We start from the raw sequence: 57671 nt of genomic DNA on the forward strand, positions 1-57671 counted from the left end.
ATAGCCAATCACAGTCAGGATCACGGTCATCTGGCCCAGAAACCCGACGAGCCTGAAGATCAATGGCAGGCCCGAATCACAGCCAGCCTGGATCAGGCACAGGCAGCGCTTGAAAAGCGCCTGAATGTCCAGGAGCCAATGTTTGCTTATCCGTACGGCGAATTTGACGACAAGCTCGAACAGGCCATTGCTGAACGGAACTGGTTCGGTTTCGGGCAGCAGTCGGGCCCGATTGGCGCAACCTCCGGCCCCACCCGGCTACCGCGCTTTCCTATGGCGACCGCCTACGGCCAACTGGATAGCCTGAACGATAAGCTACTCAGCAAAGCGTTCCCCGTAACGGCAGATCAGCTACCCAGCGCAGTAATGTCCGATAACCCTCCCGAACTCACTATGACGCTGCCCGACCGGCTGGATCCAAGCCGCCTGACCTGTTTCGCCTCAGGCCAGGGCGAACTGAGCGTCCAAAGCGATGGCAAGCAAGTTTCCATGAAAGCAGACGCCGCCTTTAACAGTCGTCGTTTGCGCTATAACTGCACCTACCCGGCTGGAGACGGACGTTTTTACTGGCTTTCACACCAGTGGGTGGATCTCAGCCAGCCGGAAGATTAACTGCCGCCCCAAAACCGACCCTAATGGGCCGATTTGAGAACTGTTTCATGCGGTTGGGAAACCAGCAAATCTTGCGTGAACGTGTTTCGCCTATATGCGGTGTACGATTTGTGTCGGTATCGTCATGTGGTTTACCCTTTAAAAGTGCCGCATTTAACGTAACAACTTGTAACATGAGCTATGCTAAAGAGGCACAAAGACATAACCACTGAGCTAATTTCCTTCTAAGGAGCAATACCATGGCAGAACAGGATGTAGATAAACTGCGTAATGAAGTTACCCAACTGCGCGAAGATATGCGTTCCATTACTGAAACTCTCAAGACCATCGCTGCAGACCGTAGCGAGAAGGGTTACGACAAGGTCAAGGAAGGCGTGGACCAGGCACGGCTAAATGCCCGGCAAGCTGGCAAGGCGGTGGAATCTCAAATCGAGGAAAAACCGTTTAGCAGCGTATTGTTAACGTTCATTATAGGCCTGATCACCGGTCTACTTGTGCAATCACGCCGCTAAGGTAAGCTGCAATGCGTGAAACTCTGGTACAGGCCATGCTGTCTGTCGCAATTCTCTGCTTTTCGATTCTCGTGGGTTTCGTGGGGCTGGGGTTTTTAGTTGCAGGCCTCTATCTTACCCTGGAGTTGTGGTATACCCCGGCGGCCGCAGCTGCGTTAACCGGCGTGGCCCTGCTTGCGCTGGCGCTATTGCTGCTGCTGATATGTCGAGCCATGATGGGTGCCCGTCCTGCAGCCCTCCCGCACTCCTCCGAAGGCCCATCGGACGATCTGTCGGGTCTTATGCAGGATGCCGCAGCGATGAAGGATGCTTCAAGGCGACTGGAGCGGATGATCAAGAAAAACTTCCCTCTAGCAGCAGGTGGGGCATTTGCAACAGGGTTTCTTCTCGGAGTAAACCCCAATGCCCGCCACTCCATCGGTAAAACTCTTTCCGAGATGAGCTCCGAAGGGCTCGACATCTTTATGAAGAGTCAGTCCCGGCCAGACTCCGGCAGGAACAGGTCAGAACGCTAAAAGCTGTTTTAGCCCGTAAGTTCAAATTTACGGGCTATATTTTGCTTCCTGATTCTCTCCGCATTCCCCTCAACTGATCTGCCCTGAGTTCCCCGAAACACATTGCAACCTTTTATTCACTGAACGTTACACCCCCATACAACTTGTATCGCGATTTTGGACCTTGGTCCCATTGCCCCATTGCCAACATGACCGGACACTGATCGACGCTGAATACCATCCAGCAGAGCTTAGCCAAAAAGAGCTGAGTCAAAGCTGTCCAAGCTTCAACTATCTGCATAATAACAAACGGGTACTGAACTGCCCGGCTAACGCGCGTGGGGTGCATTGAACATGGATCGTAGGCAATCGATTTTTATAAGCTGTCTTTTGTTATTGCTGGCGACTGCGCCGGTGGCCGCGGAAACCCTGAAAATCGGCCTGAACTATCCGCAAACCGGCCGCTATAAAGATCAAGGCCTGCAACAACGACTGGGCGCTTTTCTGGCTGTTGACGAAATCAACGCCGCTGGCGGAATCCGCGGACAAGAGGTGGAGTTGGTTATTCGCAACACTGGCGGCGACCCGGATAAAGGTGCCAGAAACACTGCAGACCTTATCGACAACCATAATGTTGGAATGGTATTCGGAGGCGTCTCCAGCGCAGTAGCCATTTCCTCAGGGCAGGCAGCAAAAGCCCGGGATCGCATCTATTTCGGCACCCTCACGTACTCCAATGCAACCACCGGCAGTGCTGGCCACACCCACATGTTCCGGGAGTGCTTCAACGCGTGGATGGCAGCCAAGGCCCTCAGCCAATACCTGAGCACGGATCTGGCCAACAAAAAATATTTCTACATTACGGCCGATTACACCTGGGGCTGGTCTACCGAAAAATCGGTGCGGAAGTTCTCCAACACGGGTGACAAAAATGCCCATCCTGGCGTAACGACTCCATTCCCTCAGGCCTATATTGCGGATTTCAAGGACGCACTTGAGCAAGCCGATCAAAGCGGGGCGGAAGTTCTCGTAATGGTGCTCTTCGGCGACGACATGGTGCGGGCCATCACCTTGGCATACGAGATGGGCCTGAAAGATAAAATGCAGATTGTGGTCCCAAACATTACGCTCGGAATGGCAAGGCAGGCAGGCCCCACTATCATGGAAGGTGTCATCGGAGCTTCGCCCTGGGTATGGCAGGCACCGTTCCAGTTCGGACACGAGCGTGGGCAGGAGTTCGTGAAGAGTTTCTCCAGCCGTTACGAAATGATGCCTTCGACTGCCGCAGCCTCTGCGTACAGTATCGTCTACCAATATAAAGATGCTGTTGAGCGCGCCCGGTCCACCGAAACAGCTGCACTGATCGACGCCCTTGAAGGCCACAACTATACCTTGCTAAAGGATGAGCAGACCTGGCGTGCGCTGGACCATCAGAACCAGCAAACTGTCTATGTGGTGAAGAGCAAACCCCGGGATCAGGTTATGGCTGGCGAACTTGGTAACGACTACTTCGAGATTATCAGCCACCTCGACGCTGCAACCGCTATCCAGACACCGGATGAGTGGCGACAAGAACGCCGTGAGACGGGAAAACCGCTCACGCTTCAATAACCTCACCAAGGTCCGCCCGCCTAATCAGCCGCTACGGATGACCGGTCTCGGACCGAGACCGGTCATCCGCTAATGGAATCAAGCCTTATTCGGCCTGCTCCCAACTCTTCAACAGCTCCTCGTAGGCAACGGTCTTACCTTGCGGCTTCTCGTTGTCGAGCTTGGCCTTCGGTGATCCCGGCTGATCCAGCCAATAGCTGGCTTCGCGGGGTTCGTTCAGCTTGGGCCCACAGATATCCTGTACATTGGCACGTTCAAGACGCTCCATAATTTTGTCCTGCGCTTCGGCAAGTCCATCAAGCGCTTCTTGCGGTGTACGCTCGCCACTGGCTGCCTGGGCAATGTACTGCCACCACAACTGAGCCAGCTTGGGATAATCAGGCACGTTGGTGCCGGTTGGGGACCACTGAACGCGTGCAGGGCTACGGTAGAACTCAACCAGACCACCCAGTTTGGGAGCGGCCTCGGTCATTGCGTCAGAACGAATATCGGAATCCCGAATCGGTGTCAGGCCAACCAGGGTCTTTTTCAGCGACACAGTTTTTGCAACCGTGAACTGAGCGTACAACCAAGCGGCCAAACGACGCTCTTTCGGCGTGGACTTCATGAACGTCCAGGCACCCACATCCTGATAGCCTAACTTCATGCCTTCTTCCCAGTAGGGACCCTTTGGCGATGGCGCCATGCGCCACTTTGGCGTGCCGTCTTCGTTAACGACCGGCAACCCTTCCTTGTTCATACTCGCGGTAAAGGCTGTATACCAGAAAATCTGCTGGGCGATATTACCCTGAGCCGGAACCGGGCCGGCCTCGGAGAATGTCATACCCTGGGCTTCAGGCGGTGCGTACTTCCGCAGCCACTCAACATACTTCTGCGTGGCATAGACGGCTGGGGGAGCATTAGTGGCACCACCGCGGCTTACGCTAGCACCAACTGGATGGCAGTCTTCAACCCGGATACCCCATTCATCTACGGGCAAACCGTTGGGCAGGCCCTTGTCGCCGCCACCAGCCATGGAGAACCAGGCGTCGGTGAAGCGCCAACCAAGGGACGGGTCTTTTTTGCCGTAATCCATATGGCCATAAACTCGTTCACCGTCAATTTCCTTAACGTGCACCGAGAAAAATTCGGCGATATCTTCATAGGCGGACCAATTGACGGGTACGCCAAGATCATAGCCGTAACGCTCCTTGAACTGGTTTTTCAGGTCTTCGCGCTCGAACCAGTCGGCGCGGAACCAGTACAGGTTTGCGAACTGCTGGGTCGGCAACTGATAAATTTTTCCGTCAGGCGCCGTGGTGAAGTCCAGACCAATGAAATCTTCCAGGTCGAGGGTCGGAAGGGTCAGATCTTTAGCGTCTCCCTCGATCATGTCCGAGATGGGAACGACCTGTCCATAACGGTAATGGGTACCGATCAGGTCCGAGTCGTTGATGAAAGCATCGAAAATGTTACGGCCAGACTGCATTTGGGTCTGTAGTTTTTCGATGACGTCACCTTCCTGAATCAGGTTGTGGTTAACCTTGATTCCGGTGATATCAGTGAAGGCTTTCGCCAACACGTTGGATTCGTACTCGTGGGTGGCAATGGTTTCAGACACCACGTTGATTTCCATACCACGGAACTGCTTGGCAGCTTCCGTAAACCAGGCCATTTCTTTCAGCTGCTCTTCCTCGCTCAGAGTCGACGTAGCAAACTCCTCAGAAACCCACTTTTCAGCAGCATCGGAATACTGGTCCGCATAAGCCTGCAGGCTCATGCCCAGTCCGGCAGCACCCACTGCTGTGCTTAGCAAAAGCACTTTCGGATACTTGTTATTTTTAAACATATCCAACCTCGTTTGTATTGTTAGAATTCGGAATGACGACCTGGCACAACAGCCTTCGATTTTACATCCGTCTCACTTGACGTCGGTCACCCGTCATGCGGCAGGTCGAAGACAATTAGGTGATCGTTTTCGACCATACGCCAAACATTAGTTCGTTTACGAAAAAACATCAACACGGAAACTTCTAAATTTGCGCATCTTTTTCGGCTTTTTGCACAACCTCCCTTCGCTAGCCCCAGCGTAGCAGTATCGCCACCCAAACAACCGAGACCGCCAGCGCGATCCACAGGCTGAGTTCGGTCAAACCCAGGAACATCAGGTTGATATACGCGCTCGAGAGCAGACCGATGAACAAACGGTCACCACGGGTGGTTGAGATGGGCAGAAAACCCTTGCGCTCCGTGCAGGGAGATACAACTTCGTACACCGTCATCACAAGAAGAATAGCTGCTATTACGGCAAAGAAAATGGCGACCGGTAAGGTCCAGTTCATCCAGGCAATCATATAGCGTCTCCTTATACCCGACCGAGGGCAAAGCCGGTGGCGATGTGGTTACGGACAAACCAGACCACCAGCAGACCCGGAAGAATGGTCAACACGCCAGCGGCCGCCAGCACGCCCCAGTCAATGCCGCTGGCACCCATGGTTCGCGTCATGATTGCTCCTATGGGCTGGGCGTCTACCGAGGTCAAGGTTCGCGCCAACAGCAACTCCACCCAGGAGAACATGAAGGCAAAGAATGCTGCGACCCCGATTCCGGACCGAATCATCGGAATGAATATTTTCACGAAAAATTTCGGAAAGCTGTAACCATCAATATAGGCCATCTCGTCATACTCCTTTGGCACACCCGAGATAAAGCCTTCCAGAATCCACACCGCCAGTGGCACATTGAACAGGCAATGCGCAAGCGCCACCGCTATATGCGTGTCGAACAGACCAACAGACGAATAGAGCTGAAAGAACGGCAACAGGAACACTGCCGGAGGCGCCATTCGGTTGCTGAGTAGCCAGAAGAACAGGTGCTTGTCACCCACGAACTTATAGCGGCTGAAGGCATAGGCTGCAGGTAACGCCACCAACAAGGTAATCACCACGTTGATAGAAACGTAAATCATCGAGTTGATGTAGCCGGAGTACCAGCTCGGATCAGTAAAGATTGTCGCATAGTTCGCCAGCGTGAAATCGTGGGGGAACAATGTCAGCGTCCCCAGGATTTCCTGGTTGGTCTTGAACGACATGTTCAGTAACCAGTAGATCGGTAACATCAGCAAAATGATGTATGCCGTAATACCAAAACCTTTGCGTTTACTCATTTTCATCACCAGGCCCTCACTTTTGCTTGTCGAGGTGGGTTATAGCGGTGAAGAACAGCCATGAGACCAACAGCACGATCAGGAAGTAGATCAGTGAAAAGGCGGCTGCCCGACCAATATCGAACTGACCAATGGCCATGGTGGTCAAGGTCTGGCTCAGGAACGTCGTTGAGCTGCCCGGACCGCCACCTGTCAGTACAAAGGGCTCGGTGTAAATCATGAAACTGTCCATGAAGCGCAGTAGCACGGCTATCACCAATACACTCTTGAGCCGGGGTAACTGTATATAACGGAAGATCGCCCATTTGGAGGCGCGGTCTATTTCCGCCGCTTGATAGAATGCTTCAGGTATCGCCCTCAAGCCGGAGTAACAGAGCAGTGCAACAAGCGGGGTCCAGTGCCACACATCCATCAGCAGTACCGTTGCCCAGGCATCGCCTGTGTTAGCGGTGTAGTTGTAATCGAATCCAAGTTCGTTCAGACCCCAGCCAAACAGGCCAATATCACCACGACCGAATATCTGCCAGATGGTGCCCACGACATTCCAGGGAATCAGTAACGGGATGGCCAGCAGAATCAGGCACAGAGAGGCTCGTTTGCCTGTCGTGGGCATCATCAGCGCTATACCGATACCAAGGGGAATCTGAATCATCAGCACTGCGCCGGAGAATATAAACTGGCGCAGCAGAGAGTCCTGCAGTCGTTCGTCAGCTAGCACACTTTCGAACCATTCGAGGCCGACGTAATAGGCATTACCGGGCCCAAAAATGTCTTGAACCGAATAATTAACTACGGTCATCAGCGGAATAAGCGCGGAAAAAGCCACCAGGATGAAAACTGGCAGCACCAGCCACCAGGCTTTGTTGTTGGGTACCTTGTTCATTCTGCCGCCCCCTCTACCAGAAATTCATCAATGTAAAGTTTCAGCCATTGACGCGGAAACCCGATATGCACGGTGTCTCGTTCAACCACCTGATCCTCATCAATCCGCACCAATAAAGACTGAGACCCGAGCTCCAGGGCAACGATCCGATAGGTGCCTAGATCTTCTATGTACTTCACATGGCATTCATAGGTGTCGTCGGAGGACGTATTGGACAGGTGAACAAATTCAGGACGAATCCCGATTTTAATGTTTGAAGAGTTGCTGGCTTCGACATACTGCAGCAACTCCGGATGAATATTCAGCGGAATATCGTCGAACGCAATGCCAGTCTCGGTCCGCTGAACCGGGATCAGATTCATGCCCGGACTGCCAATGAAGTACCCCACGAAGGTATGGTTTGGGCTCTCAAACAGCTCTCTTGGCGTTCCAAACTGGACAATCTGACCTTCGTACATCACGGCGATCTTGTCGGCAAAGGTCGAAGCCTCAAGCTGGTCATGGGTCACATAGACCATGGTGATATTAAACTGCTCGTGAATCTGCTTGAGCTTGCGGCGCAGTTTCCATTTCAACTGAGGGTCGATAACTGTCAACGGCTCGTCAAACAGTATCGCCGAAACGTCATCCCGGACCAGGCCCCGCCCCATGGACACCTTCTGTTTCTCATCCGCCGTGAGGTTCCTGGCCTTTCTATGTAGAACGTTTTCCAACTCAAGAATGGCGGCAATCTCTTCAACTTTGGCATCGATTTTGGCTTTGGGCATGCCCGCGTTCCGTAACGGAAACGCCAGGTTGTCAAACACCGTCATGGAGTCGTAGATCACCGGGAACTGAAACACCTGGGCGATATTGCGGTCTTTTGGCGACAACTCGTTAACCTTGACGTTGTCAAACAGCACATCGCCCTCGGAGGGCTGCAACAGGCCGGAAATGATGTTAAGCATCGTACTCTTGCCGCAGCCGGAGGGTCCCAGCAAAGCGTATGCGCCACCTTTGTGCCAGACGTGGCTCATCTGACGAATGGCATAATCCTCCGGGCCGGAGGGAGTTTTGCTGTAGCTGTGAGCTAGTGATTTTAATTGTATTTCAGCCATCTCGACTCACTCCTTGGACAGGTGGGTGGGCGCTTGAATCAAACTTCCATCGACCCCGAAAACGAACAGCTTGCTGATCGGCAGATAGACTTTAATGGGCGTATCCGAGTGATATTCATGTACCCCCATTAACTGCAACACCAGCTCAAAGTGGTCATTTTTCACATGCATGAAGGTTTCCGACCCACTGATTTCGCCGAGCTCGACAATCATCGATAGCTCCAGATCATCATCGTGCTGGGGAACCAGGCTTATGTGGCTGGGCCGGACACCGAACTGGTAGTCGCCAGGATTCAGGTTGTTCAAGTTGCGGGTCAGCGGATGATGGGCGTAAGCGTCAAAAGTGACTTCAGTTTCTGTCACCCGCCCATTGAGCAAGTTGATGGGCGGCTCGCTGAACAATTCTGCCGCCGTTACGGTCGAGGGTTGACGGTATACCGAGGTTACCGGGCCGGACTGAATGATATTGCCCTCGTGCAACAACGTTGTAACGCCACCCAGCGCCAGCGCCTCATTGGCTTCGGTCGTGGCGTAGACGGCGATGCAGTTGCGCTCCTTGAACAACTCCCGCAATTCCGCTCTGAGTTCTTCCCGTAGCTTGTAGTCAAGGTTGACCAGGGGTTCATCAAACAGAATCAGGCTGGCGTCTTTAACCAACGCCCGGGCCATGGCCGTGCGCTGCTGCTGGCCACCGGAAAGCTCCAGGGGATATCGCTGGAGCAGCGGCTCTATCTGGAGCATGGACGCGGTTTCTCTGACCCTGCGGGTAATTTCAGCCTCTTTCAGCTTGGCGAGCCGCAAAGGTGACGCGATGTTTTCCCATACCGTCAAGTTGGGGTAGTTGATGAATTGCTGGTAGATCATTGAGATGTTGCGACGTTGAACCGACTCGTTTGTCACGTCCCGGCCGTCTACCAGCACCCTGCCGGTATCCGGCTTATCCAACCCGGCCATCAGCCTCATAAGAGAGGTTTTTCCCGCCAGGGTCCGCCCCAGAAGCACATTGAAGGAACCAGCCTCAAAAGTGATATCAGCACCTGCAATATGCGGGACGCCATCAATCACACGGGAGACATTTTCCAGTGTTAACGACATAGATTTAGTCCTTGTTTTTGTTCGATTGCGAATATTCAAACGCAATGAACATACCAGATCCGTAGTAACGCTTATCTTTATTTACTATCACTATGTTTTTAAGAACTTTAATTTAGATTTATAACTATCAATAGAAGCCTTTCATGTTCGATTACGAATTATTTTGATCACTTTGAACATTGACATCAACAATGTATGAACAGGATACTGAACACTGAACATCTCCAGTTGGCCCCGATACGGTTTCATACGAAACCTCAAATAATAACAAAGCAGGAACACCCGCGATGAATAGCCTGGCTCGCAGCAGAGAATTTACAGAGGTGATTACCGCATCCTGGGCGCGTTGTCGGGCATACGGCTTGAGTCACAGCACCCGCCCTTCTCTGGAACAGCTAAACCCCTCCGAAAGCGAACAGCTCCGGGAGCAGCACAGGTTCTTGGTGGAAACAACTGAATGTGAAGTTCTGCCCTACTACGAGAACATTCTGTCGAACAGCCAATGCATGATTCTGCTGTCTGACCCGAAAGGCCGGATACTTAACAATTGGGGCGACCGACGTTTTGTCGACCCTGATAAGAAGCCGTTTTTCCGAGAAGGTACCAGTTGGCAAGAGCAGTCCAATGGCACCAACGCTATCGGCACCGCCATTGAGTGCGGCCACCCGGTGCAGGTTCAACGTAGCGAGCATTATCTGAAGGCCAACCGCTTCATGATCGGATCTGCGGCTCCTATTTTCGATGTCGACCGTAATCTGCTGGGCGTACTCAACGTGTCCAGTGACGCTTATCTGCCCCAGGCTCATACCCTCGGAATGGTCCGACTGATGTCACAATCGGTCGAGAACCGACTGATCGTCAAGAGCTACACGCCCAACTGCTTTGTGCTCACCTTCAACACCAACTCGGACAACCTCGACAGTCAGTGGTCGGGCCTGGTGGCTTTTAGTACTGAAGGCGTGGTTGTAGCGAGCAATCAACGGGCGGAGCGATTACTCGACCGCCCCCTGGCCCGGCGAACCATCAACGAGATATTTGACCGCACCCTCGCAGATTTCAAAGACCAGCCTGATCTGGCAGCGCTGGAACTCAACACCGCCGCTGGCAGAAAACTTTACGGTGTTATCAGGCGCCCACAGGAATCGTCGAGCGTCATATCACGGGGTGCGATTCAAGGTGACCTCGATCAGGCTCCAAATGTCAGCCGCCACCACATCCGGCTTGAGGACACAGAGTTTGGTGACCCGACCATGAAACGCTGTATCCATCAGGCGCGCCGGATCATCGATAAAGACATTCCTTTGTTGATACAAGGGGAGACGGGTGTTGGCAAGGAAGTGTTTGTGAAAGCACTTCACGGCATCAGCGCTCGCCGTAATTCGCCGGTGGTCGCGGTGAACTGCGCCGCCATCCCCGCCGAACTGGTGGAATCCGAGCTGTTCGGTTATGAGAAAGGGGCCTTTACCGGTGCTAGTAGCAGAGGCGCAACAGGGCTGATTCGAAAGGCTCATCGAGGCGTGCTGTTTCTCGATGAAATTGGCGAAATGCCCCTCAGTGCCCAGGCCAGGCTGCTTCGGGTTTTGCAGGAGCGGGAGGTGACCCCGCTCGGGTCTACCGAAGCTTATCCGATAGATATTCGACTGGTGTCTGCAACCAATCGCTCTTTGCAAGATCGTGTCGATGAAGGCCGGTTTCGACAGGACCTTTACTACCGGGTTAGTGGTTTGAATATAAGACTGCCTGCCCTCCGCGAACGGAGTGACCGCCGTCAGATCGTCGAACAAATCCATCGACGCCATCGCGACCCCGATCAACCTGAAGCGTTGTCCGACAGCATTCTCGATCTGTTTGATCATCATCCATGGCCCGGGAACATCCGGCAACTGATCAATGTCATGCAGGTGGCTCTGGCCATGGCGGGTCAGGAGTCCATAGATATGTGGCATTTACCGGACGACTTTCTCCGAGAAGTACAGACGCCGGGGCAGAAGCCAGTTACCACAGCGCCACAACTGAGTGAGTCACCCCATGTTGGTTTCGATGCATCATCAGCATTGGAAGCCGGAGGGTCGGCTGCGGCCAATATTCTGGAAATTTACAGCCGATATTCAGGCAATGTTTCCCGGACAGCGAAGCATCTTAGCTGCAGCCGCAATACGGTATACAAACATTTAAAACAGTTGGGTGTTAAGTAGCGGCGGTCTGCCAGCAAACCGCCAAAAAGTTGGGGTGTTCTTTCAGTGGCTTTGTAATCGGTTAACCGCCTGAACCCAGCCCTCATAAAGACTGTCTCGCTTTTCTTTGGTCATCTCCGGACTGAACCGACGGTCACACTGCCATTGCTCTTCGAGGGCTTCGAGTGAGGCGAAAACACCGGCTTTCAGTCCGGCCAGATAGGCAACGCCCAGCGCCGTCGTTTCAATCATTTTCGGCCGATCCACCGTAGCTCCGAGGATATCCGACAAAAATTGCAGCACCCAGTTATTGGCCACCATACCGCCGTCAACCCTCAGAGCAATGGGACGCAAACCGTCTTTTTCCATGGCCTTTTGCAAATCCTTGGTCTGATAACATACTGACTGTAAACCTGCCGTGACAATTTCCTTGATGCCGGTATCCCGGGTAAGGCCGAAAATGGCACCGCGCGCGTTCGGGTCCCAGTAAGGGGCACCCAAACCCGTGAACGCAGGTAACAAATAAACCCCATGATCCACCGGCGTCTGCTCCGCCAGCGGCTCGCAATCACTGGCCATATTGATCAGTTTGAGGCCATCCCGAAGCCATTGGATGGTTGCACCAGCAACGAAAATACTGCCTTCCAGAGCATAAGTGGGTACGCCATTGAGGCGATAGGCTACGGTAGTGAGCAACCGGTGTTTTGACTTAAGAGCTTTTGTTCCGGTGTTGAGCACAAGAAAGCACCCGGTACCGTAGGTGCTTTTTGCCATACCTTCCTTGAAGCAGGTCTGACCGAACAGAGCGGCCTGCTGATCCCCGGCAATGCCGAAAACCGGAATTTTCGCACCCAACAAGTCGCTGTCGATGGTTCCGAAATCGTCGGACGAATCCTTTACCTCTGGCAATAGTGACGCGGGCACATCAAACAGCTCCAGCAGGTCCGCATCCCACTCCTGAAGGTGAATATTGAACAACATGGTGCGCGAGGCATTGGTGGCATCCGTTAAATGAGAGCGCCCCCCCGTCAGCCGCCACAGCAGAAAACTGTCAACGGTACCAAAGGCCAATTTGCCCTGCTCTGCCCGTTCACGGCACCCCGCTACATTCTCAAGAATCCAGCGGATCTTCGTGGCCGAAAAATAAGGGTCAATCAGTAATCCGGTTTTGTCGTTGATAACCGCTTCGAGGCCCTGCGCGGTGAGTGATTCACAATACTCTGCGGTTCTGCGGTCCTGCCAGACAATCGCGTTATGGACGGGTATCCCGGTTTCGCGATCCCAGATAATGGTGGTCTCACGCTGATTTGTGATGCCTGTAGCGACGACCTCAGAAGCCTTGATTCCACTATTCTGGATAACGTCATGGCAAGTCTCACGTACCGTATTCCAGATATCTTCAGGGTTATGTTCGACCCAACCACTATGGGGAAAGTGCTGTTTGAATTCTTGCTGACTTACGGAGTGAATAGCTCCAGCTTCATTGAAAAGTATGGCCCGGGAGCTTGTCGTGCCCTGATCGATGGCAAGGATATACTGACTCATAATGACCGCCTTGATTTTCTGTTTTTGTTCGATACTTTCTAATATGTTCGTATTTTTACCAATATAGACACTTATTCCAAGTAGTATTTTCTGTTAGATGGAAAAATGCCGACTCACAGCTCGAAAAAGAGCAAGCTATTGACTATGGTTCCTGTAAAGGATTTCATTAACCTGTTAAATACCTGATTTATTGTCACTTGGGGATAATCAGGTGCTGGCATCTGCGTTGATGGACTCACCGCACCACCCGATAAGGATGAACATGCAACCGTGCCAGGCGCGGATTGCTTTGAAGAGGCACAGGCGAATGGCACAACGACGGCGACAGGATCTTATCATTGAGCTTATCCAGAAAAACGGATTTGTCACGACCGAGCAGTTGGTAGACCATTTTCAGGTTACCCCCCAGACCATCCGTCGGGATCTCAATCAGTTGGCCGAAGAAAGTAAAGTCCGTCGTCATCATGGCGGCGCAGGTATAGACTCGAGCACCGTCAATACAGCTTACCAGACTCGAAAAATCATGGAACTGGAAGCCAAGGAGCGCATTGCCAAAGAACTGGTTCGCTACATTCCTGATAACTCATCTTTATTTATCAACATTGGCACCACCACTGAAACGATTGCCCGAGCCCTTCTCGATCACAGCAACTTGCGGATAGTGACCAACAATCTCCATGTGGCATCAATACTGTCAGCCCGAGAGGATTTCAATGTCATCGTTGCCGGTGGCGAGGTCAGAAACCGTGACGGTGGCATCGTTGGGGAAGCCACCCGGGACTTTATAAATCAGTTCAAGATGGACTTCGGAATCATTGGCATCAGCGGCATTCACAGTGACGGCTCATTGCTCGACTTTGACTATCGCGAAGTACGCGTGGCTCAAACCATCATTGCCAATTCCGGCAAGGTACTGCTCGCGGCAGACCACTCGAAATTTGGTCGTAATGCCATGGTAAGACTGGGAGATATTACTCAGGCGGACCATTTTTTTACCGACCAAGATCCCCCAGGTGAGATCCAGCAAATGCTTCGGGAACATGCAGTGGATCTTCATGTAGTCTGAGCGTCACATAACTGGCGTAAGATCTTTACCTATCTTTGTTAACCCCTACCAGGGTCCCGTCTGGCTAATTCGTTGACCTACTGCGAATTAGCCAGACGGGACACTAGCCTCTTCATTTATGTGCCTTTACGCGATTGCATCTATCCCTTTTTAATGTTCGTTTTATTTTCTATTTTTTCCTTTACGAATACTGATCTTTTTCGCATAATGCACTGCATATACAGTTTCGGCTTCAATAGCGAACAACATTGCAGGCAATCCGGGCCAGATTGCTCTCTGTACTGTCAGGAGACGGCGAGAAATGACCTCTGATAACTCAATAGTCGACCTTATCGTAGTAGGAGGTGGCGTGAACGGGACCGGCATTGCCATGGACGCCGCCGGGCGCGGCCTCAGCGTCATACTTTGCGAAATGAACGACCTGGCGTCGGCTACGTCCTCCAATAGCAGCAAACTTATTCACGGCGGTTTGCGCTACCTCGAACATTACGAATTCAAACTGGTGCGCCAGGCTCTTGCTGAGCGTGAATCACTGCTCAAGAATGCCCCTCATATCATGTGGCCAATGCGGTTCCGCCTGCCCCACCAATCTCATTTGCGTCCGGCGTGGATGATTCGCACCGGCCTGTTCCTTTACGACCATCTCGCCAAGCGAGAGATGCTCAAAGGCTCGAAAAGTATCCGGTTCAGCCAGGAAGGGCCACTGGTCAGCGATATCACCAAAGGTTTTGAGTATTCTGACGGGTGGGTGGATGACGCGCGCCTGGTGGTGCTGACAGCCAAGGCAGCGGAAGAGAAAGGCGCCGCCATCAAGACCCGCACAAAATGCGTCAAGGCCGACCGCAACGGCAAGCTGTGGGACGTGGTGCTGGAAGATCAACGAACTGGCGAGCAGCAGTCCTATCAATGCCGCGCACTAGTGAACGCCAGTGGCCCGTGGGTCAGCAAACTGTTCACGGACACCATGACCATTCCTGCGCCCAAGCAGATACGTATGGTCAAGGGTAGCCATATCGTCGTGCCGAAAGTACATAACGAGCCGGAAGCGTACATTCTCCAGAATGCAGATAACCGAATTATTTTCGTGATCCCCTACGAAGATGATTTTTCCCTGATCGGCACCACCGATGTGGATTACGAGGGCGATCCCAGGAAAGCTGTGATATCCCCGGAGGAAACCGACTACTTGTGCTCAATCGTCAATCACCATTTCAAGCATAAGATCACGCCTGAAGATGTGGTGTGGTCATATTCTGGTGTGCGTCCGTTGATGGATGACGAGGGCTCGGCCCAGAAAGCTTCAAGGGATTACACCTTTGAAGTCGATGGCGGCGGAAAAAACAACGAAGCTCCTTTGATTTCAGTGTTCGGCGGCAAGATCACCACTTACCGCAAGCTCGCCGAAGCCGCAACCGACAAGATCTGTACTTTCTTCCCCGACGCCGGACCTGAGTGGACCAAACATGCCCCCCTGCCCGGCGGCGACTTCACTGACTGGAATGCCCTGGTGGCAGAGTTTGTTAACGAGTTTCGCTGGTTGCCCGAAAAACTTGCAAGGCGGTACGCCCGTACCTATGGCACCCGGGCTTATGAAATCCTTCGGGACCGTCCATCTTTTGAATCATTGGGGCAGCTATTTGGCGGCGATCTCTACGCTGCGGAAGTTGAGTATTTGCGAGAGCACGAATGGGCGATCAGTGCTGAGGATATTATTTGGCGTCGTACCAAACAGGGTTTGCGCATGAAAGATGATCAGGTGAGCGCCCTGCAGGCATATCTGGACCAAAACTCTCGTTAAACACTCTCCTTACCGAACTTGGAAGAATTGTTGTAGTAGGCACGGCAGCTTAGTCAGCTGCTCTCCATCATCCCGTGCTCGGGCTGCCTACTCCTGTTCTCAGGTCTGCAAGGCCTCCCGAGCAATAACTGATAGCCTAGTGTCTTATTCCGCCGGACGCGAGCAGTAGTTTTACTCGTGCCTGCAGCCTGGGCACCACGTGTTCTTCAAACCAGGGGTTACGACGCAGCCACAGGTTATTTCGCGGGCTGGGATGAGGCAGTGGAATTACCTCGGGCCAGAACGATTCCCAATCCGCCACGATGTCCGTCACTGAGCGCTTACGCTTGTCCTGGCCAAGATGCCAGGCCTGAGCATACTGCCCGATGGCGAGAGTCAGCTCGATATGGTCAAGCCCCGCCATCAATGCATGACGCCAGGTCGCGGCGCACTCCGGTCTGGGTGGGTTGTCTCCTGACTTGCCAGTCCCCGGGTAACAGAAACCCATAGGAACGATCGCGATGCTGTGTTCATCGTAGAAAGTTTCCCGGTCAATGCCCATCCAACGCCTGAGCCGATCGCCACTGGGATCGTTGAACGGGAGACCGGTCTCATGAACGCGACGACCAGGGGCCTGGCCGACGATCAGCAACCGCGCCTGGCGGCTGGCCTGGATAACCGGGCGAGGCGGGTTTGGCAGCACCTCACTGCAAAGCGTGCATTGCCGGACCCGACTCAAAAGAGCGTTAAATGAATCATCTGTCTGCCCCATGGCTATTTCTGACCTCATTGCCGAACTTTTAACTTCAACTTTACTTTTCAACGCGGTTACCGCAACCATAGTAACTCATGTTTAATGAGCCGCTCCTGACCAAACAGGCAGGCGCTCAGACAACGGGCTCTATCATCGGTAGTACCGTTTTGCCCCGGCTGATTTTTTCATCGGCTTTAAGTTGGGCTGCTTTCGTAGCAGAATTTAACAATCCTTTTATTGGTCACTTGGCGGGTGAACAGTAAACTGGACCTTGTGTCTATATAACAAAACGATACCAGAATATTCCGTTTCTTAGTCGGCTCTCGCCTGATGTCATTCGTGTCTGGAGCTCAAGTTTTTGCAACCAGTAGACTTGATCGAAAAAGAAATTCCCGTAGCGGAGGTGCAGCTAGGCATGCATGTCGTCAGGCTGGATCGTGCCTGGACCGAAACAGATTTCCCGCTCCAGGGTTTTATCGTCCATACTGTCGACGATATCCAGGCTATCCAGGAACAATGTGAGACGGTTTTTATCGAAGGCCGAGTCTCGTATCGGGAACGGCTGGCGAGGGGTTTCCAGGGTAAGTGGGGGAAATCAAAACCTCCAGCAGCGACAGCCGAGCCCCAACGCCAGATTACCTATATCAACAAAATTTCTTTCGATGAAGAACTCGGCAATGCCATGCAGAGTTTTCATACCTGCCGTAATCTGGCCAAAAACATCCTGAGTACTATTCGTCTGGGAAGGGTTATTGATCTCAATGAGATCCGGCCAGCAGTCCAAGGGATTGTTGCCAGTATTCTTCGCAACCACTCTGCACTACTATGGCTTACCCAGATTCGCAACAAGGATGATTACACCGCTGAGCACTGCATGAATGTGTGCGTACTGTCGGCAGCCTTCGGCAAACATCTGAATCTCGACGAAAAGGAACTGGAAGTACTCGCACTCTGCGGACTGCTTCACGACGTAGGCAAAATCAAGGTGGACGAGTCGATCCTGAACAAACCGGGCGCCTTCACTTCAGAAGAGTTCGAGCAAATGAAGATGCATCCGGTGTTTGGTCGCCAGGTACTCGCCTCGATTAAGGGCCTTGAGCCCATCGCCGTTGATGTGGCGCACAGTCATCACGAACGCATGGACGGGTCCGGTTATCCGAGGGGTCTGGCGCATAATCAGATCCCCTATTTTGCCAAAATCGTTGCGGTTGTAGATGCGTACGATGCTATTACCGGACACCGGATCTATGACAGTGCAAAATCCTCAAAGCAGGCACTGGATATTCTTTATAAATGTCGGGGAACTCAGTTTGATGAAGAGCTGGCTCTGGAGTTTATCCGTTTTACCGGCATTTACCCGCCCGGTGCCCTGGTTGAACTCAGTAGCGGTGAAATAGCATTGATACTGGAATCCCATGCGGTGAATCGACTCAGGCCCAAAGTTCTCATCGTACGGAACACTGAAAAACAGCGGTGCCGGGAAAAGGTGATGGACTTGATGAGTCTGAATGTAGAAGGCGGCACACCCATCACTATTCTGAAAGAGTGGCCAAACGGCAGTTTCGGCATTGACCTCACCACCTACCTGGAGCAAGGTCTGGAACTCAAACGCCATGATTCCGCCCTGACGGAAGATGTGGTGAACTGCTTCAAATAACTCGCTATTCGCTCAGATCAATACCCACGCACAGACTACGCTCCCCTCCTGACAGCTTATTGTACTTCCGCATTCCCCAGCGCTTCTGCGGCACCCAAAAGACCGGTATAGGTCTCGATTACAAGAAACACGGGCGTAAACTCCATTAGCGGGCGCATACGTCCCTTATCCTCAAAACTGCTCTGGAAAGGACTATCAAGGAAAAAGTCGATAAATCGGGGCAGAATCCCCCCACACAGGTAAACACCTCCCAAGCTCCCAAGAGTCAAAGCTGCATTGCCAGCTACCCGACCAAGAATAGCGCAGAAGTGGCGCAACACCTGATGCGCCAGGGTGTCCGAACGCTCCAGTGCCGCTGCTGTGATTTTGTCCGGTGAATCCAGAGGCGCGGACACGCCCTGCAGTTCGGCGTGGGCCTGATAAAGATTGAGCAGGCCTTCACCCGAAAGAATACGCTCCACCGATACCCGACCGAAACGGGCATGGAGAATCTTCAGTATAGCGGCCTCAGTTTCGTCCGTCGGTGCAAAATCGACGTGTCCGCCCTCAGTCATCAATGGTGTCCATCCGTTGCGAATCGGCATCAGGCCCGATACGCCCAAGCCTGTACCAGGGCCGATAACCAACCTTGGACGATCAGGATTCCCGGGGCCGCCGCATATATGAATGAGTTTGTCCCTTTCCACGTGAGGGACCCCCAAAGCCATCGCGGTGAAGTCGTTGATCACCTTGAAGGCGCGCCAACCGAACTGCCGCTGAACGGCGCTGATATTAAAACGCCAGTGATTGTTGGTCATCCTGACCTGATCTTCGCGCACCGGGGACGCCACGGCAAAACAAGCTTCTCTCACAGATCCGACGCCCGCACGAGCGAGGTAATCAACGATGGCGTCATCAATGTTGGGGTAGTCAGCGCAGAGCAGAACTTCAATAGCCAATGGCCTGACGGCGCCCTCCTGGACCAATGCAAAGCGTGCATTGGTGCCGCCAATATCACCTACCAGAGCATAGTTTGCTGCTGTCATGCGTCGTGGTTCCAGAAAAAACTCGCGCCTTCTTCCGGGCTGCTCGCAGTCCGCCGCATCCATCCAAACATTTCACGGCCCAAACCGGTATGCGAGGCAGTCAGATCCACCTTCGCCTGTGGCCGCTGAGCCAGAACCTCATCCCCCAACGCGATGGTCAGTTGACCGGTATCCGCATCGACACAGATTATATCGCCATTGCAGACTCTCGACAGTGGGCCGCCATTGGCGGCTTCCGGATATACGTGAATAGCAGCCGGAACCTTGCCCGAGGCGCCGGACATACGACCATCCGTTACCAGTGCGACATGAAAACCGCGATCCTGTAACACGCCCAGGTACGGAGTGAGTTTGTGTAATTCCGGCATACCGTTGGCTTTCGGCCCCTGAAATCGAACCACAACGACACAATCTTTATCGAGCTCGCCAGCTTCAAACGCCGCCTTCAGGTCATTCTGCTCATCAAACACCACTGCCGGGGCTTCCACCCGATGATGCTCTTTTTTCACTGCAGACACTTTAATCACGCCTCGGCCAAGATTGCCGTCCAGTACTTTCATACCACCGTCGGGAGCAAAAGGGTCCGCCGCAGTACTCAATACAGAAGCATTGAGTGTTTCAGCGGCAGCTGGCGACCATACCAGTTTATTGTCCTGCAGCGATGGCATCCGGGTATATGCTTCCAGTCCACGGCCCATCACCGTCTCAACATCTTCGTGGAGATATCCCCCGGCAAGCAACTCGCGAATCAGGAAGGGTGTGCCGCCAGCCTCATGAAACGCGTTAATATCTTCCTCGCCGTTAGGATAGATACGAGTCATCGATGGTACTACTGACGAAAGTTCCGCGTAGTCGTTCCAGTCAATAATGATTCCCGCTGCCCTGGCAATGGCAACCCAGTGAATGGTGTGATTTGTGGAGCCGCCTGTGACCAACAGCGCCACCAGAGCATTTACGATACTTTTTTCATCCACCATATCCGCCAGCCCCAGGGTGCCTCCATTGGGTTTGGATAGCTTAACCACCCGTTCGGTTGCGGTCCGGGTCAGCTCGTCCCGAAGCGGCGTATTAGGATTGATAAAAGCGGCCCCCGGCAGGTGCAATCCCATAACCTCAACCAACAACTGGTTACTGTTCGCAGTGCCGTAGAAGGTGCAGGTACCCGGGCTGTGGTATGACTTGCTCTCTGCTTCAAGCAGCTCATCCTTACCTATCTCACCTTCGGCGTAGAGCTGGCGAACACGCTGTTTTTCCTTATTCGGCAGGCCCGACGGCATAGGGCCCGCCGGGATCAATATGGTCGGCAAATAACCAAAGCTCAGCGAACCTATCAATAGCCCCGGCACGATCTTGTCGCAGATGCCCAACAAAACCGTCGCATCAAACATGTTGTGGCTCATCGCTACCGCTGTACTCATGGCGATCACATCCCGGGAAAACAGACTGAGTTCCATGCCGGGCTGGCCCTGGGTCACACCGTCACACATTGCTGGCGTGCCCCCGGCAAATTGGGCAACGGACCCCATTCCATGGGCGGCTTCGCGAATCAGATCCGGAAAGCGCTCGTAGGGTTGATGGGCAGAGAGCATGTCGTTGTAAGCCGAAACAATCGCGACGTTGGCCTTGTTCATCAGCTTCAGGGTGTTCTTGTCGGCGCTGCCACAGGCCGCAAAACCGTGAGCCAGATTGCCACAGGACAGCACACCGCGCTGTGGAGAGGACTCTTTAAGGGCGTTCATTCGACCGAGATACTCCCGGCGGGTGCCTCGACTGCGCTCAATGATGCGCCGGGTGACCTTCTCAACTGTCGCGTGCATAGATTCTCTCCAACCATTGCCAATTTTTTGAAAGCAGGAAATTCAATAACTCACCTATTATGAATGTAATTTTACGTTCTTATTGTGTCTTTTTCACGATTAAAAGTTCATTAACTGAATTTTTATTGTTATATTTACTACATTCGAAAACGAACATAACAATAGAAAACCTACCGACAAATGGGGCACTCTCATGACTATTCGTATCGCAATCAATGGTTTTGGCCGCATCGGGCGCAATATACTTCGAGCACTTTACGAGAATAACTATCGCCAGAACATGCAAGTGGTGGCAATCAATGATCTGGGAGATGCCGAGACCAACGCTCACCTACTCAAATACGATAGTGTTCACGGCCGCTTTAACGCTGACGTAAGCCACGATGAAGAATCACTGTCCGTGAACGCAGACCGCATCGCGATTTCAGCCATCCGAAATCCTGAAGAGCTGCCCTGGAAAGACCATAATGTTGATGTGGTGATGGAATGTACCGGGCTGTTCACCAGCCGGGAGAGAGCTGGCGCTCACCTCACCGCCGGTGCTCGCAAGGTCATCATCTCCGCGCCCTCCGGGGATGCTGACGCCATGATCGTATACGGCGTAAACCACGACACCCTGACCGCCGACCACCAGGTTATTTCCAACGCTTCCTGTACCACCAACTGCCTGGCCCCAGTAGTGCAGGCCATACAGGAAACTGTCGGCATCGAAAGCGGATTAATGACCACCATCCACTCCTACACTAACGACCAAAAGCTAAGCGACGTTTACCATACTGATCTGTATCGTGCGCGTTCAGCCACCCAATCCATGATCCCCACCAAAACCGGTGCGGCGGCGGCAATTGGCATGGTGTTACCAGCATTGGCTGGCAAGCTTGACGGATTGGCAGTGCGGGTACCCACCATCAACGTATCGCTGGTAGATTTCAGCTTTATCGCTGGGCAGGACACCTCCGTTGAAGAGATCAACCGGATCGTCGAGGCGGCAGCCGTGGAGAATCCGGTTTTGGGCTACAACGATGAAAAACTGGTCAGTGTGGACTTCAACCATGATCCACTTTCCAGTATTTACGATGCCAATCACACCCGTGTCCTGGGCCGTCACGTGAAAGTCATGGCATGGTACGATAATGAATGGGGTTTCTCGAACCGCATGCTGGATAATGCTGCGGCCCTGATGAAAGTGAGTCGCTAAGCCGACATTTAACTCAGACACCAAATGTACTTACCCGGTTAATCAGTCAAACAAAGGAACAAACCATGCTCAGGCGCACCAAGATTGTCGCAACACTCGGCCCCGCAACCGATTCTCCAGAGTCATTGGCTGCCATCATCGCGGCTGGTGTTGACGTAACGCGACTGAACTTCTCCCATGGCAACGCTGATGAACATATCCAGCGTGCGAATCGGGTGCGGGAAGCCGCAGCGTCTCAAGGCCGTTTTGTCGCTATCATGGCCGATCTGCAAGGCCCGAAACTGCGGGTTGCCCGCTTTACAGACAACAAGGTGTCACTGAAACGCGGCCAGATATTTGTCCTGGATGCCGCCATGGATAAAGAAGCAGGCACTGACGAGCGGGTTGGCATTGATTACGAAGAACTGATCAACGACGTCAAGCCAGGCGATATCCTGGTACTGGATGACGGCCGTATTGAAATGGAAGTCGAGAACGTTGATGACCACAGCATCACCTCTCGTATCCTGATTGGCGGCCCCCTTTCCAATAACAAAGGCCTGAATAAGCGCGGCGGTGGCCTGTCGGCTGATGCGCTGACTGAAAAAGACAAGCAGGACATTGTCACTGCCGCAAAGCTTGGTGCGGACTACGTCGCTGTCTCTTTCGTGCGAACAGCCGACGATATGCATACCGCCCGGGCACTACTGAAAGAAGCTGGCTCCAGCGCAGGACTGGTAGCAAAGATTGAACGTGCTGAACTGGCCCACGATAACGATGCCCTTGATGCGGTCATTGAAGCCTCAGATGCCGTCATGGTTGCCAGAGGGGATCTTGCGGTAGAAATCGGTGACGCCGAACTCGTTGGCGTTCAGAAGAACATCATCAGCCGCGCACGCACCCTGAACAAAGTGGTGATTACGGCCACTCAGATGATGGAGTCCATGATCGAAAACCCGATGCCTACCCGCGCGGAAGTGTCTGATGTGGCCAATGCTGTGTTTGACTATACCGACGCTGTCATGTTGTCTGCAGAAACCGCCGTTGGTGACTATCCAGTGGAGGCAGTAGAAGCAATGGTGCGCATCTGTATCGGGGCGGAGCGACACCCTTCTACCCATACTTCTGGCCACCGGATGCATGAATCCATGGAACTGGTGGACGAAGCCATTGCGCTCTCAGCGATGTATGCAGCCAACCACCTGGATGGCGTAAAGGCCATCATCTGCATGACAGAAACCGGCGCTACGCCACTGCTGATGTCACGTATCAAATCAAGCTTGCCGATTTTTGCCTTTTCCCGGCACACCAAGACCCAGAACCGCGTCACCATGTACCGAGGTGTGCAGACCGTACCGTTTGACTCCCAGGCCTTGCCTAATGAAGAGATCAACGCCCTGGCCGTCGCAGAGCTTTTGAAGCGGGGTGTTGTAGAAGAAGGCGCGCTGGTAGTCATGACCAAGGGGGATTACGCCAACGCCCAAGGCGGCACTAACACCATGAAAATTGTCCGGATCGGGTCCCAGATTCGCTGACAGTCCGGTAAAGAAGCCTGCCGGCAGCTTTAGCCAAGCTGCTGGCGGTACTGTTTTCAGATATCGTTCAGGCTTCCCTTCACGATTTCGGAAATGGCACTCCAGTCGCTCGCATCAATCCTGTCTTTAGGCGTCAACCAGGTACCTCCGACCGCCGCCACATTATCCAGGGCCAGGTAATCCTTCGCAGTGTCACGACGAATACCTCCGGTCGGGCAAAACGTGACATCGGCAAACGGCCCTGAAAATGCCTTTAGCGCTTTAATACCGCCTGCGACTTCCGCCGGGAAAAACTTGAACTCCCGATACCCCATGGCATACCCCATCATCATTTCAGAAATGGTCGATATCCCCGGCAGTAGAGGCGCCTTTGTATTCAACCCATGGGCAAGAAGTTGCTCCGTCACACCCGGAGTAATGACAAATTGCGCACCGGCTGCTTCCGCCTCCCTGTACTGGCTGATCTGTGTCACAGTGCCAGCGCCCACCCAGACATCCGGTAGCGCCTTACGCAATTGTTTTATGGCGCCGAGGCCATGTTCCGAGCGCAATGTCACTTCGAGAATACGTATACCACCCTCAACCAAAGCTCTTCCAAGCGGAACAGCGTGATCGGGATGATGAACGGTGATGACAGGTACCAACGAACAGGCTGCAAGCATGGCCTGAACCTGATGACGGTGATGCATGGGTAGTTGGGACAGTTGGGACATGGCTTACGGGCTCCAGAACACAGAGATTGACTGGCGGAAAAACGCCCGCACTGGCATAGCTCGCACGTCATCGAGATTGCCGACGGCCTTTTTTAGCGTTTCCAATTTGTCATCGCCCTTGATATGCAGCGCTACAAAGCTGGCAGCTCTTAACGCGCTGAAGGTCAGCGAAACACGGCGTTGGGGCTGAGAGGCTGGCGTCAGAGCAATGCACTTTGCCGGGTTATCCGGACCAAGCGCCTCCAGAAGTTCAGGCGCATCCGGGAAGAATGAAGCGGTGTGGCCGTCGTTTCCCATTCCCAACACCACCACATCCAGCGGCCAGGTCATTCCCCCGAGGGCACTTTCACAAGCCCCCTGCCCTCGACTATCCAGGCTTCCAGCCTGCCTCAAACCAACAAAATTTGCCCGGGCAGCACCATTCTGCAACAGGTGCTGTTTCACCAGACGTTCATTGCTGTCAGGGGCCCGCTGATCCACCCAACGCTCGTCCACCAGAGTCACATCCACGCGTGCCCAATCGAGGGGCGCTACGCTCAATAACTCGAAGAAAGCTTTCGGCGTGCTTCCGCCCGACACCGCCAGACTGGCACGTTCACGTTTCGTTAAAGCCACGGTGAGGTGAGTCACCACCTCCCGGGTCAATTGTCCGGCCAGCAACATGGCGTCGCCCAAAAGTACCGGGCGTACACTCACAGGCCAGTTGACATCAGACATCCTCATACCAGCTCCGTCCATCCCGGGTGATCATGGCGATGGAAGCCACAGGGCCCCAGGTTCCAGAGGCGTAACGCTTTGGTGACGCCGCATGATCTTCCCAATTCGAGATTACCTGATCGACCCAGCGCCAGGCGTATTCGACTTCGTCACGCCGTACAAACAAATACTGGTTGCCTTTCATGATTTCCCAGAGCAAACGCTCATAGGCATCCGGAATACGTTGAGCGTTGAAAGCTTCCGAGAACGTGAGTTCCAGGGGGCCCTGACGTAAACGCATGCCTTTATCGAGGCCCTGATCCTTGGTGAGTATCTGGAGTGACATGCCTTCATCCGGCTGTAAGCGGATAATGAGCTTATTGTTTGCCAGGTGCTTCTGATCGGGATCAAAAATGTAATGTGGCGCGGGCTTGAAGTGGATAATGATCTGCGACAGTTTTTCGGGTAGACGCTTGCCGGTGCGTATATAAAACGGTACGCCGGACCAGCGCCAGTTGTGTATCTCCGCCTTCAGGGCGACAAAGGTTTCGGTAGAGCTTCCTTTGTAAGCATCCTCTTCTTCAAGATAACCCGGAACCGGCTTGCCATCGCTCGTGCCAGCGGTGTACTGCCCCCTTACCAGATGGGTTTCCATCAAGTCCTGGGTAATAGGCCGGAGCGCCTTGAGAACTTTCACCTTCTCGTCACGGATACTGTCAGCGGACAAGTCAGAGGGAGGGTCCATAGCAATCAGACAGAGCAGTTGCAGCAGATGGTTCTGGATCATGTCACGCATCTGACCGGCTTTGTCGAAATATCCCCAGCGCCCTTCAATGCCCACGCTTTCAGCAACCGTAATCTCCACATGAGAGATATGGTTCTGGTTCCACTGGGTCGCGAAAAGATTATTGGCGAACCTTAAAGCAATAAGATTCTGAACAGTCTCCTTGCCGAGGTAATGGTCAATACGGAATAACTGGTTTTCATTGAACACTTCCGCGAGCTGGTCATTGATAACCCTGGACGACTCCAGGTCATGGCCAATGGGTTTTTCCACCACCACCCGGGTTGATTCGTTGCAGCAACCGCCCGTTTTCAGATTACGAGCGATCATGCCGTAAAGCGAGGGTGGCGTCGCCATATAAACGATCAACTCGCCGCCGCCTCGCCGCCGCCACTCATTCAGGGGTGCGTAACCTGCTTCATCACCGAAGTCGAAACAGAGGTAATCGACCCGCTCGAGAAAGCCTGCCAGCACCTCCTCATCAAGCTCATCCTCGCGAACGTGTTGCCGGATCCGGGAGGCCAACCGCTTGCGGGCACCATCTGTATCGACCTCACTCCGCGCCAGCGCCAAAATGCGCGTCTCCCTGGCCAGCAAACGGGCACATTCCAGTTGATATAGCGCCGGAAACAGTTTGCGCTGGGCAAGGTCACCCAGCGCACCGAACATTATCAGGTCACAGCGGGTGCCAATCTGTTGGACCATACTTCATTCTCTCAAGTTGTAAAGTGACTCAAAGCTCTCCAGAGCCTTATCATGATGTTGTAATATTATGCAAATAATGCCAGTTTTTTCGGCATAATCCAAGAATAGATACCTAATTATGATATTTTTACTACCACTCAAAAGAAGAAAAACCGGTATAATCACGGCCTCAAGGACTCAATTGAAACCTGCGACAGGAGACCCGTATCTATGGCAACCACCCACTCCCATCAAGATGAAAATGTGCTGGAGGTGATTCAGGCCAGACTCGACAGCCTGAATAAATCCGAGCGCAAGGTTGCCGAAGCCATCCTGCAGGACCCCACCTCCGCAACTCGATACAGTATCGCAGCCCTGGCGCGGGCTGCCGATGTCAGTGAGCCCACAGTGAATCGGTTCTGTCGCAGCTTTTCCGCCACCGGATTTCCGGATTTCAAGATCCGCCTGGCTCAAAGCATAGCCACCGGCACACCCTACGTAGGCCAGAATATCGGTCCCGAGGACTCTGTCGCCGAGTTTGCCGATAAAATCGTACTCAGTACGATAGCCAGCCTGGATAAAGCCCGGCAAGCGCTCTCCTACAAAGCGCTGGCCAACGCCATTGACCATCTGATCCAGGCTAAACAAATCAACTTCTTCGGCATGGGCGGCTCTGCACCGGTAGCGCTGGATGCCCAGCACAAGTTTTTCCGATTCAACATCCCGGTCATGTCCTACGACGATGCCCTCATGCAGCGGATGGTCGCTGCAGGGAGCGGAACCGGCGACGTCATCGTGGTGATTTCATACACCGGGCGCACTCGCGAAATGATCGACATTGCGCAAATCGCCCGAGAAAACGGTGCCACAGTGATCGGTATCACTACGCCGGACTCTCCCCTGGCAGAAAAATGCACAGTGGTCCTTGGGGTTACCGCTCCAGAAGACACCGAAGTCTACATGCCTATGTCGTCCCGCATTATTCATCTGACCGTGATTGATGTGCTTGCGACGGGTGTCACACTTAAGCGGGGCACGGATTTCCACCAGCATCTGAAAAAAATCAAAGACAGTCTTAAGGCCACGCGCTTGCCAGATAAACCATAACGTCTTGAATTTAATAAGGAATTTATAAAATAAAAAAGCCGGGAAAGTGACGTTAATCACCTACCCGGCTTTTATGCAGTATTTGGGGATTAGGGGCGCTCAATATCCGCCCGGTCCCTCAAATATTGCTGATAGGCCAGATACTCGCGCTGAGCCTGCTGGTTTGCCAGGAACTGCTGCATCTGAGCCCGCTCTGCTTCATTTGCTTTACCATCGCCATCGGTAACACCGTCCAGCGCAATAATCACAGCGCTATCACTGCCTTCGGCCAAGCCATAGGTGACACCGTCTTCAGGCGGCCGCTCAAGAGTGAACGCACTGCGAAGAACGTCCGGTGCCAATGAACGATTACCTCGACCGGTTGCTTCATGGGTAGTCCAGTTGCCTGCTTCGAGACCGAGGTCTGCCAACGACTCACCATCCTGAAGCTTGGCGATGACATCCCTGGCACGTTCGGTCAAACGTTCGCGGACCTTCTGTTGCATCAATTGCTCGCGAATCTGATCGCGAACATCAGCCAGGTCCCGCTGGCCCTGGGGTTGATAACTCTTGACCCGAGCTACCACCGATTCGTTATTGCCGACATCGATAAGCTCTGTGTTGAATTTATCCTGCAGTACATCGCCGGAGAACAACTGCCGCACCAGGCCGGGATGCTCAAACGGGCCTTCACCGCCCTCCCGGGTCACACCTGCCTGTTCCTGAACCTCCAGTCCAAGCTCTTCGGCCGGACCGGTCAGATTACCTTCGGAATACGCCATATCAGCCAGTTCCGACCGCATTTCCGCATAACGCTTACCTGCGGCATCTTCAGCAAGCTCCCTGCGGAGCTCCTCTTCCATGGCCGCAAGCGGTGGCGCATCGGACTGACGAATGTCCACCAGCTTGATAATATGCGTGCCAAAGGACGTTTCAACGGGCTCCGACACCTCGCCGGTCTCAAGACTGAACAGTGCCTCTTCAAATGCACTGTCGAACATTCCCCTGCTGGCAAACCCGAGGTCGCCGCCATCCTTCGCCGACACGGTATCATCCGAATAACGCTTCGCCAGTGCCGCAAAATCCTCGCCCTCGCCCAGCTTTTCCTGAATCTCCGCCAACTGGTCAGCAGCGTCACCAGAGTCTTCGATCAGGACATGGGAGGCTCTGCGTTCTTCAGAGGCCATATCAGGCGCCCGACTCTCGTACAGGTCCGCTACTTGCTCATCACTAACCTGCTCACTTTCCGCAAGCTCGCTCAACGACAAGGTGACGTACTCAGCAACTACAGTTTCCGGTACGGTGAACCGGGAAGGGTTGTTCTGATAGAAAGCTTCAATCTCCTCTTCAGAGATGGTCACTTCAGAGCTCACGCTCCCGGCGTCCAGAGCCACGGTACGGAAGTCGCGAGTCTGATTTTGAAGGCGAAGCAGGTTATCAACGACCGCTGGTGCAACAACACCGCTTTGGGTGAGGCCACTGCGAATCTGATTGATCACCAGCTGGTTGCGCATAGCTCTACGGAACTCGCCCACACCCATGCCCATGTTCCGGACAACCATTACGAACCGGTCGCTATCGAACTGTCCATCAACCTGAAATTGTGGCATCTGGGTTATCAGACGATCTATGTCCTCGTCTGCCAGCTCAAGTCCTTGCGCAGCCGCATCCTGACTCATGATCTCTTCGCGAACAAGGGCCTCCAGCACTTCGGTGCGGATCCTGTCATCGTCGAGCAACGCGGGATCAGGGCTGTCCATATCTGAGAGACGCCGCTGGCGCTCCATCTGAACAACTCGGAGAAATTCCCGCTCGGTTATGTCTTCGCCGTTAACGGTAGCCACCTCGGGCTCTCCGGAGAAACCACCGATAATGGCATCCATCCCCCAAATGGAAAGTGACACTATCAATAGCCCTATGATGATCTTGGCTATGGTGCCCTGGGCATTTTCACGGATATCTTGCAGCATATATCTCGACTCGCTGAACGTAAAAAGGCGCACCCGGATGGAATGCGCCTCGAATTCGTAGGAAGTAACCCCGCCGTTAATAAGCTGGCTCAGATGTGCTCTGCGCCAACAGAAGACCCGAGGGGATTACTTCAGCAGCACCCGTATACTGGGTACCGCCTTTCGAAAGAGACCGTTACTTAACGGCGTCCTTCAGAGCTTTACCTGCTTTGAAACCAGGTACTTTAGAGGCAGGAATCTTGATTTCTGCGCCAGTTTGCGGGTTACGACCGGTGCGGGCTGCACGCTCTTTGACCGCAAAAGTACCAAAACCAATCAGGGTGACCTGATCGCCTTTTTTCAGGGCTCCCGTGACGGAGCCAATCATCGCATCAAGTGCGCGACCGGCATTGGCCTTGGAAAGATCTGCTGACTCTGCAATTGCATCGATAAGTTCGGACTTGTTCACACTAAACCCCTTCGATTTCAGGTTGAAGATGTTGTAGGTTGGTTTTTTTTCTCGGACGTTCTCGACTATCGCATAAGCGGTCAGAGAATTCCATTCTACGGTTTTCTTATTCCTTTCGGCATTAAACCGGCTTTCGGAATACGTACACTTTGCGCGGGAGCCATTGGTATTGGCTGCTTCACGGCGAAACAGTTATACCAATGGCTTCTCTCGCCTGTCAACAACACAAACGGTCTTTAATGTGTATTTATGCGTTCTGCACCTTCTCCGTCGTCCTCTCGCGTCTTCCCTGATACCTCTTCTGCCTCGGATTTTTCGGTGTTGGGGGCGGGTGGATATTCGAGGGCAGCGTCGAGAACTTCGTCTATCCACTTGGCTGGAATGATTTCAAGAGATTGCTTTATGTTGTCTGGTATCTCCTTGAGATCTCTAACATTCTCGCTCGGGATAATCACTCGTTTAATACCGCCGCGATGGGCTGCAAGAAGCTTTTCCTTGAGGCCGCCAATTGCCAGCACCTGGCCTCTCAGCGTTATCTCACCGGTCATCGCAACATCTGCCCGCACGGGAATTTTCGTCAGTGCAGAGACCAGTGCTGTACACATGCCAATACCAGCACTCGGCCCATCTTTTGGCGTGGCACCTTCAGGAACATGAACATGGAGATCGAATTTTTCATGGAAATCCTCGGAAATTCCCAGGCCAGGCGCACGACTTCTGACAACCGTCAGGGCTGCCTGAATGGATTCCTGCATCACATCGCCCAAAGAGCCTGTTTTTACCACTCGACCTTTACCCTTGGTCAGGGCACATTCGATGGTCAACAGCTCGCCACCCACCTGGGTCCAGGCCAAGCCCGTTACCTGACCGATCTGGTTTTTCTCTTCGGCCAGACCGAAACTCACCTTGCGAACGCCTGAGTAGTCCTCAAGCAATTCAGGTGTAAGCACCAGAGAGGTTTTTTCGCCACTCTCCACGTGCTCCCTGACGACCTTGCGGCAGAACTTGGCAATTTCACGCTCAAGCCCCCTGACCCCGGCTTCACGGGTGTAGTAGCGGATAAGGTCACGAAGGGTCTCCTCGGGTACTTCGAGTTCCTTCCTGGCCAAACCATTCGCCTTTATCTGCTTGGGCAGCAGATACTTCATGGCGATATTGACCTTCTCGTCTTCGGTATAACCGGGGATGCGGATGATCTCCATCCGGTCGAGCAACGCCGAAGGAATATCCATCGAGTTAGAGGTACACACAAACATAACGTCCGAAAGATCGTAGTCGACCTCGAGGTAATGATCGTTAAACGTGTGGTTCTGCTCCGGATCCAGTACTTCCAGCAAGGCGGAAGCCGGGTCACCGCGATGGTCCATGCCCATCTTGTCGATTTCATCGAACAGGAACAGTGGGTTCTTCACACCCACCTTGGAAAGCTTCTGAAGCAGCTTGCCGGGCAGCGCCCCGATATAGGTCTTGCGATGGCCCCTGATTTCCGCTTCATCGCGCACGCCACCCAATGCCATACGGGTGTATTTGCGATTGGTGGCGCGGGCAATGGATTGGCCAAGCGAGGTTTTACCAACCCCTGGAGGACCTACCAGACACAGCACAGGCCCCTTGATCTTCTTGACTCGACTCTGCACTGCCAGATACTCAAGAATACGCTTCTTGACCTCGTCCAGACCGTAGTGGTCTTCATCAAGTATCGCCCGGGCTTTTTCAATATCATGACGAACGCGGCTACGTTTTTTCCAGGGTACTGACAGCATCCAGTCAATATACCCCCGCACCACAGTTGCTTCCGCCGACATCGGTGACATCATCTTGAGTTTGTTAAGCTCCACTTCAGTCTTTTTGCGCGCTTCCTCAGGCAAGCCAGCTTCTTCAAGCCTCTGCTCCAGTTCCTCAAAGTCGTTGTTGCCCTCGCCCATGTTGCCCATCTCTTTCTGGATGGCCTTCATTTGCTCATTGAGGTAGTACTCTCGCTGACTGCGCTCCATCTGTTTTTTGACTCGGCCACGAATGCGCTTCTCGACTTCGATCAGATCAATCTCACCATCGAGTTTGCCGAGCAACAGATCAACTCGTTTCCTGACGTCCAACGCTTCAAGAAGCTCCTGCTTTTCCGGGATCCTAAGCTCCAGATGCGCCGCCATGGTGTCCGCCAAACGCTCGAGATCGTCAATACCTGTAAGCGCATTGGAAACTTCAGAAGGTACTTTCTTGGACAACTTGACGTATTTTTCAAACTCACCCATCAGTGTTTTGATCAGAATGTCTTCTTCACGCTCCGGCAAAGAATCCTCATCCATCAAAACCGCACGACCGGTCAGGTAGTCACCTTCAGCTATGGACTCTACATTAGCCCTCGCATTGCCTTCGACCAGCACCTTGACCGTGCCGTCCGGCAGACGGAGCATTTGCAATACCGTGGCCAGCGTACCCATATTGAACACGTCCTTCGGGCCTGGCTCGTCTGTGCCAGCATCGCGCTGGGCAACCAACAGGATTTCCTTGCTCCCCTCCATCGCGGCTTCGAGCGCTTGAATGGACCTGTCACGTCCCACAAAGAGGGGGACCACCATGTGAGGGAACACCACCACGTCGCGAAGCGGAAGCATGGGGTATTCTTTTAAAGACTCTTCGGGTATCAGGGTCATAAGGAATCCTCTGATGACAGTTTAATTCAGCATAACACCCTTCATTGGGGCGCCAGGGGAAATTACAAACTTTTTACACCACTCTTTAAAGGTCGTTATAAACTCGTGGTTATGCAGTTACTTTGTGTGATTAAACGCAAAACAAAAAAAGGGCGTTGCCGCCCTTTTTAATCTGTACCTGCACCTTTAAAGTAAAAGACAGAGCTGCCCTCAATCTTCAGGCACCACCTTTGCGTGGTCTTTGTTGTCGTAGATCTTGAAAGGTTCAGAATCACCACTGATTACGCTTTCATCAATCACGACTTTGGAAACATCATGCTCAGAAGGAATCTGATACATGGTATCGAGCAGCGTTGCCTCCATAATAGAACGCAACCCTCGAGCACCGGTTTTCCTTATCATCGCTTTCCGGGCTACAGCCCGCAACGCATCTTCCCGGAAATCCAATTCGACGCCTTCCATATCGAACAGTTTCTGGTACTGCTTGGTCAGGGCGTTCTTCGGTTCGGTCAGTATCTGAACAAGCGCCGCCTCATCCAGTTCGGTCAACGTCGCCACTACCGGTAGGCGTCCTACGAACTCAGGAATCAACCCATATTTGACCAGATCTTCTGTCTCGACATCCTTGATGATCTCACCGGTATTCTTGCGATCATCCTGGCTAACGACAGAGGCAGAAAATCCAATACTGCTGCGTTCAGACCGTTCTTGAATAACTTTATCGAGTCCAGCAAATGCGCCGCCGCAAATAAACAGAATATTCCCTGTATCGACCTGCAAAAACTCCTGCTGCGGATGCTTACGACCACCCTGAGGGGGTACTGATGCAACGGTGCCTTCGATCAACTTCAGAAGCGCTTGCTGAACACCCTCACCCGAAACATCACGTGTAATCGAGGGGTTATCTGACTTACGGGAGATTTTGTCAATTTCGTCGATATACACAATGCCACGCTGGGCCTTGTCGACATCGTAATCACACTTCTGCAGCAGCTTCTGGATGATATTTTCAACATCCTCGCCAACATAGCCAGCTTCGGTCAACGTCGTCGCGTCAGCAATGGTAAACGGTACATTAAGCATGCGTGCCAGGGTTTCTGCGAGCAAGGTCTTACCGCTACCGGTCGGACCGATCAGCAGAATATTACTCTTGCCAAGCTCGACCTCCGCTTTGCCTTCACCGTAACGAAGACGCTTGTAATGATTGTAAACCGCCACCGAGAGCACGACTTTGGCTCGATCCTGTCCAATAACGTACTCATTGAGTGTTTCACGGATTTCAGCCGGCGTGGGAAGGCGATCTCCGGTCTCTTCCTGAGCACTTTCCTGAATTTCTTCACGAATAATGTCATTGCACAGGTCGACACACTCATCGCAGATGAACACCGAGGGCCCGGCTATGAGCTTTCGGACTTCATGCTGGCTCTTTCCACAAAACGAGCAGTACAGCAACTTGCCGTTATCGTCGCTTCTGCCGTTTCTTTCATCTGCCATTGAAATACCTCTATCTTTGTTTGCCAACCCAATTATCATTTTACGTTGGCAAAAGGTGTAGCGATCAAATCCAGTATTATTTATTCGATACGCGCTTATCAAGTACCGAATCAATCAGGCCGTACTCTTTCGCCTGTTCAGGATCCATAAAACGGTCACGATCTGTATCGCGGGCGATGGTCTCAAGGTCCTGCCCGGTGTGATGCGCAAGAATCGTATTCAGTTGAGTTCGAATCTTGAGTATCTCGCGGGTATGAATCTCAATGTCCGTTGCCTGCCCCTGATAACCACCAAGAGGCTGGTGGATCATTACCCGCGAATTCGGCAGACAGGAGCGCTTACCCGCCGCGCCGCCAGCCAGCAGAAAGGCACCCATGCTGGCTGCCTGCCCCACACACAACGTAGCGACATCAGGCTTTATAAACTGCATGGTGTCGTAAATCGACATCCCTGCAGTAACCGAGCCACCCGGGCTGTTGATATAAAGATGGATGTCTTTATCAGGATTCTCTGATTCGAGAAACAACATCTGGGCCACAATCAGGTTGGCCATGTGGTCTTCAACCTGGCCAACCATGAAGATCACCCGCTCCTTGAGCAAACGGGAGTAAATATCGAACGAACGCTCACCACGGGCGGTCTGTTCAATGACAATCGGAACAAGTGCCGCGCTGGGATCCATAGCGGAACCATAAATAGGTTTTTGCGTCATGATGCGCCTGAACTCCTTCTGGACATTTAACAGCCGTCGAGGCTGTGAACATAGTCAATTTGCAGCCGCTACTTTGCCAGCAAGTGGCCGAGATGAAAACAGCCGGACATGCCGGCTGCTTTCTGTCTGCTCCCTATTTCCAACCTTGAGGCTTGAAAAGGGCTTAGCGCTGCTGTTGAGCGGCCTGCACTGCTTCTTCGTATTTAACCTTCTTTTCCTTCACTTTGGCCTGGGTGAGCACAAAATCTACCACTGCGTCTTCCAGTACAGCAGACTCGATCTGCGCCTTTTGCTGGGGATCGCTATTGAAATGTGCAATCACCTCTTCAGGCTGTTCATACGTTGAAGCAATTTCCTGAATCTTTTCGTCTACCTGTTCAGGTGCTGCTTTCAAATCATTCTTCTTGACCAGCTCCTGGAACAGAAGACCGGTTTTGACTCGACGTTGAGCCTGATCGGTGAACAGTTCCGCTGGCAGTTGCTTGGGATCCATCTGACCACCAAAACGCTGAACCGCGTCCTGACGAAGACGATCAATCTCCTGGTCAACCAGAGCCTGAGGTACATCAAGCTCGGTCACTGCCAGCAAACCGTCAACCAAGTCGTTTTTAACCTTGGTGGACACCGCCTGCTTGAGCTCACGGGCCATATTCTTTTTCACTTCTTCACGAAAAGCAGTTTCGTCTTCAGCTTCGATTCCGAATTTGGTGAAAAATTCCCGATCCAGCTCAGGCAGGATCGGTTCTTCAACTTCGTTAATCTTGATTTCGAACTTGGCAGCTTTACCGGCCAACTCCTCGTTCTGATAATCTTCCGGGAAGGTTACCTCGATTTCCAACTCTTCACCGGCTTTGCCCCCGATTATGCCGTCTTCAAAACCGGGAATCATCTGACCAGAGCCCAAAGTCAATTTGTGACCCTCGGCGGAGCCGCCTTCGAAGGCTTCGCCGTCAATCAGACCTTTGAAGTCAATGTTGACGATATCTTTCTTCTTTGACTTTCGCTTGACCGACTTCATGGTTGCCTGCTGACGCCGCAGGTTATCAATCATGTTATCAATATCTTTCTCTGTAATGTCGGCAGTGAGTTTTTCAACCTCAACCTTGCTCAGATCACCCAGCTCAATCTCTGGAAGCACTTCAAACACGGCAATGAATTCAAGATCCTTGCCCGCTTCCATGGTCTTCGGTTCAAATCTTGGCCAGCCTGCTGGAGAAATATCCTGCTCTTCCAGCGCCTTCACGTAGCTTTCACGCATCACTTCACTGACAATTTCCTGGCGAACACCGTCTCCAAAACGACGCTTCACCACACTCATTGGTACTTTGCCCGGACGAAAGCCGTTCATTTTAACGGTGCGCGCGGTGTGCTGGAGGCGCTTTTCAACCGCCTGATCGATTTCCTGAGCGGGCACACCAATCGTCATTCGACGTTCGATGTTAGACGTCGTTTCAACAGACACTTGCATGAAAGATCCTCAAATTGCCGGTTCACTAAAATGAATGAGTTGCGAAGGAGCGCGCCGTAAAAATGGAGCAGACGCAGAACTCGCGAAAATCAAAAGCGGTAGTTTACCACGGTTTCCGGTACAGAGAGAATCACCAAGCTCCGATCATTAAGGGTAATACGAGGAAACAAATACGGAGAAATGTAAAAATAAAGTTGCGGGCATAAAAAAACCCCTCAAATATCAGGGGTTTTTAATGTGGTACTCCGGGAGGGACTTGAACCCCCACACCTTGCGGCAGTAGGACCTAAACCTACCGTGTCTACCAATTCCACCACCGGAGCTTATAACCAGAATTCTACTGTGCCCGTAAAAGGTCTTGCAAGAGCGGAAATCAAAGCAGAAAAGTTGGGGTGGACGAAGGGGATCGAACCCTCGACCGCAGGAGTCACAATCCTGAGCTCTACCAACTGAGCTACGCCCACCACATCAATTACCTGCAGAGCACGCCGGGCGTGTCTAAAGCAATACCTTCAATACCTTAATGCCAGTAGATTATCCCACTGACCCGCGAACCTCTCGATCCACATCTTAACTTTGCCTGAGACTGGGACGCTAAGATCTGACCTGGCCGACGGCATATGGTGCGCCCGGCAGGACTCGAACCTGCGACCCACGGCTTAGAAGGCCGTTGCTCTATCCAGCTGAGCTACGAGCGCTTAACCTTTCGCTCACCTGACCTGATCATCCAGATTGAAAATGGTCGGGGTAGAGAGATTCGAACTCCCGACATCCTGCTCCCAAAGCAGGCGCGCTACCAGACTGCGCTATACCCCGATCGACCTGAACAACAGATACCTCAGCAAAGTTGGCGCGAATGATACCGGCGGGAATGCGACCCGTCAATAACGTTTTCAGGAAAAACTGAACATCCGACCTACATTACCCACCAACCCGATGCCACAACGTTGGCGAAGCGCGCGAAGCATGCGACAATGCGCTCCTTCATGCAAGTCCTGCGTTCGCCAGGACAACCCTAACCGCACAAGATTATACCATGACTGCCAAATTGATTAACGGAAAAGAAATCGCCGCAACCATACGACAGCAAGTGGCTGCAAGTGTTGAGTCACGGGTACAACAAGGATTGCGCAGACCAGGTTTGGCTGTCGTTCTCGTGGGAGAGGATGCAGCCTCCCGGGTCTATGTTGGAAACAAACGCAAAGCATGCGACGAGGCGGACATTCTATCGCTCTCGTATGACCTATCCGCAGACACCTCACAAGAGGCACTCGGGGCGTTGATCGACGAGCTCAACGAGAACCCGACCATCGACGGGATATTGGTCCAACTGCCCTTACCCGCCCACCTGGACCCCGACCCGATTCTTTTAAAGATTCGGCCAGACAAGGATGTGGACGGTTTTCATCCTTTTAACATCGGCCGGCTGATGCAGCGCCGCCCGGCACTTCGGCCGTGCACTCCAGCGGGCATTATCACGTTACTTGACAGTATCAATACTCCGTACAAAGGCCAGCATGCGGTGATAGTGGGCGCTTCGAACATAGTGGGGCGCCCTATGTCGATGGAACTCTTGTTGAAAGGCGCGACAATAACGGTTACCCATCGATTCACCGACGATTTGGCTCGCTTTGTGGGGGATGCCGATATTCTTATCGCGGCCGTAGGCAAACCCGGACTGATCAAAGGTGAGTGGGTCAAGCCTGGCGCCACGGTAATTGATGTCGGTATCAATCGCATGGCGGACGGCAAGCTCAAAGGCGATGTGGAGTTCGAGCCAGCCGCTGCACGCGCCGCTTATATTACACCTGTCCCCGGCGGCGTTGGGCCTATGACGATTGCCACGCTTCTGCAAAACACGCTTTACGCCGCCAACGAACTGCACGAGAACTAAAAAGCGACTGATTAACGCCTGAATCGCTCACCCAAACGGGTATCGAAGACCCATAAAAACGAACCCCTGAGAGTCAGATTGCTGTCCAACTTTCAGGGTGAGGGAGCCTCTGATTAACTCCTGGATCGCCTCTGGCTTTCAGAGGCTCCCTAGTTCAAAAGCGGGGCTATTCTACCTGACTCAGACTTACTGCCCGAACTTGGCTTTTGCCCTCAACCGGTAAGCATGCAGCAATGGCTCGGTGTAGCCGTTCGGCTGTTCCCGGCCCTTTAACACCAGATCACAGGCCGCCTGGAATGCAACGCTGTCATCGAATTTTGGCGCCATAGGACGATAGGAAGGATCACTGGCGTTCTGACGATCCACTACGGCCGCCATACGCTTCATGGTTTCCATAACCTGCTCGCTGGAACAAACCCCGTGGTGCATCCAGTTGCAGATGTGCTGGGATGCTATACGCAGCGTTGCACGATCTTCCATCAGGCCCACATCATTGATATCAGGCACTTTTGAGCAACCTACGCCCTGATCGATCCAACGTACGACATAGCCAAGGATACCTTGAGCATTGTTATCTAGCTCTTTCTGCACGTCTTCCTTGCTTAGTGAGGACCAATCAGCCATCAGAGGCACGGTGAGAATGTCCTCTACCCGGGCTGGTTCGCGCTTTGCGAGCTCAGACTGGACCTCTGCAACATTGACCTGATGGTAATGCAGCGCATGTAACGTGGCGGCGGTAGGGGAAGGCACCCAGGCAGTATTGGCACCAGCCTTCGGGTGGCCAATCTTGGCTTTCATCATGTCCGCCATCATGTCCGGCATCGCCCACATGCCCTTACCGATCTGGGCTTTACCCTTGAGACCTGTCGCCAAACCAACATCGACGTTGGAGTTCTCGTAGGCACCGATCCAAGTAGCTTGTTTCATTGTACCCTTGGGTACAACCGGGCCCGCCTCCATAGACGTATGAATCTCATCGCCGGTGCGATCCAGGAAGCCGGTATTGATAAACGCAACCCGGTCCTTCGCCGCTTCGATGCATGCCTTCAGGTTGATACTGGTACGGCGCTCCTCATCCATGATGCCAACTTTCAGGGTAAAGCGCGGCAAACCAAGAGCATCCTCAACACGTCCGAAAAACTCGTTGGTAAACGCCACTTCTTCGGGACCGTGCATTTTTGGCTTAACAATGTACATGCTGCCCGTTTTGCTGTTATGCAACGGACCGTTACCCTTAAGGTCATGGATGGCCATCAATGACGTCATCAGACCATCCATCAACCCCTCAGGTATCTCATTGCCGTCCTTATCGAGGATGGCGTTGATCGTCATCAGGTGCCCAACGTTTCGAATAAACATCAGGCTGCGGCCTGGCAGAGTTAGCTCACTGCCGTCAGGCGTATTGTAGTTTCTGTCCGCATTCATTTTCCGGGTGACCTGCTCGCCACCTTTTTCAAACCGCTCCACCAGGTCCCCTTTCATCAGCCCTAGCCAGTTGCGATAAACCACGGTCTTGTCATCGGCATCGACCGCTGCAATGGAGTCTTCGCAGTCCATGATGGTCGTGAGCGCGGATTCAACAAGCACGTCTTTGACGTGAGCTCCGTCGGTCTTACCGATCGGATGGGAAGCGTCGATCTGAATTTCAAAATGCATGCCGTTTTTGACCAGCAGTATGCCGGTCGGTTCGGCGGAAGCACCAGTAAAGCCAACCAAGGCAGACTCATCCTCCAGGCCGGTTACATCACCGTTTTGCAATTTCACAACCAGCTTGCCGCCTTCGACGCTGTATTTGACAGAGTCTTTGTGACTGCCGGTAGCCAGGGGAGCCGATGAATCCAATTGGTTACGGGCGTATTCAATAACCTTCGCGCCGCGTACCGGATTGTAACCGCGCCCCTTCTCGGCCCCGTCCTCTTCGGACAATACATCGGTGCCATAAAGCGCGTCATACAGGCTACCCCATCGCGCATTGACCGCGTTCAACGCGAAGCGTGCGTTCATCACCGGGACCACCAACTGCGGACCAGCCAAGCTGGCGATTTCAGGGTCAACGTTGACGGTTGAAACACTGAAGTCTGAAGGTTCATCAACCAGATAACCGATTTGCATCAGGAACGACTTGTACTCGTCCATATTGATCGGCTGACCCTTGCGCTCGGTATACCAGCTGTCGATCCTGGCCTGGAGCTCGTCACGCTTGGCCAACAGAGCCTTATTTTTCGGTGCCAGATCATGGATGATGGTGTCGCATTGCGACCAGAAGTCCGCTGCATCAATGCCCGTACCAGGAATAGCTTCGTTGTTGACGAAATCGTACAGGACCTTTGCGACCTGAAGGCCGCCGACTTGAACGCGTTCTGTCATCGTTGTTTGCCTCGTATTGTATCGATTTTCCGCCTTAAACCGGCAGATAGTGTTGTATTGGGGTGCAACAGTTTACGTCAAATTATCTTGGGATTCATTCTAACCCCTCCGCCAGCTGGTCCCTGCCCGCGAGTCGTCCAGAATAACGCCTTTAGCAGCTAAATCATCCCGGATCCGGTCCGCCCCGGCGAAGTCGCGGTCTTTTCGGGCTTGCTTTCTTGCCTCGATCAAGCCCTCGATCTCTTCAGTTGACAGGCTTCCACTGATACCTGCCTGAAAGAAAGCCTCTGGGTCTTGCTGGAGCAGCCCCAGAATTTTCCCCAATCTGACCAGTACAGCGGCGCTTGCCCTGCCGTCGTCATCCCTGCCCTCGCGGCGGTGCAGGTTGATGTCTGAGGCCACGGCATGCAATACGGTGATCGCTTCCGGCGTATTGAAGTCATCGTCCATGGCGGCGTGAAAAAGTCTGTCATGATCCCCTTCCGGCGCATCCTTCACGGGCACCAGACCCCTGAGCGCCTGATACAGGCGAGTCAGTGTGCGGCTGGCTTCCTCGAGGTTATCTTCAGAATAATCTACCTGGCTGCGGTAATGACTTGACACCAGGAAGTAGCGAACGATTTCCGGTGGGTACTTCTCCAGAATTTCGCGGATAGTGAAAAAATTGCCCAGGGATTTGGACATTTTTTCCTTGTTTACCCTTACAGCACCGGCATGCATCCAGACATTGACGAAGGTCTCCCCTGTGGCCGCCTCGGACTGGGCGATTTCGTTTTCATGGTGAGGAAACAACAGGTCAGGACCACCGCCGTGAATATCGAAGGTGTTACCAAGGCAACCGGTCGACATCGCCGAGCACTCGATATGCCAGCCAGGCCGGCCATCACCCCAGGGCGAAGGCCAGCTCACTTCGCCCTCTTTCGCCGCTTTCCAAAGGGCAAAATCCGCCGGGCTACGTTTGGCTTCGGCAATATCAACCCGTGCACCGGCCAATAGATCTTCCAGTTTTTTCTTGCTGAGCTTGCCATAACCCTTAAAGGCGTTAACCGAGAAATAGACATCACCATTATCGGCTGCATAAGCATAGTCCTTCTGGATCAGTACGCGGATCATCGCGAGAATCTCATCGATAAACGACGTAGCTTTGGGCTCCTCGGTGGGCGACAGAATACCCAGCCTCGCCTCATCCTCGTGCATAGCGTCGATCATTCGCTCGGTCAGTGCGGTAAAGGTCTCCCCGTTCTCTTCTGCCCTGCGAAGAATCTTATCGTCGATGTCGGTGATGTTGCGCACGTAATGGACATCATATCCCCGATGACGCAAATAGCGGGTCACCACGTCAAAGGCAACCAGCACGCGGGCGTGTCCCAGATGACAGAAGTCGTATACGGTCATTCCGCACACGTACATGCGAACCTTACCGGCTTCCAGTGGCTTGAACTCTTCCTTGCGTTGACTGAGGGTATTGTAGATTCGAATCACGTTAGTTCGCCTGGCTCGCAATCAGGAATTGGCTTTCGCCCAGGAATCCCTGAGCGTGACGGTACGGTTGAACACGGGTCGACCAGAGCTTGAGGCCTGCTCATCAAAGAAGAAATAACCCTCCCGCTCGAACTGGTAAGGCAGCGCTTGTCCCGGGTTCGCAAGGCTCTTCTCCGCCCTGGCGTTCTTGAGACGCATCAGGGAGTCCGGATTCAGGTGATCAACGAAATCGCCGTCCTTATCACTGTCGGGCGATTCATGATTGAACAGACGATCGTACTGGTTAATATCCACTGCGACGTTGTCAGTGGCTGATACCCAGTGGATCACGCCGTTGGGCTTGTAACCCTCTGGGTTAACGCCGAGAGTGGCGGCATCGTATTCACAGCGTAACTCGACAATTTCGCCAGAGTCGTTCCGCACCACTTCCTTACAGGTCATCACGTATCCGCCCCGGAGCCGAACAGCCTGGCCAGGCGCCAACCGCTTCCACTTGCGTGGCGGTTCCTCCGAGAAATCCTCCCGGTCAATAAACAGCGTCTGCGTCCAGGGTACGTCCCGCGTCCCCATATCCGGATTCTGGGGGTGAACCGGCAGGCTCAGGGTTTCTGTCTGGCCTTCCGGGTAATTCGTCAAGGTTACCTTCAATGGCCGCATGACACACATAGCACGGGGCGCCCGGGTGTTAAGGTCTTCACGGATGGCATGTTCCAGCATACCCATATCCACCGTGCCGCCCGCCTTATTGACACCCACCATGTCACAGAATGTACGAATCGATTCCGGGGTGTAGCCACGTCGGCGCATGCCGGAGATCGTCGGCATTCTCGGGTCATCCCAGCTATCGCAGTGGCCTTCGTCGACCAGGCGCTTGAGTTTGCGCTTGCTGGTGATGGTGTAGTTCAGATTCAACCGGGCAAACTCAATCTGCCGCGGCTGACAGGGGCCGGAAATGTTTTCCAGAACCCAATCGTAGAGCGGCCGATGGTCTTCGAATTCCAGCGTACACAGGGAGTGCGTCACCGACTCCAGGGCGTCGGAAATCGGATGGGTGAAGTCGTACATCGGATAAATGCACCACTTGTCGCCAGTCTGGTGGTGATCGGCGTAGCGAATCCGGTAAAGAATGGGATCACGCAGGTTGATGTTGGGAGAGGCCATGTCGATTTTGGCTCGCAACACCAGTTCACCGTTGCCGTATTTTCCATCCCGCATGGCCGCGAACAGCTCCAGATTTTCATCGACAGGCCTGTCTCGGAATGGGCTGTTACGGCCAGGCTCTTTAAGGGTGCCTCGATAGTCCGCCATCTGGTCTGCGGTGAGACCGCACACATAGGCTTTACCTTTGCGGATGAGTTCTACCGCAAAATCGTAGATCGCATCAAAGTAGTCCGAAGCATAGCGCACCTCATTGGCCCATTGATAACCCAGCCATGTGACATCCTGTTTGATAGCATCGATGTATTCCTGGGATTCCTTTTCCGGATTGGTATCGTCGAAACGGAGATTACACTCACCACCAAACGCTTCCGCGATGCCAAAGTTAAGGCAGATCGACTTTGCATGGCCAATATGGAGGTAGCCGTTGGGCTCGGGCGGAAACCGGGTTACCACCTTGCCAGTGTGCTTGCCTTCGCGAATAGCCTCTTCAATGAGGCTAAGAATAAAATTATGGGCTTTCTTGGACTCGGCGCTCATAAGGTCTCGACTGATGGGATGAACTTAAGCGCGGTATTATACGCATAATTGGTAGCCTAACTCATGCATGGCAACAAACTCTCCCGTACAATAAAACCTCATTATGATTTCCATTTAACCTGAACAGGACACCAGAATGATCTTGCTGAAGACCACCCATGGCGATATCACTATTGAACTGGATTACGAGAAAGCCCCTGAGAGTGCCAAAAACTTTGAGCAGTATGTTCGTGACGGTTTCTACGATGGCCTGATTTTTCACCGTGTCATCAGCAACTTCATGGTTCAGGGTGGCGGGTTTGAGCCCGACATGGTACCTCGCAAAACCCGCGCACCCATCAAGAACGAAGCCAATAATGGCCTGAGCAACATGGCTGGCACCGTGGCTATGGCTCGCACCATGGATCCGCATTCCGCGACTGCACAGTTTTTCATCAACGTCGAGAACAACGGCTTTCTGGATCATACCGCTGAGAATACGGAAGGCTGGGGCTACTGTGTATTTGGAAAAGTGGTCGACGGCATGGATACGGTTAACGCGATACGGGCGGTCAGAACCGGTCTCAATAATGGCCATCAGGATGTTCCCGGCCAGGATGTCGTTATCCAGAAAGCGGAAGTCCTCGGGGATGGAGGCGCGGCTTGACGGCGCTGTTTATATCAGACCTGCATCTGGAAGAATCTCGCCCTGATATCACGGCAGCCTTTCTGAGGTTCATCGATCACAATGCCGTGCACGCGGACACTCTCTATATTCTGGGAGACTTCTTCGAAGCCTGGATTGGCGACGATGAACGCACGCCCTTGCAAGAGCAGGTGGCAGCCGCGCTCAAAACCTTAAGTGACACCGGTACGAGCATTTATCTAATGCACGGTAATCGGGATTTTCTGATCGGTGAAGATTTCTGCCAACGCGCCGGAGCAACACTGTTGGACGATCCCGTGGTCGTGGATCTCGACGGTACACCGACCTTGCTGATGCACGGAGACAGCCTGTGTACAGCCGATGTGGAATATCAGAAGTTTCGGGTCAGCATGCGTAATGTACAGTGGCAGAAAACGTTCCTCGCCAGACCCCTGGCTGATCGCCAACTGGTTGCTCGTCAGCTCCGGGACATCAGTATGGCCAGAAACAAAGGCAAGGAAGAGTTCATCATGGATGTGACCTGGGAAGAAGTGGTGAAAGCCATGGAATCCCATGGTGTGGAGCGCCTGATTCACGGCCACACCCACAGGCCAGCGGAACACGAACTCAAGGCCAATGGCCTGCCTGCGAGGCGCATTGTACTGGGTGATTGGGCGGAGAGCGTATGGTGGCTGGAAGTAGCCAATGGCCAGCCGCCGGAACTGAAAAAAGAGCCGCTTTAGGCTCTTTCTTTATACAGGCTCCCGATACGTTTCCAGACGCTTTAGCCAGCCTTTCAACCATCGTTCCCGTTCAATCGGATTTTGTGCGTTCTCGGCTCTGCGGGTCAACACCCTTCCAGCCGCGCCCCGAAATTGCGCCAAGGCTTCGCCGGAGGGCATATCGCCCATTTCCTGTAACACCTGAAGCAACCCCCAGCCCTGCCCTTTATAGGTTTCACTGGACGCCAGCCCTTCACCTTTGAAATTGACGTAGTCAATCAGCGCGTATGTGCCGCCCGGAGTCTCATTCAACTCTGAGAGTCTTTTTGCAATGGCACCTTTTTGCTCCTCGGCTGCCGCTTCAATGACCGTAAGCATGGACGCCTTGGCACGAGCGAAAATAAACTCCGCCTGCAACCCCCGGGTTTGCCATAGAAATTCCTGCAGTGAGTCGACACGCTCACTACCTTTTTGAGTCAGAAACGTCTCACGATCTGGCCAGGGAGCAACCATGGGGTCCAGCTCTTCCAACCACTTCGGCAGCTCCACCGACTTTGATCGCATGAACGCCATCAAAGCTGGAAAACTTTCAACGAAAGGCCCATCTACCGACTTGGGATACCAGATAAAGTGTCCTATACCCAGCGAGGGGAAGGCTTCTCCGACATTCCAGTGCACCAGACAGGTTACCTTCCCAGCGCATTCATTCTGGAAAACCTGCTCGCCCACCCACTCAAGCTCAGTACTGCTGAGTGACAGTTCTGCCTGACCGTCCTGCTCATTGCACCCTGTCAGGACCAGGACCAGCACGAGAAAGATGAGCCTCCACCATTTTTTGACGAGCACCTTCTAATGACTCCGGCTTATTGCTCACTGTTTGGGGCGAACGATATTAATCCGCCCCTGGATTTTCCAAAACTCGCACTATTCAACGGCATCCTCAAATAAAAAACCCCGATGTCAGCGACTTCGGGGTTTCGGACAGCCTACGATCAGCACCGATTATTTCTCGACAAATGCCCGCTCAATCACGTAGTGGCCCAGATCACCATGTCTTGCCTCCTTGAAACCCTGACGGTCCAGAATGGCACAGGTGTCTTTCAGCATGGCAGGGCTGCCACATACCATGAACCGGTCATTCTCGAGATTAAACTCCGGCCGACCCAGGTCCGACATCAACTTGCCACTTTCCATAAGATCCGTAAGACGTCCCTGGTTTCGGAAATCTTCACGAGTAACGGTCGGATAGTAGAGCAGTTTTCCTTGAACCATGTCGCCAAAAAACTCGTTGTTCGGCAGATCGTCAATATCCTGCTGGTAAGCAAGTTCTGACTTGTAGCGCACGCCGTGAGTCAGGATGACCTTATCATAACGCTCGTAGACTTCCGGGTCCTTGATGATGCTCATAAACGGTGCCAAACCGGTGCCGGTGCTGATCAGATAAAGATTACGACCCGGGACGAGGTGGTCCACGATAAGCGTACCGGTGGGCTTGCGACTCACCAGGATTTCATCCCCTACTTCGATTTTCTGCAGCTTGGAAGTCAGCGGACCGTCAGGCACCTTGATCGAGAAGAACTCAAGTTCTTCTTCATAGTTAGCGCTGGCAATGCTGTAGGCGCGCATCAGGGGTTTGCCCTCTGTTTCCAGACCAATCATGGTGAAGTGACCATTTTTGAAGCGGAAGCCCGGATCGCGACTGGTGGTAAAACTGAACAATGTATCGTTCCAATGGCGTACGCTTGTCACACGCTCTCGATTCATGTTGCTCATGGTCGGGTGGTCTCCAAAGCGCTTACACGCAATATAATGGTTAAAAGTTGAACGTAGTGTACCGCAGCAGTAACCTATCGACAAAATGGGATATTCTCATAACCTTATTCGGTTTTATCGATAATGAAATATTCGTTCCGACAACTCGAAGTTTTCCTTGCTGCTGCCCATAGCCAGAACATTACCCGGGCGGCTGAAACCCTTGCCATGTCGCAGTCCGCCGCCAGCAGCGCACTGAAAGAACTGGAGGCTCAGTTCGATATCCAACTGTTCGATCGGGTCGGCAAGCGTCTGCAACTGAACGAACTTGGCCGGCTTTACCGCCCCCAGGTCGAAGCTTTACTGGCTCAATCTCAGGAATTGGAGCACGCCCTGAGCCAGCATACCGAAGTCGGTGCTCTCAAAGTCGGCGCTACCCTGACCATTGGCAACTACCTGGCGGTCGGCGTCATGGCGGAGTACATGCAAACCCAAACCCATGCCAAAGTTTCCCTGGAAGTTGCCAATACCCGCACCATTGCCCAGCGGGTCAGCGACTTTGAACTGGATATCGGTCTTATCGAAGGCGAGCTGCAATCTTCCGAGCTTGAAGTGATTTCCTGGCGTAGCGACGAATTGGTGGTGTTCTGCAGTCCCGACCACCCCCTGGCCGATAATCCTGCACTTGAGGATGATGAGCTTCGTGCGGCAACATGGATCATGCGGGAACAGGGCTCGGGTACCCGGCAAACCTTCGAGCGCGGTATGCACGGCCTTTTGCCAGACCTCAACATTCTGTTGGAGCTGGAGCACACAGAGGCTATCAAACGCGCCGTGGAGGCAGGTCTCGGCATTGGCTGTCTGTCAAAGGTCTGCCTGGCCGACGCCTTCAAACGCGGCAGCCTGGTACCAATCGGCGTGCCGAGCCACCGCAACTTTGATCGTCAGTTCTACTTTATTCTGCATAAACAGAAATACCGCAGTGCCGGTATTGACCGCTGGATGCAGCTTTGTCGCAAACTTTAGGAGAACGGCGGGAACATAAAACTGCTGCCAAAGCCGGAGAGAGGCGGGCCGAGCACCTTTATCAGAACCGTCTGCAGCCATGGATGGCTGCAGTCGAGCCCTACAGGGAAGTATTCACGGGCGTGTTCTGAAAAAGGTGCTCGGCCGGCCTCTAGCGCACAGATCAGATGCCCCGAACAGTACTCTGCAAAAAGTTACTCCAGCGGGCCACTATGAAACCGAAAAATCGTATCAGGCTCTTCAATCAAGCCGCGTTCCCGGTCCAGAAACACCGCAACTCGCTCATCGATAGGCTCACCAGCGGCATCTTCCGCCAGCTTGAGATAGTCCTGATAATGCCGGGCTTCGGATTTCAGTAAACTCCGATAGAAATCCGCCAGTGTATCGTCCAGGTGCGGGGCCAACGCGGCAAAACGCTCGCAGGAACGGGCTTCAATAATTGCCCCGACAATCAATACATCCACTAATTTTCCAGGGTCCTCTGGCCTGACAGGCTCCCGCAGGCCCGCCGCGTACCGCGCGGGGGTCAGGTGACCGTAGGTCACACCCCGCTTCTTCATGATCGCCAGTACCTGCTCGAAATGTCGTAACTCCTCTCGCGCCAGGCGTGACATCTTATTGAGCAAGACGGGGTTATCGACATAGCGATACATCAGGCTCAACGCAGTGGAAGCCGCCTTTTTCTCGCAATGAGCATGGTCAATCAGCATGACATCCTGAGCCGCCAACGCATTTTCAATCCAGCGGCCTGGAGTTTGGCAAGGCAGAAAATCATGGATCTCACAGAGTGCATCACGCATATGGATAATACCGTCGCCTGTTCGGAAAAGCGCATTATACACAAGCTGATGCGAGGCTCGGCCTATTGGCCAGCTTAACTTTAAGCAGGCTTTCCTATAGAATGCAGCGCCAATTCGCGGCCTTTTCCGCCAATAAAACGCCCGCCAGCCCAGTGGCCCGCGCGGGACATCCCAACTGATGAGGGTCCATATCGTGTTAGAAGCCTATCGTGAACACGTTGCAGAGCGTGAAGCCCAGGGGATACCCCCAAAGCCATTAAACGCCGAGCAAACCGCTGCGCTGGTTGAACTGCTGAAAAACCCGCCTGCGGGCGAGGAAGATACTCTGGTTTATCTGCTCGAAAACCGGATTCCGCCGGGTGTGGACGAAGCTGCTTATGTAAAAGCTGCCTTCCTGTCCGCGCTCGCCAAAAGCGAAACCAGTTGTGCACTGATCGACAAGGAAACCGCCGTCAAATGGCTGGGCATGATGCAGGGCGGCTACAACATCGCCGCACTGGTTGAATTACTCGATGACAGTGAACTGGCCGAATTGGCCGGCGAGCAACTGAAAAAGACTCTGCTGGTATTTGATGCCTTCAATGATGTGAAGGAAAAAATGGATGCTGGCAATACCGTGGCCAAAGGCGTGATGGAGTCCTGGGCCAATGCCGAGTGGTTCACCAAACGCAATAAAGTGCCTGAAAGCACCAAAATGATTGTGTTCAAAGTCACCGGTGAAACCAACACTGACGACCTGTCGCCTGCGCCGGACGCATGGTCACGTCCCGATATCCCGTTGCACGCTCGTGCTGCCTATAAGATGCCACGGGATGGTATGACACCGGACGAGCCCGGTGTCACTGGCCCGATGAACCAGATCGAAGAACTCAAGGCCAAAGGCCTTCCCGTTGCCTTCGTCGGTGATGTCGTCGGTACCGGGTCTTCCCGTAAGTCGGCTACCAATTCGGTGCTGTGGTTCTTCGGTGACGACATGCCGGGCGTTCCCAACAAGCGCACGGGTGGCATCTGTATCGGTAGTAAAGTAGCGCCGATCTTCTTCAACACCATGGAAGATGCCGGTGCACTGGTATTCGAAGCGCCGGTCGACAATATGAACATGGGCGATGTGATTGAAGTTCGCCCTTACGATGGCAAAATCCTGAATGAAGCGGGCGAAACCATCTCTGAATTCAGTTTCAAGTCCGAGGTCATTCTGGACGAAGTCCAGGCTGGCGGCCGTATTCCGTTGATCATTGGCCGTGGTCTGACCAACAAGGCACGTGAAACACTTGGGCTCGGTGCCACCGACCTGTTTCGCCTCCCTAAAGATCCGGAAGCTGGCACCAAAGGCTTTACCTTGGGGCAGAAAATGGTCGGCAAGGCCTGTGGTCTGGAAGAAGGCCAGGGTGTGCGCCCAGGCACCTACTGTGAACCTCTGATGACCACTGTCGGCTCCCAGGATACGACTGGCCCGATGACTCGTGATGAGTTGAAGGATCTGGCGTGCCTCGGCTTCTCCTCGGATCTGGTCATGCAATCTTTCTGTCACACTGCGGCTTACCCCAAGCCGATTGACGTCGAGATGCAGCACACCATGCCAGACTTCATCCAGACCCGTGGCGGTGTTGCCCTGCGTCCGGGTGATGGCATTATCCACTCCTGGCTGAATCGCATGTTGCTGCCCGATACCGTTGGCACCGGCGGCGACTCCCACACCCGTTTCCCGATGGGCATTTCGTTCCCGGCAGGGTCCGGTCTGGTGGCTTTTGCTGCCGCAACCGGCGTTATGCCGCTGGATATGCCGGAATCAGTTCTCGTTCGATTCAAGGGTGACATGCAACCGGGCATCACGCTCCGTGATCTGGTCCATGCCATTCCCCTGTATGGCATCAAGCAGGGCCTGCTGACCGTTGAGAAGAAAGGCAAGATCAACGAGTTCTCCGGTCGCATCCTGGAAATAGAAGGCCTTGAGCATCTGACTGCTGAACAGGCATTCGAATTGTCCGATGCTTCTGCCGAGCGTTCAGCTGCCGGTTGCACCATCAATCTGTCGAAAGAGTCGGTTGCGGAATACCTGCGTTCCAACATCACCATGCTGCGTTGGATGATTGCTGAAGGCTACGGAGATCCACGCACCCTGGAGCGTCGTGCCAGGAACATGGAAGCCTGGCTGGCCGATCCCAAGCTGATGCGTGCCGACAAAGACGCCGAGTATGCCCATGTGATCGAAATCGATCTGGCTGATATCAAAGAGCCGATTGTGTGTTGCCCGAACGATCCAGACGATGCCCGCCTGTTGTCTGAAGTCGCTGGTGACAAGGTTGACGAGGTGTTCATCGGCTCCTGCATGACCAATATCGGCCACTTCCGCGCGGCAGGAAAACTCCTGGCCCAGAATAAAGAGCCACTGAAAACGCGTTTGTGGATGTCACCTCCGACCAAAATGGACGAAGCCCAGTTGATGGAAGAAGGTTACTTCAACATCTACGGCACCGCCGGTGTTCGCACCGAGATGCCAGGCTGCTCGCTGTGCATGGGTAATCAGGCGCGAGTGGCCGCCAAGTCGACGGTACTCTCTACCTCTACCCGTAACTTCCCCAACCGCCTCGGCGATGGTGCGAATGTGTATCTGACCTCTGCAGAACTGGCGGCGGTAGGTGCTGTACTGGGTAAGCTGCCAACACCCGAGGAGTACATGGAGTACGCCAAGGACCTCAACAGCATGTCGAAGGATATCTACAAGTATCTGAGCTTCGACAAAATGGAAAACTACACCAAGCGCGCCGCTGAAGCGAATGTCGCCTGAGTTGTGAGTTGATTCCAGATATGGACCCGCAAGGGTTAATCAAAAACGCCAGCCTGAGAGCTGGCGTTTTTTTATACAATATTGAAGCTACGACCCCAGCAGATTCACTCGCGCAGTGGTTTTACACCCTGGTTAGACAGTTCGGGGAAATCGTCGTGCATGGTCAGCGCTTCGGTGTTTTTACGGTTACCCAGAAACTCGGGCCGCTTGGTGGTCCCCGCAAATGGCTTATCCAGCGTATTGTCGATGCTGTTATAAACGAAAAACAGATTCGAGCGCGGCCACGGAGACATATTCTCATTAGACGCATGTAGTGTGTTGCACTCGAATAGCATTAGAGAGCCCGCGGGGCCCTTTGGTGCTTTTATTCCGCCCCGGTCTGCCATCCAGCCCAGAGCTTTCCGGTCCGGAACTCCCAGGCGCTGGGCTTTCAGGGAGTCTTTCCAGTTCATGTCCGGTGTCTCCCCAACACAGGGCACAAAGACATGGTGAGAGCCGGGAATCAACATCAGCGGCCCGTTGAATTCAGTGTTTTCGGTGAGCATCAAAGACGCACTAACGGCTCGCATTCTTGGCATACCGTCTTCTGCGTGCCAGGTCTCGAAATCAGAGTGCCAGTCAAATCCACTACCCTCGAAACCGAACTTGTCGTTGATTCTCGACTGGTGAATATAAACTTCACTGCCGAGGAGCTGACGCACCATGCCCAGTATTCTGGGGTCACGGGTCAACCGGTCAAAATTCTCGGACAGCTCGTGCATACCGAATACCGATCGAATAGCACCGCTGGAAGGGTCCCGGATGATTTGATCTGACTTCATCATCTCTTCATCTTTGGCCATTTCTTTCAGCTCGTCAAAGAAGGGCTCCATCCGCTCCTGGGAGAAGAAACCCTCAAACCAAAGAAAACCGTCGCGCTCATAGCGGGACAGGGAAACCTCATCAAGCGGTCCTTCCCAGCGACGCTGGTTGCGGGAGTGCACGATAGGGTCCAGTCGAGTGAAAGGATCGAGATGTTTTTTCAGGCGGGTCGGAAATGGATCGTTTCGTTTTGTCATGTCAGATGAACCTTGATTTATCAAATATTAATCAAAAAGTCCGGCCGAGTCGGGGTCTGCTGTCAGGCACTACTCAATAAGGAAATTCCGGAGCAACTACGAGCCCGACAAATAGGCAACGCCGTCGGCCGAGGGAGATCAGTGCAGAAGCACCAATAATGGACACTAGCGTGCAGATATTCGATATTCGAATCAACCGCACGGGGGTAAAACAAGTATTAAAATTCCTGAATGAATTTGTAATGTGCATGACAGGATAAAGATAAATTATTGAAATATATATTATTTAATTAATACCAAATCAACCGTACAAGAATTGCACCCACCATGATCAGCGTCAACCACTTGATCCACTGGGCTCCTCGCTGCCCCATATTGACCCTCACCGCTGCCATCGCACCGACTATATTGCCGATGGCCAGGGTAAGACCCATCCCCCATCGCACTTGATCGCTAATCGCAAAAATAGCCAGGGCTGGAAGGGTGTAGAGCAGCACAATAAACACCTTCAGGACGTTCACCTGACGCAGGTCGATTTTAAGCATCCGGTACAGCACGACGATAAACAACGCCCCCACACCCACCTGTATGAAACCGCCGTAGAGGCCAATCAGGAACATTGCGAAGTAAATCACCGGCCCAAGCCGGTCAGGCGTCAAAGGCCGGGTGTCGAGTGTTGGCTGGGGCAGGATCATAAAGACAGAAGCGCCAATCATGGCTGCCACAAGCACAAACTCAAAGGTCTCCCGGGAAACCCAAGTCGCTACCCAGGCGCCCAGTAGCGAACCGAGGATCGCTGGCACTGCGAGGCGAAAGCTGACCCCGAGGTTGCTGTGACCTCCCTTCAAAAAGCCCCCCACGGCCGTCATGCTTTGCAGTGTAATGGCAACGCGATTGGTGCCGTTCGCTACTTGGGGGGGCAGGCCGAGAAACATCAACAGTGGCAGCGTTAACATGGAGCCACCGGCTGAAAGCACATTAATGAAGCCTGCGACACCACCCAGCGACATAAGCGCTACTACATCCAATATCGTCACACTGTATCCAGCCTATGGTTATGGACATTCTGTTGTCTGCTAAGAAAAACTCAAGGCAGTGTTATTGGTTACGATAAACGCGCAGACCGGATAACCATTTGAACAGAATAGTCGTTCAGCACAAATACGACCATGATACCTTCAAATAAGAAGGGCGCCACGAGTGGCGCCCTTCTTATTTACTCCGAGCGGCATTTACGCTCGGTATTACCGGTTTATCAATTGATATTCGCCAGCATCGGCGGTAGCAAGGCTCACCACCATGATCGCAATCCAGGCAGCAATGAAGCCGGGAATGATCTCGTAAATACCCGGGCCACCCATGAACTCTGCGTTCCAGCCTAGTGAGATCCAGATCATCACGGTAACCGCGCCCACAACCAGACCGGCTATGGCACCGGCGCCGTTTGTGCGCGACCACATCAGGGACAGTAAAATCAGCGGACCAAACGCGGCACCGAAGCCTGCCCAGGCATTACTGACCAGGGCCAGAACCTGAGAGTTCGGATCAGAGGCAATAACAGCAGCGACCAGGCCAACCAGGACCACACAGACGCGACCAATATTCACGCACTCGCGGTCACTCGCTTCTTTGCGCAGGAACAGACGATAGAAATCTTCCGTAAGAGAGGACGAGGACACCAGAAGCTGACTCGAAATGGTGCTCATCACTGCAGCCAACAGTGCAGCATAAAGAAAACCAGTAATCAGCGGATGGAACAGGAGATCAGACAGAACGATAAAGAGCGTTTCCGGGTCCGCCACATCCAAACCGTTGCGTACCGCATAGGCCCGCCCAAAGATACCCAGAGAAATGGCACCAATCAGCGAGATCGCCATCCAACCCATACCGATGTTGCGGGCAATGGGGACATCTTTGAGGGTACGAATGGCCATGAAACGCACGATGATGTGAGGCTGACCGAAATAACCCAGCCCCCAGGTAACCGCGGAAAGCCATCCGATAAACGTCAGCCCCTCAGTCCAGGATAATAGCGTGGGATCGACTTCATTCAAGGTCTGCGAAGCCTGTGCAAAGCCGCCGCCGCCTTCTCCAAAGAGCACAACAGCCGGCATGAGGACCAATGCCAGCATCATAATGCAGCCCTGGACAAAGTCGGTCATGCTCACTGCCAGGAAACCGCCCACAACCGTGTAGACCAGTACGACGCCCAGCGTGATGACGATACCCACGGCATAGTCGCTCAAGCCACCGAAGTTGAAAATTCCTGCAAACGCACTTTCAAACAGCTTGCCACCCGCGACCAGGCCGGATGCTGTATAGACTGCAAAGAAGATGACGATAACGATCGCCGACACGGTTCGTAATGATAACGCCTGGGTAGGAAACCGATTTGCCAGAAAGGATGGAATGGTAATGGCATTACCGTAGTGTACGGTTTGCTCACGTAAGCGGGGCGCAACCAGCACCCAGTTAACGAACGCACCTACAAACAAGCCAATACCGATCCAGGCTGAGGCCAGACCGGACACATACAGCGCCCCCGGAAGACCCAAAAGCAGCCACCCACTCATGTCCGAAGCACCCGCAGAAAGGGCCGCCACTTGAGGACTGAGTGATCGCCCACCCAGCATGTAATCTTCAGATGAAGACGTAGACGTGCGCATCGCATAAACGCCGATGGCAATCATAAGCGCAAAATAACCAATTAGACTGATCCAAACACCAATAGCCATGAGACTTCTCCAATATTAGGTCGGGCATAGCGTCGACCGTTTGTCGCGTTTACCGTGTTAATCCCGATAGTCGCGCGCCCTGTTGTTGTAACTCTTCCCCTGATCACGTGATAGTGTGCTAATCCCTACAACGCCAGCTTCTGCATCTCAATACTTACCTCCTTATCGTTCAGTTTTAAGTGGATACCGCGTTGAACCGCTTCGCTCTTCAAATCTTCTCGATCCCCAGCGACAGTAACGAGGCATTACCCCCCACCGCGGTGGTATTGATTGTACGGGTCCTCTCGGTAGCGAATCGCAGCAGGTAATGCGGCCCACCAGCTTTTGGTCCAGTCCCCGAAAGACCCCGACCACCAAAGGGCTGGGTACCTACCACAGCACCAATCTGGTTGCGGTTAATATAGGTGTTACCAACTTTGACCCGCTTCTCGATGTAGGAGGCGGTGGCTTCACTACGACTATGGATGCCAAGTGTCAGCCCATAACCAGCGGCATTGATTTCATCGATGACGCTGTCCAGTTGCTCGGCCGCATATCGGACCACGTGTAGAATCGGCCCGAACTGTTCGGTTTTGAGCTGACTGATACTGTCGATACCGTAAGCGGACGGCTGGATAAAAAAGCCGCTTTGACAGGAAGGCGGCATCGGCGTCTGCGCTATAAATCTTGCCGACTGCTCCAGCTCTGCCAAATGCATTTGCAAACCAGACCGGGCTTTCTCATCAATCACGGGCCCGACGTCTGTACTGAGTAATGCCGGATCACCAACAGCCAATTCCTGCATGGCCCCGGCCAACAACGTTTCCATGCGATCGGCAACATCTTGTTGAAGGTACAGGACCCTCAGTGCCGAGCAGCGCTGCCCAGCGCTGGCGAAGGATGAATGGACCACGTCCCGAACAACTTGCTCGGGTAAAGCACTGCTGTCGACAATCATCGCATTCTGACCCCCAGTTTCTGCGATCAGGGGCACAATTGCGCCCTCGCGTTCGGCCAACGTGCGATTTATTAGGTGAGCCACCTGCGTTGAACCGGTAAATACCACCCCGCTGATTCGAGGATCAGGTGTTAGCACACCGCCCAGTTGCGCCCCATCGCCTGGCAGAAACTGGATTACATCTGCCGGAAAGCCTGCTTCGAGCATCAACTCAACCGCACGATATGCCACTAGACTAGTCTGCTCTGCCGGTTTGGCAATCACCGTGTTACCTGCCACGAGGGCTGCCATCAGTTGACCGGTGAATATTGCCAGTGGGAAATTCCAGGGACTGATACAGAGGAAGACGCCACGGCCCTCCAGGTACAACTCGTTGCTTTCACCGGTCGGGCCGGGCAGCGGCATCGCAGCGGTAAACTTCGAGCGCCCCTGAAGGGCATAATAACGACAAAAATCAACGGCTTCCCGGATCTCGTCAATACCGTCCTGCAGAGTTTTACCCGCCTCACGGCAACACAGGGTCATGAATTCCTCTGTGTGGGTTTCCAGCAGGTCTGCATAGCGCTCAAGACATCTGGCTCTTACATCCACCGGCGTCTCGTTCCAGCGCCGAAACGCACGGTGGGCTACATTCACGGCGTCTTCGGCCTGGGGTGCACTGGTCCAGAAAATGTTCCCGACTGCATGAGTCTGATCATAAGGTGCCCGGACCGATTCCCGGATGCCTTCTTTTAGACGATTGCCGGCGATGATTGGACCTGCTTCCCACTGAGTAGCGCGCCACTTTTCCAGCCCGTCGAGCAAAGCGCCTAAATGTGAGGATACGTGCAGGTTCAAGCCCTTGGAATTAATACGCTCCTTGCCGTAAATCCGGGTTGGCAACGCAATACGATCATTCGGCAACGACCCATACTTCTGCAGTTGCTGTACCGGATTTTGAACGAGCTCCTCGATCGGAGTGCCAGCGTCAACCAGACGGTGAACGAAAGATGAGTTAGCGCCATTTTCCAATAGCCTGCGCACCAGATATGGCAACAAATCCTTATGGGCACCTACCGGAGCATAGATGCGTACCGGAACCTGGTCATTCTGAAGAATGGTA

Annotated in this window: 45 protein-coding genes and 4 tRNA genes (2 of these 49 running past the window's edge); 16 read left to right on the forward strand and 33 right to left on the reverse strand. The window is 53.3% G+C overall.

The genetic code is table 11. The annotated features are described in order from the left end of the window. The 4 genes from WEB64_RS00585 to WEB64_RS00600 form a co-directional block, all read left to right on the forward strand. Positions 1 to 612, forward strand: the 3' portion of a protein-coding gene (locus WEB64_RS00585) for a polysaccharide deacetylase family protein (protein WP_368059388.1). It extends 408 nt beyond the left edge of the window; 612 of the gene's 1020 nt are visible here — the last part of the coding sequence; its start codon lies off the left edge, out of view; its stop codon occupies positions 610 to 612. Positions 613 to 851: 239 nt separating this feature from the next. Further along, positions 852 to 1124: a hypothetical protein gene (locus WEB64_RS00590; protein ID WP_368059390.1), complete on the forward strand. Its 273-nt coding sequence runs from the start codon at positions 852 to 854 to the stop codon at positions 1122 to 1124. Positions 1125 to 1135: 11 nt separating this feature from the next. Continuing rightward, positions 1136 to 1639, forward strand: a complete 504-nt coding sequence (locus WEB64_RS00595; RefSeq protein WP_368059392.1) for a hypothetical protein — start codon at positions 1136 to 1138, stop codon at positions 1637 to 1639. Positions 1640 to 1972: 333 nt separating this feature from the next. Then, the gene (locus tag WEB64_RS00600) at positions 1973 to 3229 is read left to right on the forward strand and encodes an ABC transporter substrate-binding protein (protein WP_368065501.1); all 1257 of its coding nucleotides are present in this window, start codon (positions 1973 to 1975) and stop codon (positions 3227 to 3229) included. Between the two features lie 85 nt (positions 3230 to 3314). Here the strand turns inward: WEB64_RS00600 and WEB64_RS00605 are convergent, their stop codons facing one another. The 6 genes from WEB64_RS00605 to WEB64_RS00630 all read right to left on the reverse strand — a co-directional run bounded on the left by WEB64_RS00605 (position 3315) and on the right by WEB64_RS00630 (position 9449). Next, positions 3315 to 5057 (reverse strand): ABC transporter substrate-binding protein, encoded by a 1743-nt coding sequence (locus WEB64_RS00605; protein ID WP_368058353.1) that lies wholly within the window; start codon positions 5055 to 5057, stop codon positions 3315 to 3317. A gap of 229 nt (positions 5058 to 5286) precedes the next feature. Beyond that, positions 5287 to 5562, reverse strand: coding sequence for a DUF2160 domain-containing protein (locus WEB64_RS00610; RefSeq protein ID WP_368058355.1), 276 nt, complete (start codon positions 5560 to 5562; stop codon positions 5287 to 5289). Positions 5563 to 5573: 11 nt separating this feature from the next. Next, on the reverse strand, positions 5574 to 6374 hold the full coding sequence (locus tag WEB64_RS00615) for a carbohydrate ABC transporter permease (RefSeq protein ID WP_368058357.1): 801 nt from the start codon (positions 6372 to 6374) through the stop codon (positions 5574 to 5576). Positions 6375 to 6390: 16 nt separating this feature from the next. Continuing rightward, complete coding sequence (locus tag WEB64_RS00620) at positions 6391 to 7257, reverse strand: carbohydrate ABC transporter permease (protein ID WP_368058359.1); 867 nt, start codon at positions 7255 to 7257, stop codon at positions 6391 to 6393. Then, a complete protein-coding gene (locus WEB64_RS00625) occupies positions 7254 to 8354 on the reverse strand; it encodes an ABC transporter ATP-binding protein (RefSeq protein ID WP_368058361.1) in 1101 nt (366 codons plus the stop codon). Before WEB64_RS00625 ends, WEB64_RS00620 begins: the two co-directional genes overlap by 4 nt. A 6-nt stretch (positions 8355 to 8360) precedes the next feature. Then, a complete protein-coding gene (locus WEB64_RS00630; RefSeq protein WP_368058363.1) occupies positions 8361 to 9449 on the reverse strand; it encodes an ABC transporter ATP-binding protein in 1089 nt (362 codons plus the stop codon). Between the two features lie 287 nt (positions 9450 to 9736). Here WEB64_RS00630 and WEB64_RS00635 point away from each other — a divergent pair, with 287 nt between their 5' ends. Next, a complete protein-coding gene (locus tag WEB64_RS00635) occupies positions 9737 to 11644 on the forward strand; it encodes a sigma-54-dependent Fis family transcriptional regulator (protein ID WP_368058365.1) in 1908 nt (635 codons plus the stop codon). A gap of 42 nt (positions 11645 to 11686) precedes the next feature. Here WEB64_RS00635 and glpK read toward each other — a convergent pair whose 3' ends face one another. Continuing rightward, positions 11687 to 13168, reverse strand: coding sequence for a glycerol kinase GlpK (gene glpK, locus WEB64_RS00640; protein ID WP_368058367.1), 1482 nt, complete (start codon positions 13166 to 13168; stop codon positions 11687 to 11689). A 307-nt stretch (positions 13169 to 13475) separates the two neighbouring features. On the opposite strand from glpK, the gene WEB64_RS00645 reads away from it, so the two are divergent. Both WEB64_RS00645 and glpD read left to right on the forward strand, forming a co-directional pair. Next, positions 13476 to 14234 (forward strand): DeoR/GlpR family transcriptional regulator, encoded by a 759-nt coding sequence (locus WEB64_RS00645; RefSeq protein WP_368058369.1) that lies wholly within the window; start codon positions 13476 to 13478, stop codon positions 14232 to 14234. 301 nt (positions 14235 to 14535) lie between these two features. After that, positions 14536 to 16032, forward strand: coding sequence for a glycerol-3-phosphate dehydrogenase (glpD, locus tag WEB64_RS00650; RefSeq protein WP_368058371.1), 1497 nt, complete (start codon positions 14536 to 14538; stop codon positions 16030 to 16032). 136 nt (positions 16033 to 16168) lie between these two features. Here the strand turns inward: glpD and WEB64_RS00655 are convergent, their stop codons facing one another. Next, positions 16169 to 16852 carry a uracil-DNA glycosylase family protein gene (locus WEB64_RS00655; protein WP_368058373.1) on the reverse strand — a complete coding sequence of 228 codons (684 nt, stop codon included), beginning with the start codon at positions 16850 to 16852 and terminating at the stop codon, positions 16169 to 16171. Between the two features lie 271 nt (positions 16853 to 17123). Here WEB64_RS00655 and WEB64_RS00660 point away from each other — a divergent pair, with 271 nt between their 5' ends. Further along, a complete protein-coding gene (locus tag WEB64_RS00660; protein WP_368058375.1) occupies positions 17124 to 18422 on the forward strand; it encodes an HD-GYP domain-containing protein in 1299 nt (432 codons plus the stop codon). A 56-nt stretch (positions 18423 to 18478) separates the two neighbouring features. Here the strand turns inward: WEB64_RS00660 and WEB64_RS00665 are convergent, their stop codons facing one another. Together WEB64_RS00665 and edd are read right to left on the reverse strand one after the other, a co-directional pair. Further along, positions 18479 to 19447 (reverse strand): glucokinase, encoded by a 969-nt coding sequence (locus WEB64_RS00665; RefSeq protein WP_368058377.1) that lies wholly within the window; start codon positions 19445 to 19447, stop codon positions 18479 to 18481. Continuing rightward, positions 19444 to 21264 carry a phosphogluconate dehydratase gene (gene edd / locus WEB64_RS00670; RefSeq protein ID WP_368058379.1) on the reverse strand — a complete coding sequence of 607 codons (1821 nt, stop codon included), beginning with the start codon at positions 21262 to 21264 and terminating at the stop codon, positions 19444 to 19446. The genes WEB64_RS00665 and edd overlap by 4 nt, the downstream gene beginning before the upstream one ends. 193 nt (positions 21265 to 21457) lie before the next feature. On the opposite strand from edd, the gene gap reads away from it, so the two are divergent. After that, the gene (gene gap, locus WEB64_RS00675) at positions 21458 to 22462 is read left to right on the forward strand and encodes a type I glyceraldehyde-3-phosphate dehydrogenase (RefSeq protein WP_368058381.1); all 1005 of its coding nucleotides are present in this window, start codon (positions 21458 to 21460) and stop codon (positions 22460 to 22462) included. Positions 22463 to 22527: 65 nt separating this feature from the next. After that, entirely contained in the window at positions 22528 to 23976 is a 1449-nt protein-coding gene (pyk, locus tag WEB64_RS00680; RefSeq protein WP_368058383.1) for a pyruvate kinase, read from the forward strand. A gap of 56 nt (positions 23977 to 24032) precedes the next feature. Here the strand turns inward: pyk and WEB64_RS00685 are convergent, their stop codons facing one another. Genes WEB64_RS00685 through zwf form a run of 3 tightly spaced genes read right to left on the reverse strand, consistent with a single transcriptional unit; the run spans position 24033 to position 26874 of the window. After that, positions 24033 to 24689 (reverse strand): bifunctional 4-hydroxy-2-oxoglutarate aldolase/2-dehydro-3-deoxy-phosphogluconate aldolase, encoded by a 657-nt coding sequence (locus WEB64_RS00685; protein WP_368058385.1) that lies wholly within the window; start codon positions 24687 to 24689, stop codon positions 24033 to 24035. Positions 24690 to 24692: 3 nt separating this feature from the next. Further along, complete coding sequence (gene pgl / locus WEB64_RS00690; protein WP_368065502.1) at positions 24693 to 25412, reverse strand: 6-phosphogluconolactonase; 720 nt, start codon at positions 25410 to 25412, stop codon at positions 24693 to 24695. Further along, positions 25399 to 26874: a glucose-6-phosphate dehydrogenase gene (gene zwf / locus WEB64_RS00695; protein ID WP_368058389.1), complete on the reverse strand. Its 1476-nt coding sequence runs from the start codon at positions 26872 to 26874 to the stop codon at positions 25399 to 25401. The genes pgl and zwf overlap by 14 nt, the downstream gene beginning before the upstream one ends. 210 nt (positions 26875 to 27084) lie before the next feature. On the opposite strand from zwf, the gene WEB64_RS00700 reads away from it, so the two are divergent. After that, positions 27085 to 27960, forward strand: a complete 876-nt coding sequence (locus WEB64_RS00700; RefSeq protein WP_368058391.1) for a MurR/RpiR family transcriptional regulator — start codon at positions 27085 to 27087, stop codon at positions 27958 to 27960. 89 nt (positions 27961 to 28049) lie between these two features. Here the strand turns inward: WEB64_RS00700 and WEB64_RS00705 are convergent, their stop codons facing one another. From WEB64_RS00705 to WEB64_RS00750, 10 genes are all read right to left on the reverse strand, one after another. Beyond that, entirely contained in the window at positions 28050 to 29909 is a 1860-nt protein-coding gene (locus WEB64_RS00705) for a SurA N-terminal domain-containing protein (protein WP_368058393.1), read from the reverse strand. A 175-nt stretch (positions 29910 to 30084) separates the two neighbouring features. Beyond that, complete coding sequence (locus WEB64_RS00710) at positions 30085 to 30357, reverse strand: HU family DNA-binding protein (RefSeq protein WP_368058395.1); 273 nt, start codon at positions 30355 to 30357, stop codon at positions 30085 to 30087. A gap of 236 nt (positions 30358 to 30593) precedes the next feature. Then, positions 30594 to 33011, reverse strand: a complete 2418-nt coding sequence (lon, locus tag WEB64_RS00715) for an endopeptidase La (protein WP_368057829.1) — start codon at positions 33009 to 33011, stop codon at positions 30594 to 30596. 210 nt (positions 33012 to 33221) lie between these two features. Next, on the reverse strand, positions 33222 to 34505 hold the full coding sequence (gene clpX / locus WEB64_RS00720; RefSeq protein WP_368057831.1) for an ATP-dependent Clp protease ATP-binding subunit ClpX: 1284 nt from the start codon (positions 34503 to 34505) through the stop codon (positions 33222 to 33224). A 76-nt stretch (positions 34506 to 34581) separates the two neighbouring features. Next, positions 34582 to 35217 (reverse strand): ATP-dependent Clp endopeptidase proteolytic subunit ClpP, encoded by a 636-nt coding sequence (gene clpP, locus WEB64_RS00725; RefSeq protein ID WP_368057833.1) that lies wholly within the window; start codon positions 35215 to 35217, stop codon positions 34582 to 34584. Positions 35218 to 35380: 163 nt separating this feature from the next. Next, the gene (gene tig, locus WEB64_RS00730) at positions 35381 to 36685 is read right to left on the reverse strand and encodes a trigger factor (RefSeq protein WP_368057835.1); all 1305 of its coding nucleotides are present in this window, start codon (positions 36683 to 36685) and stop codon (positions 35381 to 35383) included. 238 nt (positions 36686 to 36923) lie between these two features. Then, positions 36924 to 37008 (reverse strand) — tRNA-Leu (locus WEB64_RS00735). A 65-nt stretch (positions 37009 to 37073) separates the two neighbouring features. Beyond that, positions 37074 to 37149 (reverse strand) — tRNA-His (locus WEB64_RS00740). 157 nt (positions 37150 to 37306) lie between these two features. Continuing rightward, positions 37307 to 37383: transfer RNA gene (locus WEB64_RS00745), tRNA-Arg, on the reverse strand. Positions 37384 to 37424: 41 nt separating this feature from the next. Next, positions 37425 to 37501 (reverse strand) — tRNA-Pro (locus WEB64_RS00750). A gap of 220 nt (positions 37502 to 37721) precedes the next feature. Between WEB64_RS00750 and folD the strand changes: the two genes are divergently transcribed. Next, a complete protein-coding gene (gene folD, locus WEB64_RS00755) occupies positions 37722 to 38579 on the forward strand; it encodes a bifunctional methylenetetrahydrofolate dehydrogenase/methenyltetrahydrofolate cyclohydrolase FolD (RefSeq protein ID WP_368057837.1) in 858 nt (285 codons plus the stop codon). 186 nt (positions 38580 to 38765) lie between these two features. Here the strand turns inward: folD and WEB64_RS00760 are convergent, their stop codons facing one another. The 3 genes from WEB64_RS00760 to WEB64_RS00770 all read right to left on the reverse strand — a co-directional run bounded on the left by WEB64_RS00760 (position 38766) and on the right by WEB64_RS00770 (position 44126). Beyond that, positions 38766 to 40946, reverse strand: coding sequence for a malate synthase G (locus WEB64_RS00760; RefSeq protein WP_368057839.1), 2181 nt, complete (start codon positions 40944 to 40946; stop codon positions 38766 to 38768). Positions 40947 to 41045: 99 nt separating this feature from the next. Continuing rightward, positions 41046 to 42428 carry a cysteine--tRNA ligase gene (gene cysS, locus WEB64_RS00765; protein ID WP_368057841.1) on the reverse strand — a complete coding sequence of 461 codons (1383 nt, stop codon included), beginning with the start codon at positions 42426 to 42428 and terminating at the stop codon, positions 41046 to 41048. A 21-nt stretch (positions 42429 to 42449) separates the two neighbouring features. After that, positions 42450 to 44126 carry a glutamine--tRNA ligase/YqeY domain fusion protein gene (locus tag WEB64_RS00770; protein ID WP_368057843.1) on the reverse strand — a complete coding sequence of 559 codons (1677 nt, stop codon included), beginning with the start codon at positions 44124 to 44126 and terminating at the stop codon, positions 42450 to 42452. Between the two features lie 136 nt (positions 44127 to 44262). On the opposite strand from WEB64_RS00770, the gene WEB64_RS00775 reads away from it, so the two are divergent. Together WEB64_RS00775 and WEB64_RS00780 are read left to right on the forward strand one after the other, a co-directional pair. Next, a complete protein-coding gene (locus WEB64_RS00775) occupies positions 44263 to 44772 on the forward strand; it encodes a peptidylprolyl isomerase (protein ID WP_368057845.1) in 510 nt (169 codons plus the stop codon). Continuing rightward, positions 44769 to 45494: a UDP-2,3-diacylglucosamine diphosphatase gene (locus WEB64_RS00780; protein WP_368057847.1), complete on the forward strand. Its 726-nt coding sequence runs from the start codon at positions 44769 to 44771 to the stop codon at positions 45492 to 45494. The genes WEB64_RS00775 and WEB64_RS00780 overlap by 4 nt, the downstream gene beginning before the upstream one ends. A 9-nt stretch (positions 45495 to 45503) precedes the next feature. On the opposite strand, the gene WEB64_RS00785 is transcribed toward WEB64_RS00780, so the two are convergent. Further along, entirely contained in the window at positions 45504 to 46319 is an 816-nt protein-coding gene (locus tag WEB64_RS00785) for a hypothetical protein (protein WP_368057849.1), read from the reverse strand. A 156-nt stretch (positions 46320 to 46475) separates the two neighbouring features. After that, complete coding sequence (locus WEB64_RS00790; protein WP_368057851.1) at positions 46476 to 47246, reverse strand: ferredoxin--NADP reductase; 771 nt, start codon at positions 47244 to 47246, stop codon at positions 46476 to 46478. Between the two features lie 123 nt (positions 47247 to 47369). On the opposite strand from WEB64_RS00790, the gene WEB64_RS00795 reads away from it, so the two are divergent. Beyond that, a complete protein-coding gene (locus tag WEB64_RS00795; RefSeq protein WP_368057853.1) occupies positions 47370 to 48251 on the forward strand; it encodes a LysR family transcriptional regulator in 882 nt (293 codons plus the stop codon). Positions 48252 to 48445: 194 nt separating this feature from the next. Here the strand turns inward: WEB64_RS00795 and WEB64_RS00800 are convergent, their stop codons facing one another. After that, positions 48446 to 49051: a tRNA-(ms[2]io[6]A)-hydroxylase gene (locus WEB64_RS00800; protein ID WP_368057855.1), complete on the reverse strand. Its 606-nt coding sequence runs from the start codon at positions 49049 to 49051 to the stop codon at positions 48446 to 48448. A 193-nt stretch (positions 49052 to 49244) separates the two neighbouring features. On the opposite strand from WEB64_RS00800, the gene WEB64_RS00805 reads away from it, so the two are divergent. After that, a complete protein-coding gene (locus tag WEB64_RS00805; protein WP_368057873.1) occupies positions 49245 to 51839 on the forward strand; it encodes a bifunctional aconitate hydratase 2/2-methylisocitrate dehydratase in 2595 nt (864 codons plus the stop codon). Positions 51840 to 51943: 104 nt separating this feature from the next. On the opposite strand, the gene thpD is transcribed toward WEB64_RS00805, so the two are convergent. The 4 genes from thpD to putA all read right to left on the reverse strand — a co-directional run. Continuing rightward, positions 51944 to 52897: an ectoine hydroxylase gene (gene thpD / locus WEB64_RS00810; RefSeq protein ID WP_368057857.1), complete on the reverse strand. Its 954-nt coding sequence runs from the start codon at positions 52895 to 52897 to the stop codon at positions 51944 to 51946. Between the two features lie 290 nt (positions 52898 to 53187). Continuing rightward, complete coding sequence (locus WEB64_RS00815; RefSeq protein WP_368057859.1) at positions 53188 to 53934, reverse strand: sulfite exporter TauE/SafE family protein; 747 nt, start codon at positions 53932 to 53934, stop codon at positions 53188 to 53190. 207 nt (positions 53935 to 54141) lie between these two features. Continuing rightward, complete coding sequence (putP, locus tag WEB64_RS00820; RefSeq protein ID WP_368057861.1) at positions 54142 to 55632, reverse strand: sodium/proline symporter PutP; 1491 nt, start codon at positions 55630 to 55632, stop codon at positions 54142 to 54144. A 208-nt stretch (positions 55633 to 55840) separates the two neighbouring features. Continuing rightward, positions 55841 to 57671, reverse strand: the 3' portion of a protein-coding gene (gene putA, locus WEB64_RS00825; protein WP_368057863.1) for a bifunctional proline dehydrogenase/L-glutamate gamma-semialdehyde dehydrogenase PutA. 1349 nt of this gene lie beyond the right edge of the window; the window shows 1831 of its 3180 coding nt (coding positions 1350-3180); its start codon lies off the right edge, out of view; it ends in the stop codon at positions 55841 to 55843.

The organism is Marinobacter sp., assembly GCF_040882185.1.
GTDB lineage: Bacteria > Pseudomonadota > Gammaproteobacteria > Pseudomonadales > Oleiphilaceae > Marinobacter.

Bases quoted from the DNA above. Each gene is read 5' to 3' on its own strand.
- WEB64_RS00590 (WP_368059390.1), top strand. From the start codon at position 852: ATGGCAGAACAGGATGTAGATAAACTGCGTAATGAAGTTACCCAACTG.
- WEB64_RS00595 (WP_368059392.1), top strand. From the start codon at position 1,136: ATGCGTGAAACTCTGGTACAGGCCATGCTGTCTGTCGCAATTCTCTGC.
- WEB64_RS00600 (WP_368065501.1), top strand. From the start codon at position 1,973: ATGGATCGTAGGCAATCGATTTTTATAAGCTGTCTTTTGTTATTGCTG.
- WEB64_RS00605 (WP_368058353.1), bottom strand. From the start codon at position 5,057: ATGTTTAAAAATAACAAGTATCCGAAAGTGCTTTTGCTAAGCACAGCA.
- WEB64_RS00610 (WP_368058355.1), bottom strand. From the start codon at position 5,562: ATGATTGCCTGGATGAACTGGACCTTACCGGTCGCCATTTTCTTTGCC.
- WEB64_RS00615 (WP_368058357.1), bottom strand. From the start codon at position 6,374: ATGAGTAAACGCAAAGGTTTTGGTATTACGGCATACATCATTTTGCTG.
- WEB64_RS00620 (WP_368058359.1), bottom strand. From the start codon at position 7,257: ATGAACAAGGTACCCAACAACAAAGCCTGGTGGCTGGTGCTGCCAGTT.
- WEB64_RS00625 (WP_368058361.1), bottom strand. From the start codon at position 8,354: ATGGCTGAAATACAATTAAAATCACTAGCTCACAGCTACAGCAAAACT.
- WEB64_RS00630 (WP_368058363.1), bottom strand. From the start codon at position 9,449: ATGTCGTTAACACTGGAAAATGTCTCCCGTGTGATTGATGGCGTCCCG.
- WEB64_RS00635 (WP_368058365.1), top strand. From the start codon at position 9,737: ATGAATAGCCTGGCTCGCAGCAGAGAATTTACAGAGGTGATTACCGCA.
- glpK (WP_368058367.1), bottom strand. From the start codon at position 13,168: ATGAGTCAGTATATCCTTGCCATCGATCAGGGCACGACAAGCTCCCGG.
- WEB64_RS00645 (WP_368058369.1), top strand. From the start codon at position 13,476: ATGGCACAACGACGGCGACAGGATCTTATCATTGAGCTTATCCAGAAA.
- glpD (WP_368058371.1), top strand. From the start codon at position 14,536: ATGACCTCTGATAACTCAATAGTCGACCTTATCGTAGTAGGAGGTGGC.
- WEB64_RS00655 (WP_368058373.1), bottom strand. From the start codon at position 16,852: ATGGTTGCGGTAACCGCGTTGAAAAGTAAAGTTGAAGTTAAAAGTTCG.
- WEB64_RS00665 (WP_368058377.1), bottom strand. From the start codon at position 19,447: ATGACAGCAGCAAACTATGCTCTGGTAGGTGATATTGGCGGCACCAAT.
- edd (WP_368058379.1), bottom strand. From the start codon at position 21,264: ATGCACGCGACAGTTGAGAAGGTCACCCGGCGCATCATTGAGCGCAGT.
- gap (WP_368058381.1), top strand. From the start codon at position 21,458: ATGACTATTCGTATCGCAATCAATGGTTTTGGCCGCATCGGGCGCAAT.
- pyk (WP_368058383.1), top strand. From the start codon at position 22,528: ATGCTCAGGCGCACCAAGATTGTCGCAACACTCGGCCCCGCAACCGAT.
- WEB64_RS00685 (WP_368058385.1), bottom strand. From the start codon at position 24,689: ATGTCCCAACTGTCCCAACTACCCATGCATCACCGTCATCAGGTTCAG.
- pgl (WP_368065502.1), bottom strand. From the start codon at position 25,412: ATGAGGATGTCTGATGTCAACTGGCCTGTGAGTGTACGCCCGGTACTT.
- zwf (WP_368058389.1), bottom strand. From the start codon at position 26,874: ATGGTCCAACAGATTGGCACCCGCTGTGACCTGATAATGTTCGGTGCG.
- WEB64_RS00700 (WP_368058391.1), top strand. From the start codon at position 27,085: ATGGCAACCACCCACTCCCATCAAGATGAAAATGTGCTGGAGGTGATT.
- WEB64_RS00705 (WP_368058393.1), bottom strand. From the start codon at position 29,909: ATGCTGCAAGATATCCGTGAAAATGCCCAGGGCACCATAGCCAAGATC.
- lon (WP_368057829.1), bottom strand. From the start codon at position 33,011: ATGACCCTGATACCCGAAGAGTCTTTAAAAGAATACCCCATGCTTCCG.
- clpX (WP_368057831.1), bottom strand. From the start codon at position 34,505: ATGGCAGATGAAAGAAACGGCAGAAGCGACGATAACGGCAAGTTGCTG.
- clpP (WP_368057833.1), bottom strand. From the start codon at position 35,217: ATGACGCAAAAACCTATTTATGGTTCCGCTATGGATCCCAGCGCGGCA.
- tig (WP_368057835.1), bottom strand. From the start codon at position 36,685: ATGCAAGTGTCTGTTGAAACGACGTCTAACATCGAACGTCGAATGACG.
- folD (WP_368057837.1), top strand. From the start codon at position 37,722: ATGACTGCCAAATTGATTAACGGAAAAGAAATCGCCGCAACCATACGA.
- WEB64_RS00760 (WP_368057839.1), bottom strand. From the start codon at position 40,946: ATGACAGAACGCGTTCAAGTCGGCGGCCTTCAGGTCGCAAAGGTCCTG.
- WEB64_RS00770 (WP_368057843.1), bottom strand. From the start codon at position 44,126: ATGAGCGCCGAGTCCAAGAAAGCCCATAATTTTATTCTTAGCCTCATT.
- WEB64_RS00775 (WP_368057845.1), top strand. From the start codon at position 44,263: ATGATCTTGCTGAAGACCACCCATGGCGATATCACTATTGAACTGGAT.
- WEB64_RS00790 (WP_368057851.1), bottom strand. From the start codon at position 47,246: ATGAGCAACATGAATCGAGAGCGTGTGACAAGCGTACGCCATTGGAAC.
- WEB64_RS00795 (WP_368057853.1), top strand. From the start codon at position 47,370: ATGAAATATTCGTTCCGACAACTCGAAGTTTTCCTTGCTGCTGCCCAT.
- WEB64_RS00800 (WP_368057855.1), bottom strand. From the start codon at position 49,051: ATGCGTGATGCACTCTGTGAGATCCATGATTTTCTGCCTTGCCAAACT.
- thpD (WP_368057857.1), bottom strand. From the start codon at position 52,897: ATGACAAAACGAAACGATCCATTTCCGACCCGCCTGAAAAAACATCTC.
- putP (WP_368057861.1), bottom strand. From the start codon at position 55,632: ATGGCTATTGGTGTTTGGATCAGTCTAATTGGTTATTTTGCGCTTATG.